Origin of the sequence: Novipirellula rosea (assembly GCF_039541335.1) — a bacterium.
In the GTDB taxonomy this organism is placed as follows: domain Bacteria; phylum Planctomycetota; class Planctomycetia; order Pirellulales; family Pirellulaceae; genus Novipirellula; species Novipirellula rosea.
Map to the genome: position 1 here is coordinate 57,672 of NZ_BAABGA010000039.1, position 57,671 is coordinate 115,342.

Annotated in this window: 39 protein-coding genes (2 of these 39 cut by a window edge); 19 read left to right on the top strand and 20 right to left on the bottom strand. The window is 55.0% G+C overall.

Features of this window, described 5'->3' with window-relative positions:
- The 8 genes from ABD971_RS16195 to ABD971_RS16230 form a co-directional block, all read left to right on the top strand.
- Positions 1–349 carry the final stretch of a type II secretion system F family protein gene (locus ABD971_RS16195; protein WP_339942746.1) on the top strand. Its footprint begins 1,082 nt before the window's first position, so only the last 349 of its 1,431 coding nucleotides appear in the window; its start codon lies beyond the left edge, outside the window; the stop codon is at positions 347–349.
- Positions 350–482: 133 nt separating this feature from the next.
- Positions 483–1,760, top strand: coding sequence for a type II secretion system protein (locus ABD971_RS16200; protein ID WP_345323713.1), 1,278 nt, complete (start codon positions 483–485; stop codon positions 1,758–1,760).
- A 160-nt stretch (positions 1,761–1,920) separates the two neighbouring features.
- Entirely contained in the window at positions 1,921–3,087 is a 1,167-nt protein-coding gene (locus ABD971_RS16205; protein WP_345323715.1) for a type II secretion system protein, read from the top strand.
- A complete protein-coding gene (locus tag ABD971_RS16210) occupies positions 3,087–4,265 on the top strand; it encodes a pilus assembly FimT family protein (protein ID WP_345323717.1) in 1,179 nt (392 codons plus the stop codon). The genes ABD971_RS16205 and ABD971_RS16210 overlap by 1 nt, the downstream gene beginning before the upstream one ends.
- A complete protein-coding gene (locus tag ABD971_RS16215) occupies positions 4,262–5,545 on the top strand; it encodes a hypothetical protein (protein WP_345323718.1) in 1,284 nt (427 codons plus the stop codon). Before ABD971_RS16210 ends, ABD971_RS16215 begins: the two co-directional genes overlap by 4 nt.
- A gap of 77 nt (positions 5,546–5,622) precedes the next feature.
- Positions 5,623–10,980: a hypothetical protein gene (locus ABD971_RS16220; protein ID WP_345323720.1), complete on the top strand. Its 5,358-nt coding sequence runs from the start codon at positions 5,623–5,625 to the stop codon at positions 10,978–10,980.
- Positions 10,977–12,800, top strand: a complete 1,824-nt coding sequence (locus tag ABD971_RS16225; RefSeq protein WP_345323723.1) for a PulJ/GspJ family protein — start codon at positions 10,977–10,979, stop codon at positions 12,798–12,800. The genes ABD971_RS16220 and ABD971_RS16225 overlap by 4 nt, the downstream gene beginning before the upstream one ends.
- Positions 12,801–12,897: 97 nt before the next feature.
- Positions 12,898–13,398, top strand: a complete 501-nt coding sequence (locus ABD971_RS16230) for a hypothetical protein (protein WP_345323725.1) — start codon at positions 12,898–12,900, stop codon at positions 13,396–13,398.
- Positions 13,399–13,432: 34 nt separating this feature from the next.
- Here ABD971_RS16230 and ABD971_RS16235 read toward each other — a convergent pair whose 3' ends face one another.
- From ABD971_RS16235 to ABD971_RS16255, 5 genes are all read right to left on the bottom strand, one after another.
- Positions 13,433–13,972 carry a DUF1697 domain-containing protein gene (locus ABD971_RS16235; RefSeq protein WP_345323727.1) on the bottom strand — a complete coding sequence of 180 codons (540 nt, stop codon included), beginning with the start codon at positions 13,970–13,972 and terminating at the stop codon, positions 13,433–13,435.
- Positions 13,973–14,086: 114 nt separating this feature from the next.
- Positions 14,087–14,794: a hypothetical protein gene (locus ABD971_RS16240; RefSeq protein ID WP_345323729.1), complete on the bottom strand. Its 708-nt coding sequence runs from the start codon at positions 14,792–14,794 to the stop codon at positions 14,087–14,089.
- Positions 14,795–15,134: 340 nt separating this feature from the next.
- Complete coding sequence (locus ABD971_RS16245) at positions 15,135–19,232, bottom strand: PAS domain S-box protein (RefSeq protein WP_345323731.1); 4,098 nt, start codon at positions 19,230–19,232, stop codon at positions 15,135–15,137.
- A 210-nt stretch (positions 19,233–19,442) separates the two neighbouring features.
- The gene (locus ABD971_RS16250; protein ID WP_345323733.1) at positions 19,443–20,387 is read right to left on the bottom strand and encodes a response regulator; all 945 of its coding nucleotides are present in this window, start codon (positions 20,385–20,387) and stop codon (positions 19,443–19,445) included.
- Positions 20,362–20,658, bottom strand: a complete 297-nt coding sequence (locus ABD971_RS16255; protein ID WP_345323735.1) for a hypothetical protein — start codon at positions 20,656–20,658, stop codon at positions 20,362–20,364. Before ABD971_RS16255 ends, ABD971_RS16250 begins: the two co-directional genes overlap by 26 nt.
- Before the next feature lie 458 nt (positions 20,659–21,116).
- On the opposite strand from ABD971_RS16255, the gene prpC reads away from it, so the two are divergent.
- Entirely contained in the window at positions 21,117–22,238 is a 1,122-nt protein-coding gene (gene prpC / locus ABD971_RS16260) for a bifunctional 2-methylcitrate synthase/citrate synthase (RefSeq protein ID WP_345323737.1), read from the top strand.
- Positions 22,239–22,566: 328 nt separating this feature from the next.
- Here prpC and ABD971_RS16265 read toward each other — a convergent pair whose 3' ends face one another.
- The 9 genes from ABD971_RS16265 to ABD971_RS16305 form a co-directional block, all read right to left on the bottom strand.
- On the bottom strand, positions 22,567–23,445 hold the full coding sequence (locus ABD971_RS16265) for an alpha/beta hydrolase (RefSeq protein ID WP_345323739.1): 879 nt from the start codon (positions 23,443–23,445) through the stop codon (positions 22,567–22,569).
- Between the two features lie 170 nt (positions 23,446–23,615).
- Complete coding sequence (locus ABD971_RS16270) at positions 23,616–25,490, bottom strand: CotH kinase family protein (RefSeq protein ID WP_345323741.1); 1,875 nt, start codon at positions 25,488–25,490, stop codon at positions 23,616–23,618.
- A gap of 30 nt (positions 25,491–25,520) precedes the next feature.
- Positions 25,521–26,195, bottom strand: coding sequence for a DUF4956 domain-containing protein (locus ABD971_RS16275; RefSeq protein ID WP_345323743.1), 675 nt, complete (start codon positions 26,193–26,195; stop codon positions 25,521–25,523).
- Complete coding sequence (locus tag ABD971_RS16280) at positions 26,180–26,920, bottom strand: VTC domain-containing protein (protein ID WP_345323746.1); 741 nt, start codon at positions 26,918–26,920, stop codon at positions 26,180–26,182. The genes ABD971_RS16275 and ABD971_RS16280 overlap by 16 nt, the downstream gene beginning before the upstream one ends.
- A gap of 390 nt (positions 26,921–27,310) precedes the next feature.
- Entirely contained in the window at positions 27,311–28,645 is a 1,335-nt protein-coding gene (locus tag ABD971_RS16285; RefSeq protein ID WP_345323748.1) for an adenylate/guanylate cyclase domain-containing protein, read from the bottom strand.
- Positions 28,646–28,771: 126 nt separating this feature from the next.
- Complete coding sequence (locus ABD971_RS16290; protein WP_345323750.1) at positions 28,772–29,491, bottom strand: NAD(P)-dependent oxidoreductase; 720 nt, start codon at positions 29,489–29,491, stop codon at positions 28,772–28,774.
- A 127-nt stretch (positions 29,492–29,618) separates the two neighbouring features.
- The gene (locus ABD971_RS16295; protein ID WP_345323752.1) at positions 29,619–30,920 is read right to left on the bottom strand and encodes a hypothetical protein; all 1,302 of its coding nucleotides are present in this window, start codon (positions 30,918–30,920) and stop codon (positions 29,619–29,621) included.
- A complete protein-coding gene (locus tag ABD971_RS16300) occupies positions 30,913–33,588 on the bottom strand; it encodes a protein kinase domain-containing protein (protein ID WP_345323754.1) in 2,676 nt (891 codons plus the stop codon). The genes ABD971_RS16295 and ABD971_RS16300 overlap by 8 nt, the downstream gene beginning before the upstream one ends.
- A gap of 32 nt (positions 33,589–33,620) precedes the next feature.
- A complete protein-coding gene (locus ABD971_RS16305; RefSeq protein ID WP_339942707.1) occupies positions 33,621–34,268 on the bottom strand; it encodes a sigma-70 family RNA polymerase sigma factor in 648 nt (215 codons plus the stop codon).
- 476 nt (positions 34,269–34,744) lie between these two features.
- Here ABD971_RS16305 and ABD971_RS16310 point away from each other — a divergent pair, with 476 nt between their 5' ends.
- The 4 genes from ABD971_RS16310 (at position 34,745) to ABD971_RS16325 (ending at position 41,246) form a co-directional block, all read left to right on the top strand.
- Positions 34,745–37,018 (top strand): peroxidase family protein, encoded by a 2,274-nt coding sequence (locus ABD971_RS16310; protein WP_345323757.1) that lies wholly within the window; start codon positions 34,745–34,747, stop codon positions 37,016–37,018.
- 489 nt (positions 37,019–37,507) lie between these two features.
- Positions 37,508–38,074: an ECF-type sigma factor gene (locus ABD971_RS16315; protein ID WP_339942703.1), complete on the top strand. Its 567-nt coding sequence runs from the start codon at positions 37,508–37,510 to the stop codon at positions 38,072–38,074.
- Between the two features lie 149 nt (positions 38,075–38,223).
- Positions 38,224–40,662: a protein kinase domain-containing protein gene (locus tag ABD971_RS16320; protein ID WP_345323760.1), complete on the top strand. Its 2,439-nt coding sequence runs from the start codon at positions 38,224–38,226 to the stop codon at positions 40,660–40,662.
- Between the two features lie 83 nt (positions 40,663–40,745).
- Positions 40,746–41,246 carry a hypothetical protein gene (locus ABD971_RS16325; RefSeq protein ID WP_345323762.1) on the top strand — a complete coding sequence of 167 codons (501 nt, stop codon included), beginning with the start codon at positions 40,746–40,748 and terminating at the stop codon, positions 41,244–41,246.
- 53 nt (positions 41,247–41,299) lie between these two features.
- Here ABD971_RS16325 and ABD971_RS16330 read toward each other — a convergent pair whose 3' ends face one another.
- Together ABD971_RS16330 and ABD971_RS16335 are read right to left on the bottom strand one after the other, a co-directional pair.
- On the bottom strand, positions 41,300–41,929 hold the full coding sequence (locus tag ABD971_RS16330) for a 3-keto-disaccharide hydrolase (protein WP_345323764.1): 630 nt from the start codon (positions 41,927–41,929) through the stop codon (positions 41,300–41,302).
- 238 nt (positions 41,930–42,167) lie between these two features.
- Complete coding sequence (locus ABD971_RS16335) at positions 42,168–42,494, bottom strand: hypothetical protein (RefSeq protein WP_345323766.1); 327 nt, start codon at positions 42,492–42,494, stop codon at positions 42,168–42,170.
- A gap of 411 nt (positions 42,495–42,905) precedes the next feature.
- On the opposite strand from ABD971_RS16335, the gene ABD971_RS16340 reads away from it, so the two are divergent.
- From ABD971_RS16340 to ABD971_RS16350, 3 genes are all read left to right on the top strand, one after another.
- The gene (locus ABD971_RS16340; protein WP_345323769.1) at positions 42,906–44,453 is read left to right on the top strand and encodes a sulfatase family protein; all 1,548 of its coding nucleotides are present in this window, start codon (positions 42,906–42,908) and stop codon (positions 44,451–44,453) included.
- A gap of 293 nt (positions 44,454–44,746) precedes the next feature.
- Positions 44,747–45,220, top strand: coding sequence for a hypothetical protein (locus ABD971_RS16345; protein WP_345323771.1), 474 nt, complete (start codon positions 44,747–44,749; stop codon positions 45,218–45,220).
- Positions 45,221–45,469: 249 nt separating this feature from the next.
- Complete coding sequence (locus tag ABD971_RS16350; RefSeq protein ID WP_345323773.1) at positions 45,470–46,309, top strand: hypothetical protein; 840 nt, start codon at positions 45,470–45,472, stop codon at positions 46,307–46,309.
- A 108-nt stretch (positions 46,310–46,417) separates the two neighbouring features.
- Here ABD971_RS16350 and ABD971_RS16355 read toward each other — a convergent pair whose 3' ends face one another.
- From ABD971_RS16355 to ABD971_RS16370, 4 genes are all read right to left on the bottom strand, one after another.
- Positions 46,418–48,487 carry a glycogen debranching protein gene (locus ABD971_RS16355; protein WP_345323775.1) on the bottom strand — a complete coding sequence of 690 codons (2,070 nt, stop codon included), beginning with the start codon at positions 48,485–48,487 and terminating at the stop codon, positions 46,418–46,420.
- A 74-nt stretch (positions 48,488–48,561) separates the two neighbouring features.
- Positions 48,562–50,943 carry a phosphoketolase family protein gene (locus tag ABD971_RS16360; RefSeq protein WP_345323777.1) on the bottom strand — a complete coding sequence of 794 codons (2,382 nt, stop codon included), beginning with the start codon at positions 50,941–50,943 and terminating at the stop codon, positions 48,562–48,564.
- A 267-nt stretch (positions 50,944–51,210) separates the two neighbouring features.
- Positions 51,211–53,763 carry an alpha-glucan family phosphorylase gene (gene glgP / locus ABD971_RS16365; RefSeq protein ID WP_345323779.1) on the bottom strand — a complete coding sequence of 851 codons (2,553 nt, stop codon included), beginning with the start codon at positions 53,761–53,763 and terminating at the stop codon, positions 51,211–51,213.
- Between the two features lie 1,427 nt (positions 53,764–55,190).
- Entirely contained in the window at positions 55,191–56,015 is an 825-nt protein-coding gene (locus ABD971_RS16370) for a metallophosphoesterase family protein (RefSeq protein ID WP_339942685.1), read from the bottom strand.
- Positions 56,016–56,330: 315 nt separating this feature from the next.
- Here ABD971_RS16370 and ABD971_RS16375 point away from each other — a divergent pair, with 315 nt between their 5' ends.
- The 3 genes in view from ABD971_RS16375 to ABD971_RS16385 are tightly spaced (at most 20 nt apart) and all read left to right on the top strand, a layout consistent with a single transcriptional unit that may run on beyond the window.
- Positions 56,331–56,756, top strand: a complete 426-nt coding sequence (locus ABD971_RS16375) for a TraR/DksA family transcriptional regulator (protein ID WP_345323781.1) — start codon at positions 56,331–56,333, stop codon at positions 56,754–56,756.
- 12 nt (positions 56,757–56,768) lie between these two features.
- A complete protein-coding gene (locus ABD971_RS16380; protein WP_345323783.1) occupies positions 56,769–57,482 on the top strand; it encodes a TVP38/TMEM64 family protein in 714 nt (237 codons plus the stop codon).
- A 20-nt stretch (positions 57,483–57,502) separates the two neighbouring features.
- Positions 57,503–57,671: the 5' portion of a phosphatidate cytidylyltransferase gene (locus ABD971_RS16385; protein WP_345323785.1), read on the top strand. It continues 800 nt past the right edge of the window; only the first 169 of its 969 coding nucleotides appear in the window; it begins with the start codon at positions 57,503–57,505; its stop codon lies off the right edge, out of view.

Sequence of the window (57,671 nt, forward strand, 5' to 3'; positions counted from 1 at the left end):
CGGCAGCAAGATTGACGAAGCCGGCATGGTCGGCGCTCTGATGATGATGTCGACTTACATGATCATCGGCGGCGGCGTGTTATCGGGACTGTGGTACGCCACCAAGATCAAATCAAAAGTCATCAGCGACTTGGTCGTCAACATGGTCGACGTCGGCGAAGAGACAGGCGAGCTTGATACGATGCTTTACAAGGTCGCCGACACGTACGACGAAGAAGTGCGAACGTTGACCGACAGTTTAACCGCGTTGATGGAGCCGATCATGATCGTGTTCCTCGGCTGTGCGGTCGGATTTATCGTGATCAGTTTGTTCATGCCGCTAGTCGAATTGATTACCGGATTGAGCTAGTTGCCGCTGGCACCTCGCATCGACTCGCGGGTCATCCGGCCCGCCAGTCGAAATACCGAGACCAACTTTCAACGAACCACCAACACCAGACTCCCTACCCAAACCACTACTCTCTATTCTCTTTTGAAACGTCATGAGCAGTCACAACAATCCGGTCAAAGCGGCGCGTCACGGCTTCACGCTGGTCGAGATCTTGGTGGTCATCACGATCATCGGCATCCTGACCGCGATCGCCATCCCGGCGATCAATAACGCGGTGGGTACGGCCCGCGACACCGCGATCAAAATGGAACTAGGAACGATTGCAGACTTGGTGCAGCGTTACAGTGAGGAGTATCATGACTATCCGCCTGATTTTTCGGACTGGGACGTTGTCGAACGTCACTTTCGAAAAGCATTTCCACGGATCAACGATAACGAGCTGCGGATCTTGGCACAGTTCACGCACGTGACATCCTCCGGCGCGCGATGTAACACTGGTGGCGGCCCGACAGATCCTCGGACCAACACTAGCTATTCACACTACCCCCACGCGATCGATCGTGCCGAAGCCTTGGTTTTCTGCTTGGGTGGATTCAGCAAGGATATCCAGCGTCCTTTCACCGGCGTCGGCGGACCACTGGTTCTTGCAACCGGCGGCACTGACCCTTACGTCACCGGCACGGCCACCAACAGCGACTTTTTGCAGTACCAATACAACACCGACCGTGATGGCGGAACGTTGGACATGGTGCGGCTTTCGGTCACGGTGTCCGGTGGCAATGCGACCTCGTCCGACGATGGAAGCAATGCGTTAGGCTTCTTTGCTCTAGCGGATCCGTTCCCGGTTTACACTCCCAAAAACTCGTCGGTTCCGTTTGCTTACTTTGACTCGCGAACGTATGACACCGCGTTTGGAACGGTGTACACATCCGGCGCACCGGTCTGGTACGCGTCTCAACCTGTCGCGTCGATTAATTGTTACTGTCCTGCCGCGGGCGGTGCAACGCTTGCGGATGTGGGCGCAGCGCGACCGATGGCCAGCACCACGATCGATACGACTCCACCGACCACGATCCAAGGCAGCACTGTTGCAGGGACTGTGTTGGAATTCGCCAACAAGAATACCTTTCAGCTTATCTCCGGTGGACGCGACGGCAACTACGGCGGCACGATGTCAGGCACCGGTGTGGGGTCTGCGGCACATGGGATTTCGGTATTCCCTCTTGGCATTTATTACAACCCTTTCTTTACACACAGTTCTGCTAACACCACGATCGGTGCCACCGCATCCTCGATCGGCAAATATCAAGACGACGATGTCATGACATCCGAGTACGGTGTCAGTTCGCGGATCTTTGGAGTGAACGCCCAACTGGACAACAACACCAACTTCTGCGACAGCAGTATCCTTGGCAACGAATTGCCATAGTGTTTTTGTGCCGCTGAGCGTGGCAGCCAAGTAAGGAAAACACAGTTGCAGTCGCATCGCCGATGCGAGCGACCTGCCTGACGGTTCTTTCGCTGAGCGAAAGATTACCCGACTTAACGCATGACGCGTCTTATCCTAGAAAACAATTGAGCGATCCAAAATGACGTTCTGCGTGAACGAACAAGCATCGCGGTTAGAACCGAAGCCGCGTCCATCGACTCGACGCGGCTTTACGCTCGTCGAGATCCTGGTGGTCATTGTGATTCTCGGTGTCATGGGAGGCATGGTGGTGACGGCCGTTAATGGTGTCACCCGCAGCGCCCGACATGCACGAACCAAGATGATCATCTCGGCCGTGGACGGAGTGATTCAAGAGCAGTACGACTCGTACAAATATCGTCCGTTTCCGATCGTACTGCCGAACTTTTCACGCACCACGACGGGGACTCCCCCCGTGACGCTCAATTACGAAGTTCTGGCCTATGAAGCGGCACGCGTTCGATTGATCATGACTCGTGATTCGCAGCGAATGGAACTTCCCGACAAAAAGCTCGACGTCGTGACAGCAGGGGGAACGATTCAAGGGCCGATCGGGATCACCGCGGTCGCTAATCAAATTGCCGAAAATTCAGATGGCAAGGTGCTGCGTTATTTCAACGACGCCAGCAATCCACGATGGCAGTTTCCAGTGACTTGGTCACCGGCGCGAAAGGTAAAGACCTATTATGATCGCTATCAAGCAAACGTTTCAGCCGGCAATACTTGGACGGCTCAAAATGAAGGGGCCGAATGTTTGTACTTGATCATGGCGACTTCGTTTGTCGCGGGTTCGCCTGCGATCGATTCGATTCCGAACTCGAACATCGGCGACACCGATGGGGACGGGATGCTCGAAATTCTTGACGGCTGGGGACAACCGCTTTTGTTCGTTCGTTGGCCCGCCAATTACACCGATCCGACCGCAGGGGTGCAAACCACGATCCCCGATGAATTTGATCCGTTTCGTTCGGACTTTGGTTACACCGTCGCCGGCGAAACAGCTCCCTATTCGCTTCGCCCGTTGATTGTATCGGCGGGAAGCGACGGACTGTTCGGCATCGCAACCAGCGCGCTTGTCGACTACACGACCCAGTCGTGGCCGCTGACGGATATGGATACCGGCAGCAACACCGCAGTGGGCAATGAAAACAAAGGCCGGACGGGCACTTACAGCTTTCCTGACCCGTATGTGCGTAAAGCGGCGATCACGCCCCTTCCTGGGACAATCACCAACGCTACTGACGCGAACGACAACGTGACCAACTTTGCACTGCAGGAGTCACAATAGTGTTTCAACAACGCACACGACGATCGATCGACCAGCCAACGGCCTTTACATTGGTCGAGTTACTGGTGGTGTTATTCATCCTGCTGATGCTTGCGACTATCGCGTTGCCGACCGTCAAACGTTTGTTGTCGGACCAAAAGGCATCGCGAGCGGCGCGAAACGCAGCGCTCTTTATTGATGCAGCACGCAATCGAGCCATCGCGGAGAACCGATATGTTGGTGTTCGACTTGAGCGTCTTGGCACGAATCCGTATGGACAAGCCGCCTCGATTCGATTGCGACAATTGGTGGGCATCCCTCCTTACACAGGGGATTCGACCGACGCGGTCGCGACATTGCAGGGAACGCCGATTACTACCGCGGTTTTTCAAGCCAATGATTGCCCGCTACTAGCACTGAGTTCACGACTTCTGAACAACGAGTCGGGATCAGGCGTGCCGGACACATCCGACGACCATCTTGCTCCCATTCGCGTGGGCGATTTATTGGAATTGCCTGGTGGCCGTTCCACGCCGATTACCGCGATTACCGATAATTTCGGGGTTACGGATCCCGCACCTCCGACCGAGGTGACCGTAACCTTTGATTTAAACGAGCCCAACGCCAGCGGCAACGACACGTTTCCCGGCACGGTGCGTGATCCGCGGATCACGACGGGCGATCCCGTCAAGTTTCGAATTCACCGTCGTCCGGTTCCCTCTTCGAGCACCACCTTGTCGCTACCACGTGGGGTAGCCATTGATCTGAATTATTCCGGGATCGGAGTCGCAGGCAACCAATTTTCGCCCGATACCGCGGGCGGATTCACCGCAGGTGACGTCGACGTTGTTTTCGATCCTAACGGCAGCGTGATCAGCACGACCACGAACGTTTCCACCGGAGCGATGGGGTTTCCTGTTGGCAAGATTTACTTGTGTTTAGGGGATAGCTCGGGAGTGATGGCGGCTGGTGACAATTTGTTTCAAAACAGCGGCCGTACGGTGGCGAACATTCGCAGTCTCGATTCGATTTGGATTGTGATCAATCCCGCCAGCGGACAGGTGGTTGTCGCACCGTTTGCCACGGCGAGCACGGCACCGACCGCACCCGCCGATCCTCGTGACGCATCATGGGGGCCCGCGTTAACGCAGGCTCGATCGCTTGCCAACGCATCCGCCACATTGGATTCCGAACCATGATTCAAATGATTAAATACTCTCATCGTTTAGGCGTTACGCTTGTCGAGGTCATCTTCTCGATTGGTGTGATCCTGATTGGACTTTTGGGCTTGTTGTCCATTTTGCCATTGGCTGGTCATCGATCTCAGGATGCGATCAGCCTGAATGTGGGTGCTGCCATGGGCGATTCGGTTGCCAATGAGGTACTAGCGCGTGATTGGATTAAAGAAACCAGCCTCGTTGATCTTGATACCGAAGTTGGGATTGAACGCAGTTTATCCACCGGGGGTGGATCAACGGCGACGCTGATTCCTCCGTTTTGCATCGACCCGATGCTGGCGGCTTCGCCACCGACGATGACGGTGTCCGATACCTCGTACGACAGCGACTTCTTTCCCTTCTATATTTCTGCTCACGATCCGCTGATGGACCCGTCCGATGCAACCGCCGACGATTCGGCAGGATTCGCTGGTCAACCACGCATGTTGAGAGTGCGGTTGAGTGACATTGCATTAACCGGATCAGGCATCCCCTTGAACGCGGCCCAACGGCTTGAAGCGGCCCGCACGATCGTGGAAAGCGTTGATGATTTGCAGGAGCTTCGCCCAGGCGATCGATCCATGCCTGCGACCGTTAGCGGCTATCGAGCCACGGGCGACGCAACGGGGTCTAGCTTCGGCAAAACACTCGCATCGGGTGAGTTCTCATGGATCATCACCGTCGATCCGTTTCCAGGGGATGAGCGGGCATCAATGTCGGTAGTCATTCTGCGGAATCGTGAGCGAATGTCCGCGTTCCAAGTTGCCTCGCCCGATTCTCCTCGCGAAAATGCGATTTCCGAGCGAGTCGCATTGGTCACCAACCCAGTGGGTTTTAATGGAGGGGCGGGTGGTTCAGTCACGCTGCTCTCTGCTGGCAACACGTTATCCGACTTGCGGTCGGGCGACTGGATCATGCTTTCTCGGAGTACGACCCCGACCACTGAGTTCTCGCGAGCCCAGTCAGCCGTCCATCGCTGGTACCGGGTTGCCGCGGTGACGAGTGAAGCATCGATGTTGACGCCGACTGACGATGACGAAATCACCCTTTCCGACGGCATCATCGTGAACGTTCCTGCGACCGGATCGGGGAATCGCACGTCGACCACGGTTTGGGAAAAAACAGTGGTTCTCGATGGTCCGGATTGGCAGTTTTCATCCGTGGTACCAGGCGGAGCATCCACTAATTCGTTGACCTATGCGACGTTGATGGAAGGTGTGGTTTCGGTCACAGAACGCACCGTTTCAATTTCTAGTTTCTAGTCCAATACGATTTCAACGACGTTCCATTCGTTGTTTGCATCAACCTCTTCTGAATATCCGCCAATCGGGGCAACATCATGAAACGCAAACCGAACTCAGGCATCATCCTGCTTGTCGTTCTCAGCATGCTGACTTTTTTCAGCCTGTTGGTCGCTGCGTACCTTGTCTTCAGCAACCAATCGCGAGCGACGGCGTTTGCAATCGCCAGCACCAAGACGCGTGCACCCGAGCCGAACAAGATGCTCGACGACGCGATGATGCGATTGCTCGTCGGCACTGGCGATAATTCGCTGTCGTTCTTTGGCGAAGATTTGCTGAGCGATTATTACGGACGTAGTGATGCACGCGAATTCGATGTTGTCAGCGGTGGCGGCCAGATCGGAACCAGCGGGTTTGTTCGGGTTCAAGTGACCGGAACGACAGGGGACCGCGACGTTGACGATCTGTTCGCTGGCCGGGTGATCACGTTCCAAGACGGTCCATTGGTTAACCGCTCGTATCGCGTCATTCGATCGCTCAATCCGTTGGCATCGAGGCACGATTTAGTGATCGAAATGGAGCCTGAATTTTTGAGTACAACGGTTCCGGTCGGCACCAAAATATGGATGAACGGGACACCGCGAAACTCACCCGGGCTTGGTTATCAAGGGGGGCAGATCAGTGTCACTCAGCCGACCAATTTCACCAATCAAGACGGTTCTGCGACGTGGCCCGTCGGCTTTACCCTTCCATTGGCGATGCAGCCGAATTTGCTCGGCACCGGAACAACCAAACTGGGGTTGCCTGCAACTCCGACCGGAAGCGATTTCGACGAAGGCTATGATGCCGCCGATTTCAACAATTGGTTTCTCAGCCACCGTCACTCCGATGGCACCATCATCCCGTCATTCCATCGGCCATCGGTCATCAACTACATCCTGAATGAATACGACGATTGGGAGTCCAACTCTTCTGGGTCTGGGCCTCGTTCAAACGCCGACTATGCCGATTTGATGGCCAGCATCGCGCGGGGGACCTTTCGTCCGCTGCCAATCGCGAAAGATCAATTCAACAAGAGCGGTCAAACGCATCTCGCTATCAACCAAGAATTCACTGGCGGTAACAGCAGCTTTGCCCTTCGCAAGGCAACACGAATCCGTAATGAGAAATTGGTTGACCAGATGGCTCGGGCGCTTATTCAGGGCGACTGGGATGTCGATAACGATGCCGATGGCATCAACGACAGCATTTGGGTCAACTTGGGGTTACCACTTTTCACTGCACCCGATGGTAAACTGCTGCGTCCCTTGGTGGCACCGATGATCGAGGATCTGTCGGGACGATTGAATGTCAATGCACATCATAATTCGTCGTACACATCGGCAACGATGCTGGGCGTTTCGTCATCGGCCCCGAGGTGGGCGGGCGACTACACAGGGGCCGCGCAAGCTGCGTTTCGAGGGCTTGGGTATGGTCCCGCCGAGACTGCGTTGCCGATCACCGGACTGGATGCATTAGTGAATTCTCGCTATCGCAATCCATCGATGGCTTCCGCAGTCAGCAACCCGACCCCCGGTGCTGATACCAATGATGCCTTGGACTTATTGCGAACGGGCAACCGACCTCCAATGCACACCGCAGCCGGCGGCTACGGTTACTCGGCCGATCCTTTTGGCCGTGGCGGTGTGGGAATCGGATTGTCAGGCCATTTGGTCGCGGGAGGATCGGGAACTCAGGTTCGCGCCGATGACACCACAACGACCAATCACAATGAACTGACCAACGAGTCGATCAACGATCCGTACGAAAGTGATCCTTCGGGACGTCTGTCGGGTGACTTGATGCTAACCGCGGATGAACTTGAGGCCATTCTGCGTTCGAATGAATTCGACATCGAAATGTTGCCGGCGCGATTGCGAAGTGTAATTGGACCGCTGTTGGCAGCCAATCCAGGCTTGGCCCGCGCCATCACCACTCATTCCAAATCGGACGATACACCGCCCCCGGTTTCTTTCACCGACGCCACCGCTGGCGATTCAATATACGAATCGTTGTTGAATCTGTTTCCAGCGACGCTCAGTGAATTGGAAGTCAATCGTTTGATCGCACCTGAGCTCCGGCTCGGTCGCAAGATCGACGTCAACCGACCGCTAGGAAACGGAGTTGATGACAACGGCAACAATGTGATTGACGAGCCCGCAGAGGTGGTAGCTGAGACAGAGGCATTTCGCGTCGCCAATGGGGGCTCGGGAACCGTGCCGACGGCGTTTCAAGGACAAACGCCGGATTACAACTTTAATGAGCCCTCAACCGTCAATGGACGGCAACTTCTAGCCCGCCATCTGTATGTAATGATGATGGTGCTGACCGACGGTGCTGCCGATTTTCCTGACAGCAATGATGCAGCACTGCCGGGCTACAAGGCCCGCCGGATTGCACAATGGGCAGTGAATGTCGTCGATTACCGTGACCCCGACTCGATTATGACGGCGTTTGAATATGACGAAGATCCACTGAATGGCTGGGATGTCGATGGAGACATCTCGACGGTCGATACAAAAGCATCCAATCTCAGTGACGGAATTGATAATGATGGAGATGGGGCGGTTGATGAAGCCGGTGAAGACCAGGTCCGACGCGGCGTCGTTTGGGGAGTCGAGTCCCCCGAACTCGTCTTTAGCGAATCATTTGCCTCGCACGACGTGCGATTGCGAGACACCGATCATGATAATGGCCCTGGGACGACTAAGGACGACACCACCAACCCAGACCCCAACTCGGATCAGGTCCGAATTCCACAAGGTAGCTTGGTGCTCGAACTTTATTGCCCTCGTCCGACGGTCAATACGGCTCCGACTTCGGCTACGGTGTTAGGAGATCAAACCACGCTTCCAGGGGCACCTCAAGAGCTCTATACAACCGCGGCCAATGCGTCCTCGTCACTCGATCTGGCTCGTACCGCACCGCCTCGTGGCACCGCGCCGGGAGCCCCGGTATGGCGAATTGCAATCACCGAGCGTCACGATGCTTCCGCAGCCGTACCGGCAGCCAAGCAAGACGAGAATCCGTCGACATTGCGAACGACGAAACCCGACACGACCTCGTTTCAGATTGAAAACCCCGATGAACTCGACACCACTGCGGGGGCATTAAGTTACGACCGCTTTATTTTGTTTCAAAACTATGGTGATGCTCCGGCTAACCCCGGCGGAGCATTGACAGAGGTCAAGTCGATGATCGATGACAACTTGATTTCGGATATGACCGCGCAGCAAGTGTTTTTCGCCCCCACCACTGGCGCATTGGCAGCCGCCAATGCGAACAAATTGCTGGAGGCGGGCCAGTACTTGTGTTTGGCTCCACGTTTAGTCACCCGATTTGGTTCTAAGGAATCGTCGGGCACATTCCCTGGGCTTCCAAGCGACCAACGATTGTCGGTCAATACCACGAAAGGGTTGCTACAGGTACGTCACGATGGGACCCAAATCACTCCGTCGATGGGCGGAGCGGCGGATGCCTTTAGCAACGCGAAGGCACTTGTGATCGGGGCGCCACGCCCAACTAACTGGGGGCCAACGCCATCGACTTGGACAGCGGCTACCGATGTGTTTGATGAGGACATCGTTGGGCTGAACGTATCGGAACCGCTGCCCAATGGCGGCAATTTCTATCCCGAACCTACGTTGCAATATAACGGTACCGTCGACTCGGACTCGGTCGGTGGTCCTGACTTCCCACGCACCGATGCCTACTTCGACTTTAGCGCCCCGAGCAATACGGCACGTGATACCCCGCTGGATATCGGGATCGGGCGGGTACCTATCGATTCAACCGGAGCGGAACCCGCATTGGGAACGCGACCTGAATACTGTTCCGCCTTCTTGCAACGTTTGGCCGACCCAACGCTGGCCTACGATCCTGTGACCAATCCGTATCGCACGGTCGATTGGATTCCGATCGACTTGACGGTTTTCAGTGGCGAAGAGCGCGAAAGTAAAATCTCGCCCGGTGGACTCTATGCGCAACGAACTCGCCAACGAAATGGATTTGCCAAACCGCCGACTGGTGCCGCGGTGGCTTCCAACGCGCTGTACTCGTATGAAACCGATTTTCCGACACCCGCGATCAGCGTGGATGCAGCCGCAGCCGACTACTTTGCCTTTTCGACCGTGCCAGCGGACGCTCACCTGCAATCATCGCTGAGCGTTTTGAATACTGCGATCCCCAACATGAATCCTGGCTTTACGGGGTTCGCGTCGACCGTGGGTAGCGATGCAGCCGCCACGGCGATTACGGGGCATGATCGTGGATTGCCGAGTGTACCGTTTGCCGTTCATCCTTGGTTGAATCGGCCGTTTGCCTCTCCGATGGAATTGATGATGGTACCGGCGTGCTCGCAAGGTCGGTTATTCGAAGAGTTCAACATCACCTCGGGCGATCCCACGGTCTATCCAAACTCGGCCACCGTCGTATCGGCGGAAATGCGTGCTCCGTTCCGACACTTGCTGAACTTCTTCCATAGTCAGGACGCAACCCACGACGGGACGAACGTCGATCGCATTTTCGATTTCGTTCACACGCTGCCGCCGTTCCGTGGCGAAGTCGATATGATCCACCCGGCGCGTGTCACGGCGACCGGATTGGTCGAGATGATGAAACCGCCGTTTAATATGACGTATGACAACCAACGGCAAGCTCGTGTCAACCTAAACACGCTCAGTGAGTCGCTGGTTTGGCAAGGTCTAATGCAGGGACATCTGACTTCGGCATCAGGAACCGGGCAGATGGCGTTTTCAGACTTCATCCAGAGTCGCCGTGGGTACCCTGTGTCGTCATCAGGCACAGCTCCTCGCAAAACAGTCGATACCAGCGGCACTGCGGATATGGGGCCATTCAACTATGATCCCGAACATCTCGACCCTGAGCTACCGACTCAGTTCGCAGGGGTATTCCGAGATTCGCCACGGGCTAATTTTGCACCCGCGTTGCGTACGCCGCCAGACCCCCCAGCCGATACCGCAGCTCAGACCCGACTGCGCCGAAATCCGATCGATGGAACACTGCTTCGTCGCCATTACAACATGACGACAACGGGTGTCGAGGAAACGATCACTGCGGCTCCCTATCCGCAATTAGTGCGTCGAGCTTCAGCAGCGCCGCTTTCAACCCATTTGGATCGTGGACGTAATCCGTTTTTGCGATACCAAACGGTGATGCGGATGCCAAACTTGGCGTCGGACAATTCCCAAGTCTTCTTAGTTCGCTTGACGATGGGATTCTTCGAAGTCGATCCGACCAACGTCAATAGTCTCGGACGCGAATACAAAGAGGCGATTGGTGAGAATCAACGCTATCAAGCGATGTTCATCATCGATCGCTCGATTCCCGTCGGCTTCATTCCTGGGCAAGAAATGAATGCTCGTAACACAGTCATTTTTGAACGGTTTTACCAATGATGCGAATCTCAAAACCAAAGAACCGAGACTTGATCAAGTTCCGAAACCGAAACGGCTTCACGCTCATCGAAATGCTCGTCGCAATGGCGGTGACACTATTGATGATGGCGGGGCTAGCGCGTGCGTTTGCGTACGTGGGTGAACGGGTGCGTGACAGTCGAGGGGACGTCAAAATCTCTAACGACATTCGCGACGTCACCAATCGGATGCGAGACGAGTTGAAACGGTGCACGGTCACCCTTGAGCCCAGTAACGGCGGCCCTGATCAACCGGGATACTTTTTGTATTACGAAGGGCCGATGACGAACGCAACTTCGTCTCTATTCGGTCCGTCGGCAACGTTCGATGGCCAAATCGTTCCACGTGACGCACGCTACGGCGATTTGGATGATTATTTCGCTTTCACAGCGGTCGCAAAACCAGGATCATGGTTTACAGGAAAGGTACCCGAATTCGTTCTTACCGGAACATCGACCGATACCAATCCCGTAGTAATCCGTTCGAAATATGCTGAAATTGTTTACTTCACCAATCCCGATCGAAATCCAACCACCGGCGCGGTGATCGATGTCGATGGTGATAACCTGCCCGACCGCTTGCAGTTGTACCGGCGAGTTTTGTTGATCCGTCCCGATCTAAATCTCGCTTCTGGCGGTGGATTGCATCACCTGACTGCTGGTGCTAATTGGCAAACCGGTATGGCAACAATTACACAACAGTGTGATCTGTCGGTTCGTCGTGGTCTGAATACAAACGGTACTCAGAACAATACCGTCATTGCCAACTCGCTCGACGATTTGGCCAAACCGCACAACCGATTTGCTCATGTGCGTGTCCCCGAAGCGACGTTGATCTCAGGTGGCGGCACGACGCGGACATCGATGCCGATTCTGGCACTTGAGCCACCGGTTGGCATCGTTGCAAACGCTTCGACAACCACGACGCCTCCATTGCGTCCCGAAGATTCGGCAACCAATACTGATCCAGTGGTGCTGGATAGTCGCTGGAGTGGGTATCTACGTCGTGAGTTCGTGTTAACGGGGACACGGCAAGGCGAAGATGTGATTGCAACCGATTGCCGCGGTTTGGATCTCAAAATCTTTGACCCCAGCGCCGACTTTCTACTAACTTCCGGCAGCGTCGTCGTGGGGCCTGGCGACGTGGGCTACCGCGAAGCGTTGCGAGACAGCGGCACCCCGGTTTTACTTCAAGGAGGCTTCGTTGATTTGGCATATCCCGTTCTGGCCGGTGGCCCGATCCGAGGATGGCAGGCTCGGCAAATGGCGGCATCATCCTCAACCAGCCACAAAGCGAACGATGCTTTCTCCGACGCGACCAATGGCGCCGTTGCCATCACCCGAATTCAGAGTACGTTCTCGGGAATATCGCCGTCGATAACCAGCTATACAACATCGATTAGCAACAGGACGTACGTGGATTCATTGCTGCTGTCAGGCCGGCTTGTGATCAACACCAGCGGACCTCAGATCGCATTGTTCCAGCCTGCGTTTGACACTTACACATCTGCCTATGAACGTGATGGCTATCTTCAGGATCGTCGCTATCAATCCGGATCCAACCAATTCGCGGGAACATTGTGGAAAACGTGGGCCTCGTCCGATGCGGCATCGATTGATCTGGGGGCGGACGGGCTGGATAACAACGGCAATCCAGATAAAGGCGCTGACGATCCACGCGAACGCGAAACCTCCGCACCGTTTACCACCAAGCCGGAAGCAATCAGCATTACCGTTCGTTTGGAAAACCCTTCGACACGCCAATTCCAACAAGGCACGGTAGTTCATCGAGGTGATCGCTAACGAAGTTTTGCAATGTCGTTGATCGCTCGGCGATCCGAACGTCCTCTCGAGTTTGTTCGGGATTTTGCCTGATTGCCATCGCACCTTTGATCTCACTATGAAAACGCTGCTGATCCCAATCCTGCTTTCACTTGCCGTCATGTTGCGTTTTGGCTCGCTTTGGATGGCTTCGACTCACGAGGTCTCGCCCGAGCTGATTCAGGCTCAAGATGCCGCACGGCATGCCGCCCTTTCTCAGCCCCATGACATGCCTGGCGGGATCGAGGTGCAGCCCTTGTCGTTTGATGCGGGCGCCTTGGTGGTCGTGACCAATGGTGAGGATGGTCGGCCGGGACGCGCCGAGGTTGATGATGACTTTAATGGCACCGTTGATGATGCGTCCGAGCGGGGGGCGTTCGGCAGCGATGATGTCTGCGAAGTGTTGGCGTCCGGCCAAGCTTCCGTCAAACCGTTGGATTCAAACGTCACCCTGCTCAGCCGCGGCGGTTATGTTGCCGCACCCACGACGGCACATTCCGGTGCGGATGATCTGCCTCGCCGCTACATCGTCTCGGGGGGCAACGACGCAGACCGCTGGACGTTTTCGATCGATCCCTGATCCGTCGATTGCCACGCTACTCGCTCGGTTTGAGTTATTCGGCGTCCAGCATTTCGGACAAGGCCTGGATGGTCCTAAAGTTTCGGGCGGTCGTCGGCACGCCAAGTTTGCGTTCCACACCCGCGGCAAGTTTCGAGCGTCCGATGCCATCGGGTGAGTGAAGATAGAACACCGTGTCGACCAGTTTGAAACGTTCGGTCGACGTCGCGATTTTAGTGAGTGCGTCGATGTCAGGCGAGCGAGGGGCTGAATCCAGAAAGAAAAAATGAAGCGTTTTTGCCGCGGCGATCGCGTCAAGAAATGGATTGCTCGCTACGGCGGTGCGAAAGTCATCTTTAGAGAGCAGCAGAATGGCGGGACGAAACCCAAAGTACTCTTCGATGGTGTCGCCAAGGTGTTTGACAAGCTTCCGTTTGGATTGATTCGGAGATGTGAAGACGACGTTACCACTTTGAATGTAAGTCCGCACCGAGCAACAGCCAGCCGATTCCAGTGTCGTCCTCAGTTCCGCCATCGGCATCTTGTTGTGACCACCGACGTTGATTCCGCGAATCAAAGCAATCCAATGAGGCATGTATTTCCAATTCCAAACGGATGCAGTTAGTTAACGAAACGGATTTCGGCGCCGGCGATGCATGCGAATGGCAGTTTAGAATTTCCTTCGCATCCGACAATGGTGTCAGCGACTTCAAACCGATTCGGGGTGAACGGCGGCGGTAGTGGTAGCGCGTCGTCGCTCCGCTTGCGGGCTTCTTGACCGTTCCAGCCGGTAACCCAATCCACGCAGCGTGCAGCAAACGGCCAACATAATCGCGCCCATCAATTGATGGCTGATTATCATTCCTCCGAAAATCGAAATGGATTCGCTTCCGGGATCTCCGAGAACGGAGAGCAACAGACCGATCTCGAAAAGCGTCAGCAGAAAACAGTAGACCACCCAGAGGCCAATTCTTGATGGAATCTTCTCGGCCTTCTCGCCCAGAGCGATCCAAATACAGGGCAGCTTCACGAGCAGGCTGACCATTCCATAGAGCGTAATTGCAAACAATGGCTCTGGGGCGTCGAGCCCACTGGCATGCAGGGCGAGTGCGAAGCTAATGTCTTCGCTCGTTAGCATGCCGCGCCCGATGCCCATGGTTATCGCCAACAGCAACGTGCCGATCATGATGTCACGAATCGCGTAGTTAAAATTTCTGCCTGCGTTCGGACTGTCTTCTGTATCGTGGACGATCTGCCAGCGAAAAAATAATGCGGCGATCTTCAATGGCACAAAGCTAGTGATGAATCCGAACGTCCAAAGTGCCGCAGCACCGAGCATCGCTTCGGTATTGGGATCTCCTTTCTCAAGAGTGATCCCCCAAGCAAAGCCGCACCAGGAAACGACCAGCAGCAGCAACGTCCAGGGAAGCCGTATCCAAAACGTTCCTCGAACGAGGGTTCCCCACACGCAGATCACAGTCAGCTGTGCCGTGACGACGCCAATCGCAAGCATCGCAGGAAACGCCTCTTGCATGCAAGTCGGGGTTGCCACGTCGGCGATGAAGAAAGCGACGCTACAGAACGCGATCAGCAGGACCAGCCCGCGTCTACGCCCGACCGTGAGCGTCCTTATTGGCATCCGGGGCTTGACTGTCACAGCGGGCTCGTCTGTCATAGCGGGCTTGTTCACCGTGGTGTTTCCTGTTCGAAGATTTCGCAGTCTGGTGACACGAGCTGCATGCCCGAACATTTGGGCATCACTTACCGGCATGTTCGCAAACGGAGCGACGTGCGACTTCCGCGAAACATTTTTCGATCGTCGATTTCAATTGAGTAGGTTCGAATGGTTTGGCAAGGTAGTCGTCCATCCCCGCATTGAGACAACGTTCCCGGTCGCCCTGAATGGCGTTCGCGGTCAGTGCCACGATGACAATCCCGCTGTCTGTCCCGTCTTTCGCTTCCTTTTCGCGAATTTGTTTTGTCGTAACGAAGCCATCCATCGTTGGCATTTGGCAATCCATCAACACGATGTCGTAAGGCCGCTGCTCCAACGCCTCGAGCACTTCCATGCCATTCTCAACCACATCACAATTCCAACCAAAACGCGACAGCATCTCACGCGTAAAGAGTTGGTTGATTTTGTTGTCTTCGGCTAACAGGATGCGAGTACCCGCCAATCGTTTTTCCATCGACGGTTTAGACACCTTTGAATCGACCTGCGATGCGTTTGACACCTCCGCATTACACAAGCGGAACTTGGCCGTAAACCAAAATCGCGAACCGGCGCCTTCACGACTTTCGACGCCGATCTCGCCGTCCATTTTTTCAACAATCGCTTTGCAGATCGAAAGCCCAAGTCCCGAGCCACCATATTTTCGATTGATCGAACTGTCGACTTGCGAAAAGGATTGAAACAATCGATCCAGCCGCGTCGCGGGGATACCGATGCCGGTGTCGGTAATCGAAAACAGCAGGGTGACGTCATGCTCGGACTGTTTTTGGCGTTCGGCTTGCAGGTTGATTTCCCCCTGATCGGTAAATTTGATCGCGTTGCTCAACAGATTCACGAGCACTTGGCGCAGTCGATGGCTATCGCCGACAAGTCGCAGCGAATGGGCATCATTGACGCATTCGCCATCCAAACAGTGGCCATCGACGGAATGACCATCGACGGAGTACTTCAGTGCGACATTCTTGTCTCCCAAACGTGGCGGCATACTCAACACCACATCGTCAAGCAGTTGATGTAAATCAAAGGAATGGTGTTCCAGTTCCATGCACCCCGCTTCGATTTTGGAAAAGTCGAGAACATCGCTGATCAATTCCAGCAGCGCCTTGCCACTACTTTGACAGGCACTGACGAAGCGACGTTGGCGATCATCCAGCGGCGAATCGGCAAGCAGCTCGGTCATGCCAATCACCCCGTTCAGCGGCGTTCGCAATTCATGGCTCATGCTTGCCAGAAATTCGCTCTTGGCGCTACTCGCCCGCTCGGCTTCGACCTTTGCCGCGACCAGCGCCTGTTGGTTTTCACGACGCTGGGTGATGTCGATTTGCGTGGCGATGAAATTACACAGATCGCCATGGTCGTCAAAGACGGGGTCAATCTTCAGATCGATCCAATGTCCTTCGCCGGATTTCTTGTAGTTATAGACTTCAACCGCGATACTTTCGCGACTTTCGATTTTGGATCGAATCGTACGAATGGTATCGGGATCAGTCTCGGGGCCAATCAGGAAATCGGCGGGGCGTCGCCCGACGACTTCGGACGCGTCGTATTGACTCATTTGGGTGAACGCTTCGTTTACCCATTCGATGCGACATTGGGCATCCATGATAAAGACGGCATGCTGCGTCTTGCTGGCGACCAACGAGAGTTTCGAGATCAGTTGATGAGATTGTTGCAACTCGTCTTCGGCCCGTTTGCGTTCGACAAATACGGCAACGGTATCGGCGATCGAGGCAAGTGATTCGAGCGTGTTGACTTTCAAAGGTTGTGGGCCAAACAACGCTAACACACCGATCACGTGATCGCTGACGATCAATGGGTACCCGGCAAAGGCAACTAAGTGGTGCGATTGTGCCCAATGCTGGTCCTCAAGTTCAGGATCGTTTTGTAGCTCATTGGTCAAAAAGGGGCGGGCTCGTTCAGCCAAGCGACCGACGCAGCCTTCGCCCACTGGAATTTGTGAATGATCGCCGTCGCGATGCATGTATAATCCGGCACTGGCCTGTAGTTCCAGCACGGATTGTCCAGGGTCGATCGTCCAGATCCGTGCCAAAGATACCTGCAATCGATCGATCATTGATTGGCAACACTCTTGCAACCCTATCTGCAGGTCATCGGCCCGCGACAATGCGACCCCGACGTCGGCAGTCAACAGTGCCAAGCGATTGCGTTCGGCAAGTACCGCTTCGTTTTGCTTTCGCTCCGAGATATCCCGAACGATGGTGACGAACCGTGGCGGTTCGTCGGAGGGGGCGATGTATTGCACAAAAAGATCGACCGGGACATCACGTCCGTCCTTTCGCCGCACCACCGTTTCGACGCGTTGCATCGTGGTTTCGCCCGACTTCAGACTGACGATCATTCGCTGCAGATCGTCTGCTGACATACCGACATCGATATCCCTTGGTCCCAATTGACATAATTCCTCGGCGGAATAGCCAAGCAACTTTGTCGCACCTTGGTTGACGTAATAAAACGTACGCGTGTCGGGATTCAACATGAACACCGAATCATGGGTCTGGTCGAGTGTCGTTTTGAATTGGTTCAGCTCGATTTCATGCTGTTTCCACTCCGTCAAATCGACGTGACTCCCCACTAATCGATGCGGTCGGCTGTCGCCATCGCGGCAAACGGTGAACGCTCGAGAGAGCACGTGCACATAGTGATTGTCTTTGTGCAAAATGCGACACTCGACTTCAAATTTATCGAGTTCACCACGGATGTATTGTTCAAGTTTTGAAGAAACTTGGTGCCGTTCATCCGGGTGTACTAACTGGATCGCCGCGTCAGCATCATCGCCGATCCCTTCGTCTTTGTAGCCCAACATATCGAGGAATCGTGGCGAAAAGAATACTTTGTTTGTTTCCAAGTCCCACTCGAAAATGCCGTCGTTACACCCGAGCATCAGCACGTTGAACTGCTCGCGACTGACATGCAGTTCTTTTTCCAACGCTTCTTGTTTAGCCAGTTGCTCTTCGACTTTCAATTTGGCTTGGTTCAAATCGGCGGTCCGTCCGACGACTAACCGCGAGACCAGTTCGGTGCGGAGGAATAGGTAAGCGACAAACACACTCAGAATCGCTGAGGTCAATAGTCCAATGAACAACATCGTACGCGGAGTCGAATCGCGACGAACCGCCACATAGTCCGCGTTTGCGGTGCAGTGCAATGTCCACGTGCGTCCCGCCTGTTGGATATAGCCGTCGTAATGTAGCGTCGCGGCTGGTTCCATACCGAGCAACCCGGTCGAGCCGATTTCCCCCAGTGTCTGTTCGGCGATCCGCGAATGATGATGGTAGGCCGGGCGTGTGTCGTAGGGCGCCGTGTTCTCGAACAATTGGATCTTGATTCCCGCAGGGGCTAATGGCTCGAGGGCATTTTCTAGCACTTGATCCAAACGCAATCGCCCGACGACAAATCCCTTTAACTGGTGCGGAGCGGTTGCCTCGGAATCATCCTGGAGCGCATGAAATACCGGTGACACCAACAGCACGTGAAACCTCGCCGCCTGATCGTTGCTCGCCAACGCAGGGGATGCCGTGATGTGTTTTGATGCTTTCGCGATCTCAAACGTATCTTGAAAACGGGGGTCGAAATAAAGATCTTCGCCGAGCTCGACGCGAGGATTGTTCGCCGGATACTTGTAGGTCACCGGGAAATACTGCGGACGACGTGATGCGGGGTGCAGGTGCCCTGCCTCATCGCGCTGAACGATCGGCCGGCCAGGCTTGGTCGGAGATTCTTCCCGCTCGTAATCACTCCGCTGCGAGTCATCGACGTAGCTGACCCAAGTGATCGCATCGAATCCGACATTGTGAGGTTTCATCTGATTGACGAAACTGACGAATTCGCGTTCATCTACACTTTGCGAGCTGCTGTACAGCGAGTGGACCGCGCGAATCAGATCGATCGGACGGGCGAATTCGGATTCGAATACCGCAACTCGCTCTTGCGCCGACCGCCGAAACCCCTGTTCGATCGCGTTTTGATCGAGCGAACGCATCAGATGATGCAGATAGATGCTGCCGATCACTCCCGCAATGAGCAGCAGTAATGGTAGGTACCATTTTATCGAGCGATTTTGCAGGATCGGCATAAAGAGGGAACGTCCTGGAGCGACAGTCATTGTCTTGATGCCAATGGTCAAGCGATCCTCGAGAAACCTTTCGGGATCATTAAATCGTCTGACGTAAACTTGAATTTGCAGCAACTCTGCAGTTGCAGCGGTGCTGGCGTCTTGTTGTTTCGATCATTCTATCAGGTTAAATCCTAGAGGATTTACATGGGTTTTCCTACCACATCGGCAAAGGAATCGTCGCAGGACGTCGGGAAATCGCTAGGATGCCGCTCCAGCTGCTTGACTTTGTTGCTTCAAAATCGGGACGTACTCGAGGCAGCGATTCACTTCCAACCGTAAATCGTCTACCAAGCTGAGGAGATGGTCCAATTTTCCCGCTTTTCCAGCCGACTCGAGTTCGAATGCAATCGCTTGCAATTCGTGTGCGGCCAGAATTCCGGCAATCCCCTTTAATGAGTGTGCGGTTTCGCCCACGGCGGCGGCGTCACCTTGCTGTACCTGGGTCGCAATTTGCTCGAGCCGGGCGACGCTATCTTTCTGAAACGATTGCAGTAGCAATTCGGCGAACGACAGATCGCCCATACATCGCTCGAGAAACTCTTTTTCGCAGATCGGTGGCGACTCGGATGTTTCGACGGTCTGCTCGGCTAGCGGTGCGGACTTCGTCGTGACTGACTTTTCCATCGCTAACCATTTCATCACAATTTCTCGCAATTGCTGAGGACTAAAGGGTTTGGCGAGGTAATCGTCCATGCCGGCATCAAGACAACGCTGGCGGTCTCCCTTCAGTGCATTTGCAGTGACCGCGATGATGGTCGACACCGCGTCGATCACTCCGTCGGATTCCATTTGGCGAATCTGTTGGGTTGCCGTAAACCCGTCCATGATCGGCATTTGACAATCCATCAAGATTAAATCGTATCGCGCGGTTTTGATCTTCGCGATCGCTTCAACGCCGTTCACCGCAGTGTCGCATTCCCAGCCCTGACGTCCGAGCACCTCAAGTGCGAGCATTTGGTTGATATCATTGTCCTCGACCAGCAAAATTCGTACTGTGTTCGATTCGTTCGCTGCCGGTGACATGGCTTGCCTCTTTTTGTCGCTGGTTAATTCATGCCGATCGGTATCGGCATCCGTGCAATGTCCAACTGTTTCGATTGCAATAATGCTTAGTTTTTCATCGCTGAATTCTACAAATCGCATCTAATTCCACCGTAACGGGATCTATTAGACGCCACCCAGCGGGACTAGTGAAGCTATACAAAAGTTCAAACCCCGAGTTATCGCGGGTGTAATCCTCTGCAATCCCATGCATCGTCGCCTGAAGTGGGCTGACTCGATGAATGATGATTCGTTTCACATTGGCCGGTTTAAGCCGCGTCTGCGAGCGTTTGTAAGTACTTTGTTGTTGTATTTCCTTGATCTTCTTTGTGCGGACCGCGGATTCATTGGCGGCCATTGCAAAACGTTGCATACGGGAAGTGGAGCTTGGCAACGTTCCCCCCGCATGCGGTTTGGCGCCAAGTTTCACACCTACCATCCCTCGTTTTCACATTTGAAGCTGCGCTAGGGTCGTTTTTCCCAGAAAAACATCACCCAATGCAACTTCGCGGGGTTTTTCTAGCCCCAACCATGCCAACGCTCCGTTTGGATAATCGTTTTAATCGTGGGTTGGAGAGGGAGTTTTCCCCCAGCAGTCCCACAAACGTAGGCCACAAAAATGGGGACCATCACTTTCGGGGGGGAATTTCCGGACAAAATCCAAATGGAACGGCCCGCCGCAGGGTCGAGCCGAGTCACAGGACCGTGTCACCGGTAGCAGCTCTGAATGAGCAATTGTTTCAAAATTTGCTGGATCCGGTCACTTGAATCCGCGTAGGATAAAGGATGTAGCGGTAAATCGAATCGTGTTTTCCTCATGAAGGATCCGTCATGATTACCACATCCGAAGCTGGCCTAGCAGGCGTTGTTGCCGGACAAACCGCGCTCAGCACCGTCGGTAAGAAGGGCTTTGGGCTGACTTATCGAGGCTATTCGATTGAGGATTTGTCGGAACACGCCTCTTTCGAGGAAGTCGCCTGGCTATTGCTGCACGGCGAGTTGCCGTTGTACGAACAATTGGTTTCGTTTTCCGAAGACTTGCAAGTCCGTCGTTCGCTGCCCGACCACTTGAAACAGATCTTAGAGATTTTGCCTCGCAAGTCCCATCCGATGGATGTTTTGCGGACGGGTTGTTCGGTGATGGGGTGTTTAGAGCCCGAGGAATCGGCGGAGCAACAATACGAGATCGCGATGCGACTTCTGAGTTCATTTCCATCGATGCTTTGTTATTGGCATCACTATCACCACAGTGGCCAGCGAATCGAGGTCGAGACGGACGACGACAGTATCGCGGCGCACTTTTTACATCTGCTGCACGGCACTCCGGCGGCCGAGCATCTTTGCCGCGCCCTTGATGTGTCATTGATTCTGTACGCCGAACACGAATACAACGCGTCGACTTTCGCGGCACGGATTACCGCGTCGACGATGTCGGATCTGTATTCGGGCATTACCACAGGCATTGGCACGCTGCGTGGGCCGCTGCACGGCGGTGCTAACGAGGCATCGATGGAGCTGATTGAAAGCTATGTGAACGCAGATGCAGCGGAACAGGGGGTGATGGACCGACTTGCTGCGAAGCAAAAGATTATGGGATTTGGACATCGCGTCTACAAAACGGTGGATCCGCGTTCGGACGTGATCAAACGTTGGTCACACACGTTATGCGACGAGACCGCGCTCGTGCCGTTGTACGAGATATCCGAGCGGATCGAAGCGGTGATGCGTCGTGAGAAGGGACTCTTTCCCAACCTCGATTTTTATGCCGCAACGGTGTTCCATTGTCTCGGCATTCCGACGACGATGTTCACGCCGCTGTTTGTATTTGCCCGCACCGCTGGCTGGTCCGCGCATGTGTTTGAGCAGCGCGGCAACAATCGTCTGATTCGCCCCGCCGCCGAATACAACGGGCCTGGCCCGAGAGTGTTTGTGCCGATTAACGAACGTGCATGACCGCAAAAAACGTGGGATAGGTTTCCCGGGGGAGTCATCAGCATGAGCTAAGTCCCCCGTCGCGAAACTCGCGAAGAGTTTCGTCCGTCGTCCCCGTCGCGAAAATCGTCAACGGCTTGTTAAATTAATCCAATTGCAAATCGAAATGGTGAGCCGTGGGCTGTAAGGCACCGGGTAACGCGTGGGACCCGGCCGCTGACGCGTCGCGGCTCACTAAATCAACAACTCGTCAAGAGTTTCGTCGGATCTTTTTGATTCCGTACTTCAACGCAGATGGAATACGAAAACGTGATCGCTGATTCACAGGCTGGCAGCCTGTGCTACAGCTCTACTTCAAAGTCGGTTCGCCTTGCAGGTATCCTAGCGACGCCAAGAACTGATCCATCGCTTTGACGGTAGCTTGATAGTATTCGGATTTCCCGAAATTGAAGAAACCGTGCCCTTGGTCTTCGTACAGATGCAACTCACAGCGTCGACCGTTGGCTTCCATGTTCTTTTTGAATCGCTCGGCGGTTGCAACAGGAATCAAATTGTCTTTGGTGCCGAGAAATACGATCGTTGGCGGTGTCGTGCCGCTGATGTTGTGCGCCGGTGAGATGTCTTGCCAATAATCTTTGACTTTACTATGCGACCAACCACCGACGGGTCCGTTGTCAAACACGGGATTGAACAGCACCAACGCGTTGGGGACACAGCTGACGCTGGTGTCTTCGCCATTTTCGTTGAACGCATCGGTGGTTGCGGTCGCGGCGGCGACATGTCCACCGGCTGAACCTCCTCCGGCGATCACTTTGTTGGGATCGATCCCCAATTCACTGGCGTGTTGGCGTACCCAGCGGATTGCGGACTTGCCATCTTTAACACATTCTTTGGGTGTCGTGTTGTGCTTGCTCTTGATCCGATATTCTGCGGCAATCGCCACGATTCCTCGCGAGGCAAGGTACTCGCAATGCGGATAAAATTGACTAGGACTGCCACCGACCCAACCGCCGCCAAAAAAGAACACTGCCACGGCGCGTGAATCGGTCGCTTTGTGGTCGGCGGGTTCAAAGACATGTAGTTTTAGCTCCGTGTCCCCGACCGTCTTGTAGACCGGTTGTTTGTCGGGCGAGAAGCCTTTGGTTTCAAGTGCGAATGCGGCAGGGATGGAAACCGAAACAGAGAGCACCGAAAGCAAGAGCAACGAAAACATGGGCAACGAAAACATGGGCAAAGTGAAGCGGTACGACAGCGTTTTCATGGTGAGATTGGGTTGCGTTGAGGAGGAAGGGAATTCAAGCCGATAGTGTAGTCGAATTTCACGGGTCTCGCGTCGTCATCAAAAACGACGCGAGACTTCATCGATCTTTTCCCAAAAAACAACGCAATCTGCTGAGGCTAAAGTGTTGACTTCAAGAACTTGCTTCGCTCGACCGCAAATTTTTGCAAGGACATCGGTTCGGTTGATCCCTCGGCTATTTCGGTGGCGGAGCGTGTCGCTGTGACAAACGCTTCGGTCGAATCGAGTTTGCGAGTGTCCGCTTTGACAACCGGAGCGATCAAGTCGCGGTACCCGTTGACAACCGGCCCGAGCGTCGACCAGTCAAGCGATTCGTTGGCAATCTGCGCGACGTACTGCATGTAACGCTGACGCAACTCAGGCACGGCGAGCAATCGACTTCGCAGCGGCATGCGTTCGCTGTCGAGCCCTACCAGCGGATCCAAGTCGACTCCGCCGTGTCCAGGACCACCAGGACCACCAGGACCGCGACGTCCATCACGGCCGCGTCCTTCGCGTTCTCGAGGGCCACCGGGACCATCCGGCCCCGCAAAAAAGTCTTCCAAACCAGCAGGCGGACGAAATCCGCCAGGACCACGAGCTTGTGGACCTCGGTCGTCGCGATTTCCTTGATCATCGGGGCCGCCCGGTCCACCCGGGCCACCAGGCCCGCCCGGTCCCCCAGGTCCGCCAGGCCCCCGACCGCCGGGCCCGCCGGGACCACGTCCATGACCCGACAACGCGAACGCTTCGTTCATATCGTGTGGCACGAGATGAAACTTTCCATCCGCGTCGAGAAAAATGCTGTAGTCACTCGCACGAGTCCAGTAGCCATCGCCATTGACCAATGCGACGTCAAGCGCCAAGAACTTGAGCACGCCGTCGATATCAAGGATCGGATCGAGTGCCGATTCCAATTGATCCAGCGGAGTTTCATTTAGCGTTTGGCAAAGTTCGACGAGTGCTTTCCAAGCCTTTTTGCCATCGTTGGACTTCATCTCGAACCGTGATTTGTATTCGTCCAGATCCGTGCCGAGATAACGCAGGCCTCCATCGGCGCCCGGGTTCCCGCTGACTTTCCAACGCGTGCCCTTGGAGTCACCAAAGTTTTCCTGCAAAAAGAGTTTGTCGAACTGTTGGACGCTGACGTACAACCCCCAGCTTTCCCCATTGATCACCACGTGCACAAAATTCGCTTTGGGCGTCGGGATGTAATCGCGAGCGATATGGGAATAGACCACCGAGCTCATCATCGACGGATCGCCGTGACAATTCAACAAGTTCAGTGTCTTGTAGCCATACAGTCGTTGATCTTCATCCGCCATATCGAGCGAGACGTTCAAGGGACGTTTGCTGCCGCGAGACACATGACCGTAGGATGACATCCCGCGAAAATGGACGCCCACGTTGGGATAGACTTTGCCATCGACTTGCATCTCAGCTGCGACGTCGATATCGGTTCCATGGAAATCCTCGAGTTCCATTTCCCAGTCTTCGTTTTCAAATTCCAGGAACACGGTGCGCAAGACCGTGGTGTCATAGAGCGGTTTGTCGGGGTAATTCGCAACGTCCGCAGGCGACACCTTGGGGCCTGGGGTGCCAGGCTCGGTTGCAGGGCCACGTCCACGCATCCCTCCGGGACCGCGCATCCCGCCAGGACCGCGGATCCCGCCAGGCCCCCCCGCCCCAGGTCCCTGTCCGCTGGGGCCCTGTCGATTTGCGGCTGATGCGTTCTCTTGTTGAATGCTTTTGCGAGCAACGGTTCGCTCGGAATGATCGAGCCATCCATTTTCGTCTTGATCAAATTGGTCCAACAATTTGCGTTCTTCACGATTGGGACCACCAGGACCGCCGGGACCTCGCATGGCAGGACCACGCATGCCGGGGCCCCCGGGGCCGAAGTCCAACGAGCCTGGGGGCTGCGCGTACGCGATAACGCCAAGCACCAATCCGGTGCACGCAACTAAACAAGCAGGGACAAGTAATCGCTTCATGAGCATAGACTCCTGGGCAGTGAGAAATGTTTATCGGCTTTGACGAAGTTCGACGCTCTGGACGCCTTCGATCAGATTCAATTGGTTGATTAGGTCGGTGGGTTTGGCATCGGCTTTCAAGCGAACGCGATAATTCAGATCGAGTGATGCACCTTGTTTACTGGTTCCTCCGGACGTCAATTCAACCTTGCTAAGCATCCGTTCAAAAACGCTTCCGAGCATCGTTTCGGGATCGCGTCCGATTCCCAATCGAATGGACAATCGGGCGTCACCGGCAAATCCGCTTTCGCTGCCTCGTCGTGGTCGCACCAAAAACGCCGCAAGTCCGGTCACCGCCATGCCAACGATCGCGACGATCAAACGATCCGCACCCACGGCCATCCCCACCAACACGGCAAAGATGACAAACGTGATGTCGTGCGTGTCTTCGACCACCGTGCGAAACCGAACGATCGACAAGGCACCCACCAATCCGAAGGCCCAGGCGACGTTTTGGCCAATCACCAACGGCAACATTGCACACAGGATCGCCAACAGTACCAGCGTTGCGGGAAAGGTCGGCATGATCTTGTCGCTCGGCCGCACCCAGCGATAGATCCCGGCGATCACGCAGCCACACAGAAACGCTACGATCAAGCGGACGGCCATCTGCAACGCCGTGCTCTCATCGGGCGTCCCCACCGCTTCGGTTAACCAAATTGGCATGTCGCCACCTCGTTCTCAGCAGCACTTGCGGTAACGATCGGTTCGGGGTTGCTCAGCGAATGGTGCATCGCCGCACATTGATCCACTGGGCAACGCAAAACACACTCCCGATACATCGACGTCGGGTGGGGCAACAACGCAAATTCATAGATCAGTGATTTAAAAATGGCAGGAAGTGAAACAAAGTACTTCATCCGCACCAAGTGCATCGGTAACGGGGTGGACGGAGTTTGCGTCGGGTTCGCCAAGTCCGAAAATGCTCGGCAGTGGATGTTTCGGTCGATCGTCATGCGGAGCGACCCTTCGATCGAATCTGCTTCGAACGCGAGCCGGTCAAATTGGATTTGCAGACTTCGTTGCAGCGCTTGTTTGACGATGTCTTTGTGGAACCATTTTCCTTCCCAGCTGCTGTCAATCTCGTCAAACTCGAGTCGCTTTAGATCGCTGGATGCTGCAACGGTCCGGCGCAGTTTTGTCGTCTGCTTGTCTCGCCGCTGTTGCTCGAGGAACACATCCCAAGCGTGATCGATACGTCGCACGCGGCGAATTTCTTTGTCAATGGACTTGGGTTTGGTTGGTCGTTGCCATTGTTGGACGTCGTAATACAGGTCGCAGACGTCGCTGGTGGTCGGGGCGTCGAACCGGCTGGCCGCCGATTCGATCAATGCCGATGCGGCAGCCTGATTCAGGACAAAAGTGCACTCGTAGCGGGGGGGGAATTTCAATTTCGCTCTCTACTTTGAATCCATGCCAAAATGTTTCGGGTAACGGGGATGTTCGAACGCCCGATCCCGTGGCATTAAGAGATGCGTTGAAATGCCCCCCGGAGGGCCAATTTTGTTGAAAGAATGCCGGCGGTTAAGTTGGCTTCGATCGATTCATGGAAAATCGCGAGCCAGCCATGGAAGAGAGAGCCATGGAAGAGAGAGCCGGTCATGAAAGATGGCGAGAGCCAGTCATGGACGATGGCGGGCCGCGATTTCGCCTGTTTTCGCGGGTCGAAGGCGAGATTTCGACTTGGGGATGGTCGAAAGCCGTTGACGGCTTCCGCTACGCCAGAGTGGAGGACGAAAGTTTCGGCGGCATCCGCGACGCGCGAACGGATGGATCGACGGTTATCCGCCGGGCAGGGTCCAGACGGGGTCGAATGCGCCTCCGAGCTGCGACTGGATCACCCGCAACATCAGCAGTTTGGCGGGGCCGTCGTGGGGTTGATCAAGCAGCAGCTGAGCGAGCACGTCTTGCGCTTCGGCATGTTTTTCGGATTCGAACGCTGACAATGCCTGCTCATACGCCGAGCACCCTGCACTCAAATCGTGTTTTCCACAAGTTCCCAGTTCATAAAGCTGCACCGGTTCGCGAATGTTGTGCACACGAACGCTGCACACTCTGCGGCCACGCAATTTTGCATCCACGCGACTGGCGGTGCTCTGCGTCATTAGAATCGAACTCCGCAGATACTTCGTCGCTCCTTGCACCCGGCTGGCCAAATTGACGGTATCGCCGAGCGGTCCATATTTAATCCGATGCGTGGAACCCGTATTACCGACCACCGCCAATCCGCTGTTGATTCCGATTCCCAACCGGGTTTCGGCGCCCACGGTGGACCGCCATTTCTCGCTCAGGTCGATCACCGCTTGCTGGATCGCGATCGCGCATAGACAGGCGTCGCCGGCATGTTGCGGTGATGCGATCGGGGCACCCCACATCGCCATGATTTCGTCGCCGACATAATCGACAATCGTTCCGCCATGGTCCAGCACGATGCGGCTGAGTTCATTCATCACATCGCTAATCCAGGTGATCGTTTGTACGGGACCCACACGCTCGCTGGTGCGGCTGAATCCACGCACATCGCAAACCATCACCGAGACGTCTGCGGGACACGGCTTTTCGAGCAAATTTTTGTTGCAGAGTACCTGATTCAAAATATTCCGAGGCAAGAACTTGCTTAGTTCTGCCAAGCGGGCATCGATCTGACGCAGACTTGAACGAATCCGTGCGTGCAACAATCGCTCATCCGCCGGTTTCTCTAAATAGTCATCCGCTCCGTTTTCAATTGCGTCGGCGGCAGCAAATTTTGCATCGGCGTCGGCGACCACAATGATCGATGGTTTTCCCGTGGTCGGCGAACTGCGAATCCGATGTATCATTTCCACTGCATCCATTTCGGCAAAGTTCATATCCAACAGACAGACGTCAAAGCGTTGTTGTTCCATCAACTCGATTGCGGTCGATGCACTTTCAACGCCCACCACACGGTAGCTATACCGTTTGAGTTTGCATTCCAAATCGGCACGTGAATCACGGTGCGCGTCGACCACCAAGACCAACGGCCGCGGTCGATCGCGACAGGTGTACGAACCGCTGACGCGGTAATCGTCGACTTCAGTGGTCTTGGTGACCTTGTGGGGGTGGTTCGCAGTGGGGATGACTTTGGTTCGTGACATAATTGCGTTACGTTGATGCCATAACATGAGAAGAGCCTATTCGTATGGAACGAATTCGCGTGGGGTAACCGCGTTGATTCGAAGAGAGACGGTTCGCACAGAAGAGGAGGGGGGGAGGAGCTGCGACTAGCCGTGAATGCGGAGATATTCGCTTACGTGCGAATTAGAATTGCGACTGTTTACAAAAACGCCGGATCGTAGATAGCTCGTGCAATCGATTTGATGCACAAGAAATCGAGCGAGGGTCTCGGTGCTAACAAATCCGCCTCGTAACGCGTGTCGATCCGCGATACAGGCGCCGACGGTTCGCAGCGGTTTAAGTTTTGCACAGCGAACGATCGTCCAGTCTAAATCGCATTGCATCAAGACCGCCGCCTCGTTTTGCTTGTCGGCCAATCGAGAGCAAAGTCCTAGGGACCCGGCCACGCGTGTTGCCAACGAACCCAAGGGCCGTGGCCGGTCGCCGGGTAAAACGACGCCCGAGTGCGAGACGACGATGTACCGCCGGGCGCCTTTGCGATGCAGTTTGGGCAGAAGCGACCGAGTCAACTTCGCTGCCTCCGTCGCTGGTCCCGCCGCGCACGTTCGCATCGTGGGACCGTAACAATTGATCACGGCCATGCAATCGCTGACGACGTGAGTCAAACAACGTTGATCGTTTAGATCGCAGAGCACGACTTCGATCGCGTTTGCCGAGTGCTCGAAATTCGGATCTTGGACCTGCGTCTTGACGTGGAAGCCGCAGCGGCGAGCGACCGCGATGACTTGGCGACCGAGCATCGTATCGCCACCGAGAACGCAAATGGAACGAGCAAGGTTCATGTCCACATTCAGGTACATGTCCATCATATACTCCCGGACCGCGGTGCCTTTGGGAAACACAGCGGACTATGAAAAGGTAGAGAAGGACAATGCGTCGGATTCTTTGACGCTTGTCTATTTCATAGGTCGAGAGTGGCCGTATGCTGTCACATCAAAATGCGTCTCCTTGTTGGGGCCATCTTTGTTTGAGCCCGCCTTGTTTGGGGGTCGGTTGAGGGTGTTTTTGTTTTCGCCGAGCCGCGATCGCGATGCTGCCCGCCACGATCGCTGCGCCCGCAGGATAAGCCAGCTTTGAAATCCGCAGCGGCGTGGGATCCGAGACCGGTTGAGTTTCTTCACTCGCCATCGATTCGATCGACGCCAGGATCGAATCGAGTAGCGGACCCGAGATCGGTTCCACCACTCCGGCGGCGATCAAATCCAAGCAGCGGTGATATCCCATCGTCGATTCCAATTGCACGTTGATCGCGTCCCCCGTGATGGCGCCGATCCGCGATGGCAAATTGCCGCGTTGCAGATCGATCAGCCCACCGGGCCCCGAAAACCAATCGATAATCGACAAATCGACTTGTTGAGGAACCACTCGAAGCGTTGCTTGAAAATTCCGTTGCAGTCGGGGCAGGATGCCGTCATCGAGCTGCCACGCATTTTGCTCGCTATCACTCAGGCTCTGAAGCGGACGTAGTTGCAATGACGGTTCGGGAGCGATCAAGCCGGATTGAATGTCGTTGACGTCGTCGGATCCGATATCACCGGTATCGGTGGGCAAAGTCATCGGCCCTGCCGCAGAATCGTTATCGATGGTGGCATTGACTCTCGATGCTAATTCGCGGCCGCTAACAGCAATGGTCGACACGGTTTGGGTCGCTGTCACGGCGTCTTGATCGGCCAACGCAACGTCGCTTTCACTCGCCGTTTGCAACGAGGCGAGAACTTCGTCCACGGCCGATGGAACTATCGCAGCGATACTGTTCTGCGGCAACGGGGGGCTGACGTCCCGTCGAGCATTGGCAACGTCGTTGACATTCGGATTCGATTGTGGCGTGGTTGGGGTGCTGACGCCCAGCGTCGTCGGGGTGGGACTCTGTTGGGCTTGAGCTAGCGTTGCATCTTGGCGAAACGAGGTCGGGGCGTCGTGAATCCGGTCGATACCGTTTCCAAGGCTGCGGAAATCTTGTCCGGCATTGCCCTGTGATCTGAATTGCAGTGACCTGGATTCGAGTGCTCTGTTTCCTTGGACGCCGTTATTTTGAATACTTGCGTGTCGTGATGGCGGTTGACGTTGCGACAGCGATAATCGACCGCTGGCAACCTGGCCCGCAGCATCGTTCGGGAGAGCGTCGGTCGTGCTTGAACCGAATTGCAAATCGAGATCAAAGATTCCAGCCGCCAGCAGCGAGCGTGTCTCGAGACGCTCGATACGCAGGGCACGAGTGGGGGTGGTCTCAGTCATTGTAAACTCTCCGCGGATTGGCAAGGCTGAGTGAATTGTGTTGATGTTTCGCTAGGTACGCTTGGTACCGAGGAACCTCCGGTGCGAGCTGGACGGCACGAGATTGGTACTCTGCGGCTTCAGCAAAATATTGACGCGCGACGCGTGCGTCCCCGAGTTGTTGTTGCAGGAACCCTAAATTGTTTAGGACGCCGCCGAGCATGCTCTGTACCTCTGCATCGTCGGGGTACAATTCGGCGAGCGATCGCTGAACGGGTAATGCCTTTTTGAAAGCGTTTTTCGCATCCTGTTGCTTGCCCGTCGCGGCCAACGACAACCCGAGATGGTTCAAGCTGATCACCAAATCACGCGAATAGGCGGGCGAATCGGGCCAGCGAGTTTGTAATTGCTGGGCAATCTCGATCGCCTGTTCAAACGATTCGATTGCTTCGGCGTGTTGGGATCGCTGCGCATACGATGTGCCAAGTGAGTTCAGTGTCAAAATAACCTGAGTCGCCAATTTGACGTCGCCACGATGCTGCGCGAGCGACTGAGTCTGTTGAGCCAAGGCTTGACGAGCGTACTTGATTGCTTGATCGGGCGATCGTTTGGAAAGCAATCCCGCCAAATTCGATTGAATCGATGCCAACAATCCTGCGTCTGAATCAGACGTTTCCAACAATTTGATGGCTCGGCGATAGACGGTGGTCGCTTCCGCCGTTTTCTCGGCTTCGTGCAGTAACAAACCCAGATTGTTTAGCGTCGTGGCAAGCTCTCGCGTCACCGCAGTTGAGTTGTTTTTTTCTAGCAAAGATGGTTCGTGCGAATTTGAGTCGCGATCAAGCAAGCGTTGCTGAGTCACGATCGCGTTGCCAAACCAATGAGCGGCTTGTTCGATGCGACCGGTTTGCGACAACTTTTCAGCAAGATTGTTTTGACTGATCGACCACTGCAGACTTAACGCGGCGTCATCGGGTGATTGTCGAGCCAGCTCGCGGTAGAGTTGTTCGGATCGCTCCAGCGCCGCGATCGCCTCCTCGCTGGCCCCTAATTCGCTCTGAAACGCGCCGATTTTTCCATACGTGATTGCCAGCTCTTTGCTGAGTGTGGGATCGTCGCTGGCTTCGCTCGCAAAGCGGTTGTAGTAAGCAAGCGTCTCGCCGAGCAAACGCCTGCGAACCGGCGCCGCTGCGGGAATATCGGCCAACAGTTCGGCCATTTGGGTACCCAGCCGATCGATCGATTCACGCGCAATCTGTTCATTTCGAGTCGCACGCATTTGATTGGCGATCGCACGCGCCCCGTTGGCGTCCGAAATTTGTTTTTCGGCCGCCAACATTGCGGTAAAGATGGCAAAACCGACGACTGCGAACGTGGTGACCACCATTGCGGCGGCAACGCTGCGTCGATGCTTGTTGGCAAACCGGCCGATTCGATCAAAAAACGTCGGCGGGCGTGCGATCGTCGGTTCGCCCGCGAGCACACGCCGCAGGTCATCGGCAAATTCTTTTGCGGTTTCGTAGCGTCCATCGCGGCTCTTCGCCATCGCTTTGGCCACCACTGTGGCGAGATCACGAGGGAGATGGGGACACCGTTTCCGCAACGGCACGATCGCATCGTTTTCGATGGTGCGCAGGATCGCCGGAGCGTCTTCCCCGTCGTGCGCGGGCCGAAGCGTCAACATTTCGTACAACGTTACTCCCAGCGAATAGACGTCGGTGCGGCCATCGACGATCGCGGATTCGCCACGCGCCTGTTCGGGGCTCATGTACTTCATCGTCCCAACGATATCGCCGGACTGGGTCAACGACACGTCGCTTTGCACTCGTGCCAAACCGAAGTCGGTGAGCCACAATTTACCGTTTTGATCGATGATCAAGTTTGACGGTTTAACATCGCGATGAACCACCCCAAATTGATGAGCGGCATGCAGCCCTTCGGCCGCTTGGATGGCTTGGCCGATCGTTTCTCGCCAATCATCGACAACGGGATGGGTCAGAGGTTCGCCTTGATCGACACTTTGGAATTCAAGGCTGCGTTTCAGGATGATCTCGTCCACCGACATTCCGTCGATGAATTGCATGGCGTAATAATGCACGCCACGTTCGCAACCGACCGCGTATACCGGAACGATATGAGGATGTTGTAAACCTCCGGCCGCCTTGGCTTCGTGTTGAAACCGAGTGATTTGACGCGAATCGAGAATCGACGGCAACGGCAAGAGTTTGATTGCCACGGTGCGTTTGAGCGAACGTTGGGTGGCCCGGTACACCACCCCCATGCCGCCGCGTCCAATCTGTTCGTGCAAGTAAAAATCACCAAGCCGGCGTCCGGACGAGGACGATGGAGATTGGTCATTGCGCGAGGCTCGATCATTTCCAGATTGCGAGGCATGCGGTGACGTATCGCGTGAAAGAGATTGTGAAAAGCCCGAGGCCGCGGTGGATGTCGAACTCGACGATGGATCCAGCCCGGCGGCCATACGATGCAGATTCTGTAACCCGTCGACACAGTAGCGAAGCGAATGAAGCAGTTCGGGCGCATCTGCCGTTAACTCTTCGACGGTTGGCGGCAAGCCTACCTCGAGCCCCGACATGTAACTTTCTAGCAACACGCTGAGGTGCTCTTTTTGTGCATCCGTCAGATGCCGGGTGGCGGATGGTTCCGCGCTCAGGTCGGTCATACTCATGGTGTTTTCTCTGAGCTACTCGTATCTCGGGATTATTCGATCGGGTCGCATGTTTCTTTGAACTTGTTGATCGCACGCAACCACATCATCCGCACGGCCCCCGATTTGCGGTTCATGCGTGCTGCGATTTCGTCGAACGATAACCCTTGTAAATTGCGATACACGATCACATCTCGGTATTCGGGTTTCAGTTTTGCGAGCTGGTCGGATAACCGCAGCGACAGCTCGCGGCGTCCCATGTCCTCGCTTGGCGACAGTCCACGATCGGCCAAGATGTTCGCCAATCTCGCCATGCTGTCGTCAACGTTCTTTGCGATTTGATCCAATGCGACCTCGCGGCGAATGTCTCGCTTCTTCGCAAACACGTTCGCTTCGATGGCATGCCCAAGACAATTGCTCAGGATTTGACGCAGCCACGCCAACAGTTCGCCTTCGCTGCCTCCTCGGAACGCGGCAAAATCGCGGTGTGCCGCCAGCATCGTTTCTTGGACCAAGTCCGAGGGACTCATCCGGCGTCGCAATCGACCGTCCAACTGAGTGGTCGCCAGGACGCTGAGATAGTTGCGATAGAGCTGTAGCAGTTCGCCGAGAGAATCGATGTCACCATGGCGAACCTGCAGCAGCATCTCCGATACGGTGGCTTGAGCATCGGAAGATTCGTTTGCGGTTGCGGTCGACATGACTTCTCCGTTCGGTAATTCGATTAGTAGGTGGTTCTTGCTGAGATAAGTTGATTGCGTTGTGATAAGAGACCACCCGGTCTGGTTAGAACGCTTCACCCGCGGCAGTCGGACGTGACCTCAAAATCGGTACTCAACACGATGGGCCCCTTGCAGCGGATCTCGATGCATGGCTCCACCGCGATGGGGGCCCGTTGCGACACCTTGTTGGTGGTTCCCATCGTTTTTTCTCTCTCTCGCTCACCACGACCGCTGCCAAGACTTCTATGCGTAGTCGCCGCCAGCAGGGGGCCAAAGTTTGTTCAAGATTTTGCGGGAATTTTCCGCAGGCATCGCTTTGCCGTTATTTGAGCAAGGTCGATTCTCTGTTTCGTTTGTGACACTTTCCGAGCAATTCCGTCCCTAAACCTCAGACTGCTAGATCGCCTTCTCTCTTCACCTTCTCAACCATGCCACCTTGTCTGGAGGGTCTCGCTATGGCTCATTTTCTGAATCGTTGGTTCAAATTCCTGCAATCCTCGTCAAGCGATGATCGGCGGCGTTGCCAACCGCGTCGACGTTTACGTGCGGAATCGCTCGAGACGCGTCAACTTCTGGCCGCAAATCTGTTTCACAACGATTTGATCCCCGAGGATGTTAACAACGATGGAGTCGTCTCGGCCTTTGATGCCTTGACGGTCATTAACGAAATGAATCGCCATCGCAATGAAGGCGGCGTCAACGGCACGGTCAACGACCGTGGTTCGATGCCGGACGTGAATAACGATGGTCGTCACACCGCGATCGACGCGTTGATGGTAATAAACCGACTGAACCGAGGACGTTCACCGCAGCAAGCTCCCCACGATCCTTCGCAGAATCCTGACAGCCCGCCGGCAGATGATGATCCCGTAACCGATCTCGCTGACGAAGTTCGCTCGATCGATGGCAGCAACAATTATCTGGAAAGCCCCGACTTTGGTGTCGCAGGCACGCCCCTGTTGAGGGTCGCCGACGCTGACTATGCCGACGGCATCTCAGAACCGTCAGGAGCCGACCGGCCAAGTGCTCGCGAGATCAGCAACACCCTTTCCGCCGCCGATCCCGAGGGCACCACCAACGATCGAAACCTGAGCGACTTTGTTTATCTGTGGGGGCAATTCATCGATCACGATATCGATTTATCACTTACTCAAGAGGGAGAAGACGCAGAGTCGTTTGATATTGCGGTTCCCACCGGTGACCCGTTGTTTGATCCGTTCAGCAGCGGAACGGAAGTGATCTCGTTAACGCGATCGTTGATTGCAGAAGGCACCGGAACATCGACGGACAATCCGGCCCAACAAATCAATGCGATCACCGCTTGGATTGACGGTTCGCAAGTCTATGGAAGCAGCCAAGCGACGACCGATTTGTTGCGAGAATTCAGCGGAGGCCGAATGCGAACCAGCGACGGCGACTTGCTGCCGACCGATGAAGCGGGAAATATCCAAGCGGGGGACATTCGGGCTGCGGAAAACCTCGGGCTGACATCGATGCAGACATTGTTCCTGCGAGAACATAATCGACTCGCCGATGATATCGCCGACGACAATCCTGATTGGAACGACGAACAGATTTTCCAAGCCGCGCGGACGATCGTGATCGCCGAGATCCAGTCGATCACGTACAACGAATTTTTGCCAGCGCTACTTGGGGAAAATGCGATCTCGGATTACGAGGGATACGACGCGAGCGTCAATCCATCGATTGCAAACGAATTCTCCACTGCGGCATTTCGGTTTGGACACACCACGCTTAGTAACGAAATTGACTTTGTCGGTAACGATGGGATCGAGGTTCGCGAGGCTCTCTCACTGGCCAACGCTTTCTTTAATCCATCGCTACTCGAAGAAACTGGCATCGATTCGATTTTGAAAGCGGGCGCATCGAGTTTGTCGCAAGAAGTCGATCTCGAAGTCGTTGATAGTTTACGCAATTTCTTGTTCGGACCTCCCGGCGCCGGCGGATTCGATCTGGTGTCGCTGAACATCCAACGTGGCCGCGACCACGGGTTGGCCGACTTTAATTCGGTTCGCGCCGCCTACGGCTTGGAAGCTTACGAATCGTTCTCCGAGATCACGAGCGATAGCGAACTGAGTGCGAAACTCGAGACGCTCTACGGCGACGTCAACAATATTGATTTGTGGGTTGGATTGTTGGCCGAAGACCACGCCGACGACAGCTCGCTTGGCGAGACCGCATCGACGATCATCGCCGACCAATTTGAGCGAATTCGCGATGGCGATCGCTTTTATTACGAGAACACGCTCTCGGACCGCGAGATTCGTGTGATCGAAAACACCACGCTGGCGGATGTGATCCAGCGGAACACGGATATCAATTCGTTGCAAGAGAATGTGTTCATCTTTAACCCATCGATCACCGGCACGGTCTTGTCCCAGCCCGCGGTCGTTCAATCGAGCTCGGCGAATCGAAATGACAAGCGTTCGCCACGAAACGGTGGGCATCCGAGCGACCCATTCCGTCCCAGCGTGCCTGTCGAAGGCATCACGGTCGAGTTGCTCGATGGCGAAGGCAACGTGGTTGATACGACCGTGACCGATCGTTCGGGAAATTACAAGTTTGACTCGTTTGATCATTCCGGAGGGTATCAAGTTCGTATTGCAGTCACGGGCGATGTCCAGGCCGTTGGACTCGATACCGTCGATACGCTGATCAGCAGCGGCGACGTGAACTTGAAGGGAATCAACTTTATGGTGATATCGTAGCAGTGGCACGCTGATATCAATGGACTCGTTGGGAGTTTTAGTTGCGCCGGTTTGATGCCGCCTCTCCCCCCAGCTTCGGAGACTGTTGAAGTCGTTGGCCGTTTTGGCCAACGCGGTGAAAACATTTTTTCGTAGCTACCTTCGCCAGAACTCATAGCTACCTTCGCCAGAAGGTGGTGATTCGTACTGGCCGGCAACCATCGACGCTCTGGCAAGCGTAGCTACGGAACACAAATGCCGTGATTTGCCGTCTCTAAATTCTTCACGGCGTTTCCCCAAACGGCAAAACGAATCAACAGGGCGGCAAAAGTTTCGGGGGGCATAGGTCAATCGAACGAAAGTCTTGACGACTTCCGCTACGTTAAATTCGCACAAACTCGATAAGAAAAACTCGTTTCCAATGACCTCCGAATTCTTCGCTGCCCAACGAATATCCCTCTCTTCCTGCATCGTTGGATCGAATACGGCGGAACGGCTATACTCTGAAATATGAACAGTGAAGTAACCAAGATTTTGACCGCGATTGATGGCGGCGACCGGCAGGCGGCGAGCCAGTTGTTGCCGCTTGTCTATGACGAACTCCGCCGGCTGGCGTCGTACAAGATGACGCAAGAAAAGTCGGGACAAACGTTGCAGCCAACCGCCTTGGTCCACGAAGCGTTCATGCGTTTGGTCGGGGGTGAGGATCGTCCACAATGGGACAGCCGCGGGCACTTCTTTGCGGCAGCCGCCGAAGCAATGCGACGAATTTTGATCGAAAGCGCCCGCCGACGAAATGCCGAAAAACGTGGCGGCGGGTTGGTGCGGTCCGAGCTGAACGACGACGATGCCGTGCTGGATCCCGAGGATTTCGAGACGCTGCTTTCGCTCGACGAAGCCCTCACGAAGTTAGCTTCCGAAGATCCTGATTTGGCAAAACTGGTCGAACTACGCTACTTCACCGGTTTGACGATCGACGAAACGGCCGAGGTTCTCGGAGTTTCTCCCCGAACTACCAAGCGAAATTGGACCTACGCCCGAGCTTGGTTAAAACGAGAGCTCGATGCGCAAGAGTAATCTTGTTTAAACGTAACCTTGGATGTCGTTGGGGACCGCGTGAGCGGCGAAAATGAAGAATCCAGCAAATCGATGGCCTGCATCTGACTTGCATCACGCATGACAATGAAGAGCGACATTTTTTTGTGCCGATCGAGTTTTAGGTCCCCATGAGCAGTCCCAACGAACGTTCGATTTTTTTGCAGGCGCTTGATTCGCCGACACCGGATCAGCGTAACGACTATCTCGACTCGGCTTGCGGTGATAATGCGGCGTTGCGAGCGTCGGTCGAGGCGTTGTTGGCGGCGCACGATCACCCCTCAAACCCGCTGGACAATCCGCTCGGCAAGGGGCTCAGTGACATGCCCACGATCACGTCGATTGCCCCGCCCCCGAAATCGACGGAACATGTCGGCATGAAAATCGGCGGGTACCGGTTGATGGAACAGATTGGCGAGGGCGGATTCGGGTTGGTGTTCGTTGCCCAACAAGAACGTCCGGTCAAACGCCGTGTCGCGCTGAAAATTGTCAAACCTGGAACGGGGTCCAAAGAAGTCATCGCACGCTTTGAAGCCGAGCGACAAGCGGTTGCCTTGATGGATCACCCCAACATCGCTCAGGTCTTTGACGCCGGCGTGACCGATGATGCGCGTCCCTATTTCGTGATGGAACTTGTTCGCGGCGTTCCGATCACCGAGTTTTGTGACAACCATCATTTGGATGTTGCGGCCCGTTTAAGCTTGTTCATTGACGTGTGTTCGGCGGTTCAGCACGCGCACCAAAAAGGAGTGATTCACCGCGACATCAAACCCAGCAACGTGATGGTGACGCTGCACGATGATAGACCGGTTGTGAAAGTGATCGATTTCGGCGTCGCCAAAGCGATCGGACAAAGCTTGACCGACAAAACGATCTACACCCGCTTTTTCTCGATGATTGGCACCCCGCTGTACATGAGTCCCGAGCAAGCGGAGATGAGCGGTTTAGATGTCGACACGCGCAGCGACATCTATTCGTTGGGGGTGATGCTTTACGAATTGTTGACGGGCACGACGCCGTTTGATCGCGAACGTTTAGATTCCGCCGGTTATGACGAGATGCGCCGCATCATTCGCGAAGAGGAACCGCCAAAACCCAGCACGCGGCTAACCACGATGGGCGAACGATTGAGCACGGTGTCGGTTTCTCGGCATACCGAACCGACGCGTTTGACGAGCACGGTTCGCGGCGATTTGGATTGGATCGTGATGAAGTCGTTGGACAAGGACCGGACGCGTCGTTACGAATCGGCTGCCGCGATGGCGGGCGATATACGTCATTATCTAAGCGAAGAACCGATCAATGCACGTCCGCCCAGTCGTGGCTATCAGATTCGCAAATTCGCTCGGCGGAACCGTGTCCCTTTGATCACTGCGTCGCTGGTGGCCGTTACGATGATCATCGGATTGGTGACCAGTCTTTGGCAAATGTCCGCGGCAATCGACGAGCGTGATAAGAAAGATCGCGCACTGCAGCAGGCGTTGCAAGCGAAGAACGAAGCCACCGCGGCACGCCGCGAAGTCGAGCAGTTTGCCGAACGGTTGACGTCCGCAAATCTGCTGGTGGCCAGCGGACAAGCTCACGCCGATGCAGGGAAATGGCCCGAGGCTCGCGAAGATTATGGCAACGCCGTGCAAATGCAACCCAGTTATTACTTGCCCTGGGTCCAGCGGGCTCAGTTCTTTACGCGATTGAAACTGTGGGACGAGGCCGCCGCGGATTACGAGCATGCGTTAAGCCTCGGGGCGCCGACCGACTCGCCACAATGGTGGGGCGTTCCCGCGCTGTTTCAATTGACGGGTGACCAGCAGGCCTATAACAAATGGGTGACGCAAAATTACGAACGCACTCAGCAAGACACTCAAACGCCTCAGTGGTGGACGTTGCGGGGCATGGTGATTTCAGCAGATTCGACGTCAGCAATCCAGTTCGAGCAATTTGCCAATGACGCGGAACGTTGGTTGGACGCACAACCCGCTCGGCCCTCCCATCGTAGCGGCGGAGGACCGCCGCGTGATCGGCGACCCCCGCGAAACACGCCACTGGATGATTTTGATCGAATGAGTGAGCCCTTGGATGCACCCGAGGACCATGGCTTCGGACCTCCCGGAAGACGCTCGTTTGATGATCCGGGGCTACCTCCAGATCGTTTCGCTGGTCCCCAAGGCAGCCAATTTCTGCCTCGCCAGGTCTGTTTGTACGTGACCGGGGTGACGCATTTGCGGGCAAACCATTTTGAGTTGGCGATTGAGCGGTTTCGTGAAGCAGGCGACGACCCCAATTGGCCCGGAGCCGACATTGTCCATGCACCGTTGGCGATTGCGTTGCACCGCAGTGGGCAAGCCGATGAAGCACGCGATGCGTTGCAAAAAGCGGACGATACACTTGATCGATGGTTCCGAGATCTGAAAGATCAACCGACGCGGTCCTCTCCCATTCCGTGGTTCGATTTTGTGGAGGCGATTGTTCTGCATCGTCAAGCGACGATCCTGTTGACGGGGTATGCGCCAGCTGACAATCCAGACCTACGCGAATTGCGACAAACTTCGCTTGACATGATTGCTCCGTGACATTCAATCCTGCGAAACGACCCTGATGACTAGGGAGCAAGGGTTCCCAGCAGATGTCTGAATGTTACTCGGGGAGAAGCGTCATGTCAGTGCGATTCAAATCAAAAATGTCACGGGCTGTGATTCCATTGGTTATTGTGACAGCAGCGTGCGGGTGCAGCGATGTGCAAGCACAATGCTCGGGCGGCCGAGGAGGCGGTGGCGGACCCGCGAGCGGTAATGTCGCGACGGTTTCGCCGCTCAGTGGGATACCACTTGATTCGATTGCCGCGATCCAATCGGTCGCCGCACAGCGGCAAATGTACCAAATGCGGATGCAATGGGACCAATTGCAACAGCAACAGCGGATGTTGGCAATGCAACAACAAGCCTATCAGCAACAGCTCTACCAGCAACAACAGCAAACGCGAATCGAAAGCGAACATGCGTTGTTGGCCAAACGGCAAGAACGTGCCGAACAGAAACGGGCAAAACGAGCCGAGCGGCTCGCTGCCCGTGTTGCAGAGCGTCAAAGTACGACGTTGGCAGCGAAACAGGAACAATCCGCTCCGTTCGATACCACTCAGTTCGCCTCGACCTATTGAGTCCGTGGGAACGGTAGGTCGTATCGACGGCAACTTGGTTCGCGGGCGTCAGCTTAGTTCGCAGGCGTCAGCTTGAAATTGCGAAACAGCATTTTCTGGTGCACGTTCGCGTGCAGCTGGAGCCCGATTTTACCTTTTTCCGGAAACCGGATTGCGGTGTAATCGACAAACGGGGCGTCGTTCAGGAACGTTTGGATACGTTTGCCGTCGACCACCATTCGCAACGTATTCCACTCGCCCGGTTTGTGAACGGTTTTGACTTTGTCCGATTTTGCAGGATACGAACCTTGCTTATCCACAGGCGCGTAGATGCACGCGGTGAGGTCGACTTTCAACGACCGTGAAATTCCGATTTGAACTTGGTGCGAATCACCATGCAGAAAGACGCCCGAATCGTAATCGGGAGAATCGGTCTTGAATTCGACGGACAATTCAAAGTCGGTGTAGTCGTTGTCGGTCCACAAAACCGATCCTTTTTCGTCAGGATTGTCACCGATGATCATCCCGTCGGTGACGGTCCAGTGGGACGCAAATTCCTTTGGCTTGGTATGCCAACCCGTCAAAGTTTTGCCGTCAAACAGGACTGCGTTTTTGGACGAATCGGCGGCCACGCGGTCTTCCGCGGGCAACAGGTTCGCGGTCGCAAACAGGCACAGTGAAATCGTTAAAGCAAGTCGTTTCATGTTTACTTCTAAAAAAGGAAGGAAGGGAGGGGGGGAGAGGGTAATGAGGTGCAACATTTCGTAGCGAAAACTCGTCAAGAGTTTCGGAGGGCATACGTCAAGGAACGAAAGTCACTCGCGACTTCCGCGACGCTAAATTTGAACAAACCCTACAAAAAAAATGCTGGTCAGCGATGGGCAGAGGGGCGAGGCAGGGATGTGGACTCAGCGTAGGCAGGATCAAAACAACATCATCGATTCACGAACCGACGATCGAATACAGACCGCCGCCTTCGCGTTTCAGTTTTCCTTGATTGGCCAATTCTTGCCAAACCGATTTGGGGTACGAGTCGGGTGGCGTGATCGCGGCAACACCCGAGGATTGGCCTGACGACATCGGGCCGTAACCGAGTCGCGACTCATCGTCCAAGCGAGTCAGCTTCAAGCGTTTTCGAAACGCCTTCATCGCCAATCGCAATTCTTCTTTCGATGGGCCTACGGGCTCGGGGGGCACGGCGGACTCGGGGGGAACAGCGGACTCGGGGGGAACAGCGTCTGGGCTAGCAGGTTCTTCGGAATCAGTCATAAAATGGCTTCGCAGTGGGTTCGTTTAACGGTTTGGCGTCGAAATCGATTATCATAATCGGTAGTACGGATGATCGTGATCCCCATTGTCTACCACCGACTTTCACGCATCAACCTTTTGACGCTCCGCCATCACGAAACTAAACGAGAAATCTTGCTACCCTGGGCATGCTTGTTCTCGCTAAAACATGACTGAGAAACGGCCGCTGGATCCTTGACCCCGCCCGGGTTTCAACGCTTGCCAGCGTCGGAAGGCCAGCGTCAGAAGGCCAGCGTCAGAATGATTGTTCGATACGCCCCTGTGACTCCTTCTCGCTTCATGGTCTTTCGTGTCGTTCTATCCGCAATGTTTGACTCGTGCTGGCCAACCCGATTCGATCCATTTCCTCCTTGTCTAAAGAAACACGCTGCTATGAAGTCACTGGTACCTTTGCTATTTGCCTGGCTGATCGTTCCGCAAACGCTGTCGGCCGCTGCCGAAAAGCCCAATGTGATCGTGATCTATACGGATGACCAAGGGTTCGGGGATGCAAGTTGTTTGAACCCGGATGCGAAGTTCCAGACGCCCAATTTAGATCGGCTTGCTGCCGAAGGGATCGCGTTCACCAACGGGCATAGCTCGGATTCGGTTTGCACCCCATCGCGATACGGATTGTTGACGGGCCGCTACTCATGGCGAACGACTCTGAAAAAAAGCGTGATGGTCGCCGAAGGCAAATGTTTGATTGACGATTCCCGCATGACGCTGGCCTCGTTGCTCCGTGACAACGGCTACCACACCGCGATGGTGGGCAAATGGCATCTGGGGATGGATTTTCCCGGATCGAGTTATCGCGACCGCGACTGGACAAAACCAGTGAAAGATATGCCGCTGGACAAGGGGTTCGACTATTTCTATGGCGTTCCCGCGTCGCTGAACTACGGCGTCTTGGCGTGGTTCGAAGGGCGTTATGCCAAAGTGCCACCGACCAAGTTTACAGCAAAGAAGCCCAACGATCGGCACGTCGATTATCGCATCATGCCGCCTTACCAAGATACGCCCGAGGAAACCGCCAAGGTGGTCGGAACCAGGGGGATGGAGGTGGCTCCCGATTTCGTCGACAACCAATGTTTGACCCGGTTCACGGACAAAGCGATTCAGTGGATGGAGGGCAAGGCGAGCGATGCGAAATCAGGCAAACCGTTTTTCGTTTACCTGCCCTACACCTCGCCGCACTACCCTGTGTGCCCGTTGCCTGAATTCCACGGGCAAGGCAACGCAGGCGGCTATGGCGAATTTGTGATCGAAACGGACTACCACGTCGGTCGTATCTTGAAGTTTCTCGAGCAATCCGGTCTCGATCAAAACACCATGATTGTCTACAGCAGTGACAATGGTCCGGAAACGTCGTGGAAACGACGGATCAAAGAGTTCGATCACGACAGCAGTTCGATCTATCGAGGCGGCAAACGCGATATCTACGAAGGCGGCCATCGCGTCCCCTTTTTCGTGCGTTGGCCAAACGGGATTACCGAGCCTGGTCGCCGCTGTGACGCACTGGTGGGACAATTGGACGTGTTGGCAACGTTGGCCGAGATTCTGGACGTCGAGCTTCCCGAAAACGCGGGCGAAGACAGCCAAAGTTTTGCAGCGGTGCTGGTCGATCCGGATGCAAAGCACGAACGATTACCGCTGATCAACCACAGCATTGGGGGGCGTTTCTCGGTCACCGAGGGAACATGGAAATTGGTGCTGCCGCACGACAAAGCCAAATACGAATTATACGACTTGGCCAAAGACCCGGCGGAAGCATCGAATGTCATCGCGCTGCATCCCGAGATCGCCGACTCGCTACAAAAAAAACTTACCGACATTGTCTTGAATGGTCGCACCACCCCAGGCGAGGCCCAATCAAATGACACCGGTTATTGGCGCGATTTGACGTGGATCAAAGCCTCCGAATACGATGCCCGGCAATAATCCGGTCCAAGCCGCGTAAATTGACTCGTGTTCATCCATGAAAAAACTCGTTCCGTAGCGGAACTTCTCAACGGCTTGTCGATTTACTGAGCCGCTCGCGCGTCAGCGGCCGGGTCCCACGCAAGACCCGGTGCCTTACGACCCACGGCTCACCGTTGCGATTTGCATTTGGATCAAATCAACAAGCCGTCAAAAGTTTCGTCAAACGCAATCCGATTTCGACGACTCCAGACCACCGAAAGTCTTGGCGACTTTCGCCACGGATTACTCCCACTCAAACAAAAAAACACTCCATGAAGGCGGCATCGATCCATGAGCTGAAAAAGGCGCTCGCGAACCTCGACCGCGACGAACTACTCGATGCATGCGTCCGTCTGGCAAAATACAAGGTCGATAACAAAGAATTGTTGACTTACCTGCTGATGCATGCGGATGACGAACAAGGGTACGCGGATGCCGTCTGCGACGAGATCGATCAACAGCTCCCCACGGCTCATACCATTCATAAAAAGACGATGCGAAAGATCGTGCGTTGGATGGACAAGTACATTCGCTACTCCGGCAACAGAGAAACCGAACTGCGAATTCGAATCCACTTTTGTCGGCAATTTGTCGAGCGGAAAATCCGCTTCCGCAGTTGCAAAGTCAGTGCAAATATGTACGCGACCCAGTTAAAGAAGATCGAAAAAGCGATGGAGAAACTGCATCCCGATTTGCAGTTCGATTTTCGCTATCAGATGCAAGGACTCGACACCTATCCGAGTTGAGGAGCCTGCGGATTTCGGTAGCCATTTCGGCCCGTGCTGTGACGGATTTCGTAGCGGAACTCGTCAAGCGTTTCGGGGGGGCTCGATCGTGGATCGAAAGTCTTGACGACTTCCGCGGACGCCGAGAAGTCACGATCCAACACGATGGCGACGATTCAGGTGCATTTCGTCGGTTTGACTCAAGAGTCGTAGGTCCTTATTCCGATCATAGACGCTATTTGTCGTCGTCTTTTTTTCGGATTCGCAGCGATGGAAATTTCGGATTCAACCACGGGCTATCGCACGCTGCAGCAAAGACGCTCGGATGCGGAACACAGTCTGCAAAACGTGTTCAGTGAAGTCTTGGCCGGGGCCGGACATGCGGGCTATGCTTCGGCCGAACCGCTCGAATCCGACGAACCGCTTCAAACACAGATCCAGGAATCGTGGGACGGATGGTTCCAGCTCGAGTTGCAAGGCCGCTACCGCACGACCGAAGCACCGCGTGAACTTGGAAAACAGTACGGCGATCTCATTCAAAATGCCTATAAAAATGGCGGGTACGTCGCTCCTAAAGCGTATTTGTCGTCGCTGTCTAAAGACCAGATGGCCGTGGTTCAAGGCATCCATCATCTGGCCAATCCGATCCAAGTCGATACGTTGAGCGAAGAAGGGGCGATGAATTTGCTGATTCCGCCCGCAGCTCAGGTCGATATGAATCGCGATGGTCTCACGCAGTCCGGTGCCGCTTGGGGGCTGCGGTTTCCCGACAGCACCACCCCCAAACCAGTCGCGGAAGCTTTCGAAGCTGCGACCGAAGGGATGGACTGGGGCGAACGAAGTCTCTACGAATTGCAGATGAAATTGCCAACGCTGCTGGCAAATTTTCACGTCGACGAATCCGGGGCCTTTGCCTACCAAGTCGAACCCGGCGACCCGCGTTTCGTCAATCCAATGGCGGACCCAGAGTACTCGTACGTCGACTACGCTGACAGCTATCTAAGCTATCTCGAAGCGTTCAAATCCCGTATCGATCCGATCCAGTATGCCAAAGGCAAAGCGTTCTGGACCGACTTTCAAAACGAATTGATCGCCAACGGGGCTTCGTAGCAAAGACAGCCTCGTAGCAAAAACAGCCTCGTCGCAAAAAGCAACGTCGCAAAAAGCAACGTCGCAAAAAGCAACGTCGCAAAAAGCAACGTTGTGGACGATTGGGGGCTACGGCGATTCTGACGTCGCGTTTGCCAGGACCACGACCGACCGTCCCGCGACCTTGTAGGCTGCTTGCTGGATTGTCTTGTCCGGAGACGCGGTAAAATCGTCCGGACTTGGACGCGACGTATCGACGATGCGGAACCATGATCCCGGCGTCCCTGCTTGGATTCCGAATTCGATCGGTTCATCGCCGGCGTTGATCATAACGTAGAGATCGCAGTCGTTTTGCGATGCTCCGTGTAAAGCGTAGGCGAGTTGTTTGCATGACGTCGAGAAGTCAACGTGGTGGCCGCTGCCGTACCATTTCACATCGTCACGCCAAAACCGTGAGCGGCTGATCGATGGATGCGACTTGCGAAAGTCGATCATCTGTTTAACGAATCGAAAGATATCGCGGTGCTCTCGCAAACGGTCCCAAGCGAGCCAGCTTGTTTCGTTATCTTGATTGTACGGATTGTTATTGCCACCCTGAGTTTGTAGAAACTCGTCGCCCATGCGGAACATCGGCGTTCCGTTAGACAACATCAACAAACTGATAAAGTTCTTGATTTGCTGTTTGCGAAGACGGACGATTTCAGCCGGCACCCCGTCGTCTCCTTCCCAACCGCTGTCCCAGCTCGCTTCCTGGCTGCCGTCGGTGTTGTTGTGTCCGTTGGCCCAATTGCGTTTTTGGTTATACGAGACAAGATCGTACAGCGTGGATCCGTCATGGGATGTGATGTAGTTGACGCTTAGCGGCGGTTGATACGCGTGCATCCGATCATCCGGGAACAGATCCGCACTGCCGTACAGCCGCGTCATCAGATCACCCACCATCCCATCATCACCGCGAACGAACCGTTGCAGTGTGTCTCGGTAGTGTGCGTTCCACTGCATCCATCGCTGGCCCGGGAATTTTCGACCGAGCTGGAATTCCCCTCCCGCGTCCCATGGTTCGGCGATCAAACGATTGTTGGTGAGATCAGCGTTCGTACCAATTTCGCTAATGATCGGCGGGTCATCCAAATTGATCGATCCGTCAGAGTTGCGAGTGAAGATCGAGGCCAGGTCGAAACGAAATCCATCAACCCGCATTTCCGAATCCCAAAACCGCAGACTGTCGATGATATGTCGGCGGACGGCTCGGTTTGCGGTATGCAGTGTGTTGCCGGTGCCGCTGTAATTGGCAAACGGTGCGTCGGGGTCACCCGTCATGACATAAGCCGAACTGCTGTCGATCCCTTTGAAACTATACGTCGGTCCCCGCAGGTCGCCTTCGCAGGTGTGGTTATAGACGACGTCCAAGATGACCTCGATGTCCGCCGCGTGCAGTGCCTTGACCATCGTTCGGAATTCGTGCTGTTGTGGACACGCTCCCGGTGCGGTCGCGTAAGCATGATGCGGCGAATAAAAGTTCATCGGCATGTAACCCCAATAATTGCCATCATCGGGATCAAACTGAAAGATCGGCATCAGTTCGACGGCGGTGATGCCCAATTCGACGAGGTACGGGATTTTATCGACGACGCCCAGAAAGGTTCCGCGATGCAGGTCCGGAACACCCGAATCGGGATGCTGTGTAAACCCTTTGACGTGCAGTTCATAGATCACCAGATCGTTGCCATGGCGAGGTTGTCGATCGTCCTGCCAATCAAAACCACACAACCGGTCGGGCAGTACCCCCAGCGGTGCTTGGCCCGCATTGGACCCAGGACGCCGTGCCGCATCACGGCTGAAGTCATCCGGGAAATAAACGCTTTGAGCACACGGATCGAGTAGGACTTTTTCGAAGTCAAAGCTATGCCAATCGTAACCGGGTTGCGGCGGCGGACCGTCCACGCGATAGGCGTAGTAGATTGCGTCGGCGGCATCCGACTTGCTGACTCGGCAATGCCAGACCGGGCCCGATTTGTTCTTCAAATAGTCCAGCGTGTATTCGAACACAGGGTGAACGACGTCGCTCGCCGAGAATAAAAGTAACCGCACTGTCTCGGCATGTTTCGAATACAGCGAGAAGTTGAACGCCGCGTTATCGTCGAGCCACGTTGCGCCCAACGGGTAAGGCGTGCCCTCGATCTTTTCCCAAGTATTCATCGTCGTTGGTCATTTCAGCGTCACGAAACTCGCTGTGAGTATTTGAAGGGTTGTGATTGCGATACGTCTCGTCGCTACGGCTGAGGGCTCCATTTCCAGTCACGGATTTCGGGCATGTCTTGGCCGTGTCGACAGATATATTGCTTGTGTTGCACCAGTTTCTCGGCCAGTTTTTGTTTCAGCATAGCCCCCTTTTTACCGGTTTGGGGCAACCGGTCGATGGTGTCCATGACAAGATCGAATCGGTCCAAGTTGTTCATCACCGTCATATCAAACGGAGTCGTAATCGTGCCTTCTTCCTTGTAACCACGAACATGAAATTGGTCGTGGTTGGTGCGGCGATAGGTTAATCGGTGAATCAACCACGGATACGCATGAAACGCAAAGATCACCGGTTTTGTCGTGGTAAACAACGCATCGAAATCGGCATCGCTTAGTCCATGCGGATGCTCGGATTCGGGTTGCAGCTTCATCAAGTCGACGACGTTGACGACGCGAATTTTCAGCTCGGGCAAATGTTCACGCATGATCGATACCGCCGCCAACGTTTCCAGCGTCGGCACATCTCCGGCACAAGCCATCACGACATCGGGATCGCCACCATCATCGTTGCTCGCCCATTGCCAGATGCTGATGCCTGCGGCACAGTGTTTCTCTGCCGCTTCAATCGTCAACCACTGCGGCGCGGGATGTTTGCCCGCGATCACGACATTGACGTAGTGACGACTTCGCAAACAGTGATCCATGACCGACAGCAAACAATTCGCATCTGGCGGCAAATACACTCGCACGACCTCCGCTTTCTTATTCACCACGTGATCGATGAAGCCGGGGTCTTGGTGTGTGAATCCGTTGTGGTCCTGCCGCCACACATGCGAAGCAAGCAAGTAGTTCAGCGATGCAATCTTGTGTCGCCACGGCAGATGGTTTGTGACCTTCAACCATTTGGCATGTTGATTGAACATCGAATCGACGATGTGGATAAACGCTTCGTAGCAATTGAACAATCCATGACGTCCCGTCAATAGGTAGCCTTCGAGCCAGCCTTCGCATTGATGTTCGCTCAGCATTTCCATCACGCGACCGGTGGGCGCGAGCGACTCGTCGCCGGGCACCGTTCTGGCATCCCATTGACGATTCGTGACATTTAGGACCGCTTCCAAACCGTTGGATACGGTTTCGTCGGGGCCAAACACGCGAAAGTTTTTTTGCGTATCATTCAATTCGACGACGTCACGAATGAAACGGCCCAATTCATGAGTGTCGCCAATGCCCATGATGCCCGGTTGCGGCACATGGACTGCGTAATCGCGATAATTCGGCAGTTTCAAATCACGCAGTAGTTTGCCACCGTTGGCATGCGGGTTCGCTCCCATACGGCGATCTCCGATCGGAGCAAGTTCGGCGATTTCAGGCTTCAGTCGGCCATTCTCGTCGAACAATTCCTCGGGCCGATAGCTTCGCAACCATGCTTCGAGTTGCTGCAAGTGTTCGGGGTGCTTCGCGAGCTCGCGAAGCGGAACTTGGTGAGCATGAAACGTCCCCTCATTCGGCACGCCGTCGATCACCTTCGGTCCCGTCCATCCCTTGGGTGATTTCAAGACGATCATCGGCCAACGAGGACGCGTTAAATCTCCGTTGACTCGGGCGTTGTGCTGGATGCCTTTGATCTGCTCGACCACGATGTCCATCGTCGCGGCCATCGCTTCGTGCATCGATTTCGGGTCGTCGCCTTCGACAAAGTACGGCGTCCAACCATAACCACGAAACAGCTGCTCGAGTTCCTCGTGCTCAATCCGAGCCAGGATGGTAGGGTTAGCGATCTTGTAACCGTTCAGATGCAAGATCGGCAGCACCACGCCGTCCGTCGCTGGATCGAGGAATTTGTTCGAGTGCCATGCCGTCGCCAGTGGTCCCGTTTCGGCTTCGCCATCACCGACAACGCAGGCGACGATCAGATCGGGATTGTCAAACACCGCGCCAAACGAGTGGCTTAGCGAATAGCCCAACTCGCCTCCTTCGTGAATCGAACCGGGACACTCAGGCGAAGCATGGCTGGGGATACCGCCGGGGAACGAGAATTGGATAAATAGCTTTCGCAGACCCTCTTCGTCCAGGCTGATCTCGGGATAGATTTCGCTGTACGTGCCTTCGAGGTACGTGTTGGCGACGACCGAGGGACCGCCATGACCCGGACCCGAAACGTAGATCATGTCGAGATCGTATTGTTTAATCACTCGGTTTAGATGAGCGTAAATGAAGTTCTGACCCGGCGTGGTTCCCCAGTGACCAAGTAACATGTTTTTGACGTCCGATAGCTGCAGCGGCCGCTTGAGCAGTGGATTGTCGTACAGATAGATTTGCCCCACCGACAAATAGTTGGCCGCCCGCCAATAGGCGTCGATGGTTTGCAGCAGTTCAGGGGAGAGGGGTGGCGAGGAGGTGAGCGTTGTCATTGTTGGACTCCTGAGGGTTTGATCGACTGGGTTTGATCGACTGGGCCGGCAGTGATGAGTGAAATCGTGGTGAGTAAGTTGCGTGGTAGCGAAAGTCGCAGAGACTTTCGGGAACCGCCGTGAATGTGTGATGCGAATGGACGTCGTCAGCTGTGACGCTGCCAAAGTTGGTGGCGTTGAGCTAACGGCGTGTGGCTGGTCGGAACTCTTGGCGAGTTTTGCTACGGTGCTATTTGCTACGGTGCTATTTGCTACGGTGGTTTTGTTTCATCGTTGCCACCGGATCAGATCCAGTTCCAGTGGCACCGCGACGCTGGCGTGCTTCGGCACGATCCGTGGCGTGAAATCGGATGCGGAGCGAGTGGTAGCGACAGTAGTGCTGTACGTCGCCCAGTTTTCGGCGGCGTCCACGGGCGGCTCGGTTCGCAACATTTCCTGACGAACCGCGTCTTCGCCGTCCAGCGGGTCGGCATACCACTCCACTCGCACGAAACTCGGATCGAGTCCGTCGAGGTAGACGTCGACTTCAACCGTGTGCTCGTTTTCACTCGACTGCAATCTCACCTCACCAAATTTCAGCGATGCCCACTTCTCACGAAGCGAATGTTCCCAGTTGACAATGCTGGTGCCGCCCGCGCCATTGTACGCGGCGCGGTGGCGGTACGCGGTGGCGGCGGGAATATAGTGTTGCTGTGTGTACTCACGCACCGTGCGAACGGCTGAGAATTGCGGAGTCAATTGCGACATGCTCGCTCGCATGCGGGCCAGCCATTGATTGGGGATGCCTTGTTCATTTCGAGTGTAGAATTCGGGAACAACCTCGTTTTCAAGCACGCTGTAAAGCTGTTCGGCTTCGACCGCATCCCAAGCGGGATCGTCGCCATGTTCGTTGCCATCACCGATCGCCCAGCCCACTTCGGGCGTGTAGGCTTCGGCCCACCAACCGTCTAGCTCGGATAGATTGATGCCACCATTGACCAGCACCTTCATGCCGCTGGTTCCACTCGCTTCCCAAGGCCGCCGCGGAGTGTTGATCCAAACGTCGGCGCCTTGCACCAATTGTTCGGCCAGTAGCATGTCATAGTCGCTGATAAAGATCACGTGTTGACGTGCGATGGGGTGCCGGATGAAATCGATCCATTGACGAATCAGATCCTGGCCGGCATGGTCCGCTGGATGCGCCTTGCCAGCGATCACGAGTTGGACCGGTCGCTCAGGATTCGATAACAATCGCAGCAACCGATCGGGATCATGCAGCAACAAATTCGGCCGTTTGTAGGTCGCAAAGCGGCGTGCAAAACCGAGCGTCAACAGGTTCGGATCAAACAGATGTTTGGCCGCTTCGACTTCCTCGGGGGATGAACCTGCACTCGCCAATTGACGCGACAATCGTTTGCGGGCGTAGTCAACCAATCGGTGAGTGGCATCGACGCGAAACTGCCAGAGTTTCTCGTCCGAGACGCGGCAAATGTCGCACTCTAGCGTTTCGCTTGTTCCTAACCAGCGGTCTTTGCCACACATCTGGGTCCAAACCTTATCCGCCGCAGCCGAATCCCAACTCGGCATGTGGACGCCATTGGTCACGTGTCCCACCGGCACTTCGTCGGTGGGCCACTGCGGAAACAACGGTTCAAAGATGCGGCGACTGACTTGGCCGTGCAAACGACTGACGCCATTGACGCTGCCGCTTCCCCGGATCGCCAAAAGCGCCATGTTAAAGGGTTCCGATTCATCACTTGGGTTCAACCGACCGAGTGCCATCAAGTCGTGCACCGTTATCCCCAGTTTCTGTTCGGCATAGCGGCGCAGATGTTGTTCGATCATCGCAGGTGCAAAACGGTCGAAACCTGCAGCCACCGCCGTATGCGTTGTGAACAAATTTCCTGCACGCGTGACCGCCAACGCGACTTCGAACGGTTGCCCTGATGCATCCATAAATTGCAGAGCTCGTTCCAGAACCGCAAACGCGGCGTGCCCTTCGTTCAAGTGACAAACTTCGGGAGTGATCCCGAGCGTGGAAAGCAACCGCCAACCCCCAATCCCCAGAATCAGTTCTTGTCGCAAACGCAGCTCGTGTCCGCCGCCATACAACTCGCTGGTGATGCCGCGATGCGCCGGGAAATTTGCTGCGTCATTACTGTCCAGCAGATACAGCTTCACACGTCCAACTTGAACCTGCCACGCACGCAGCCAAACCGAGTAACCGGGCAGTTCGATCTTTAGACGAAGCCATTCACCGTCGGCGTCCCGCAGTGGCCGGATCGGCAGTTGGCCAGGATCGTTGTAGGGGTACAACGCCTGCTGGCGTCCAGCATTGTCGATGGATTGGCGAAAATAGCCTTGTTGATACAGCAGTCCCACGCCAACGACCGGCACACCCAGATCGCTGGCCGCTTTAAGTTGATCGCCGGCGACGTTACCGAGGCCGCCCGAATAGATAGGCAACGCCTCGCTGAGCATGAATTCCATGCTGAAGTAGGCGGCGCACGTCAGCGGTGGTGATTCCGAATGCGTTTGCTGAAACCAAGCAGGCTGCTCCGCCGTTTGCCGGCGCATCTCGGCCAACTGATCGACCTTCTGCCGAAACGCCGCATCCCCCAGGACGTGTTCGATTCGTTGACGCGAAACCGTTTGCAGCACTACCCACGGGTTTTGAGTGATCTCCCAAAGTTCCGCGTCCAATCGACGCCAAACTTCGTCGGTCGCGTGGTTCCACGAGGACCGAAGGTCTAACGCTAGTTCGGCTAGCGATTCGAAGCCGTCGATCTCGATTGGAAACAGATCATAGATCGGGTGCACATGTCGCGGATTGTCGCTCATTGTTCTTCCGCCAGTTGCAGGCGATCTTGCTCAGCGAGTTTTCGCATGACATGCTTTTCCATGATATCGATTTGCAAGCCGTTGGCATGAGCAATGGCGGGCACCGTAGCGGGCATTTCATCCTCCTGTATTCATCGTGTCGAAAGGACGCCCGGAGAATCGATAAAAACGACTGTCGAGATCCGCTGCCGCCAAGCGAAGCATTATTGGTGCCAAACCACTGTGACAAATCGTCATCTCAAAAACGACGTAATCCGTTGATCGCACAGGTGCCCATCGACTGAATTCCGAAATCGAGGCGTTAATCGCACACCGCCATCGCCCGTATTTGCACAGTCGAGCACCACTGCACGCCCGTAGCGAAAGTCGCCAAGACCTTTGGCAAGAACGCATCAGCCAACGGCCCGCAAGCGAGTGTCCCACCTCATGTAATCGTGGCATCGTAGGCCTTGATGAGGAGAGTCAACGACAGAGGACCGTTCGGAGTGAAGCTACGCGCTTCCAGCGATCATCGACCTGCGATGACGCTGCTGATTGAGTCGACAGAAAGATTGGTGCGACAGAAAAATTGGGTGAGTTAGACTGGGCGGTTTTATTCTTTGTGTCGCACCAATGTTTCTGTTGTTAATTGCGGCCTGAGCTGATGGAATAGTCGTGGCGCTGTATGCCTTGGTGACAAGAGACAACGGCAGAGGACCGTTCGGAGTCAGTTTACGGCTTCCCGCGATCATCGGACTGCGATGCCTCTGCGGTTGGATAGACAGAAAGAATGGTGCGACAGAAAAATTGGGTGAGTTAGACTGGGTGTTTTTAATCTTTCTGTCGCACCAATGTTTCTGTCCTCAATTGCGGTCTGAGCTCACGGAATAATCGTGGCAGCGTATGCCTTGATGACGAGAGTCGACGGCAGAGGACCGTTCGGAGTGAATCTGTCCGCTTTCCGCGATCATCGGCTTGCGATGCCTCTGCTGATTGAGTCGACAGAAAGATTGGTGCGACAGAAAAATTCTGCGAGGCAGACTGGTGTTTTTAATCTTTTCTGTCGCATCAATATTTCTGTCGTTAACTGCGGCCTGAGCTCACGGAATAATCGTGGCATCGTATGCCTTGATGACGAGAGTCGACGGCAGAGGACCATTCGGAGTGAATCTGCTGACTTCCCGCGACACTCGGCCTTCGATGCCTCTGCGGTTGAGTAGACAGAAAGATTGGTGCGACAGAAAAATTGGGCGAGGGAGACTGGGCTTTTTTAATCTTTCTGTCGCACCAATGTTTCTGTCTTCATCTGCGGACTGAACCGAAGCAGTAGGCTGAGGTCTCGAACCTGCCGGTTTTCAGCCTTCGAAACTTTTGAAGCCCAGCCTTCCCCATTTTCTAACCTCGCATCTTTTACCTTCGTTTGATTGCTCCGGCGATTTCAGCGGCCGCTACTTGAACACGCGGCCGTGGCGGGGGAATTGGTGACGGCTCAGTGCCGCGAAATCGCCCTGCTCGTCGAAGAACATATGATGGGTGATGGTAAGCGTCTCCGGTGCGATCTCAATTAAGTTGAATGAGTTCTTCTCGCGTTCACGCCCTCGGCCACGTCGCGATGTCGTCGTGCCGCACTGGACGATCACAATGCCTCGGTCACGATGGTTCCCCGAATAGAAGTCGAGCGAGTTGCCGATGTAGGCACGATGCAGGTGGCCGCCTAGGATCAGTTCGACGCCTTGATCGACGAACTGATTGATCGCCCGTTTTGCCTTGGGCATCGCGTTGTCTCGAAGGTTGTCCGGTGCGGGAGCAAAATGATGATGCGCGACCAAAATCTTGCAAAGCTCTGGCGAGGCGGCCCCGAAGACACGTCCGGAATGTTCGAGCTGCGACGGTACAATGCGGCCATTGGAAATCGCCCGTCGAGGCGACGTTGAATCGAGCCCAACGATGATCGCCTCGTCCATCGTCAATACCGGGGCGAGATCATCCGTGATAATTTCTCGGTACAAACCCAGCGGATCAGTCAGTCGCTCTTTCACTCGGTACAACGGCACGTCGTGATTGCCAGGAATTACCAGCATGGGACACTTCGGCAACTGGTCCAGAAATTCACGAGCGGCAACAAACTGTTCGCGTTTGGCTCGCTGAGTCAAGTCGCCACTGACGACGATTGCGTCGGGATTCAACTTGGGAGCTAACTCAATCATCGCCTGCCCCACGCGAGGCAGGTAGGGCGGCCCAAAATGGAGGTCGGAAATGTGCAGGATCTTCATGTCACTTGCTCAAGTTGTAACGGTCCTCGGAGGCGGATTGCGAAACGGTGTCGCAATTCAGTGCGGATTGCGATCGCGACCATGATTCGTCTGGAGTCGATTTCCGTGCACAACTCATACCAACATTGGACCTGAAAATCAGGGGAAAACGAATCAACGTAGCGCTGTCGTAGGGGCGAACCCGGTGGGGCACCGAATTTTGATGGCAAATGGCATGAATGTTGCCCTGGTTGGCCTGTTCCAATCGGTTGGTGACGACGGCGATAATCGATTGTCTCTGTTTAGGATCGACCGTTCCACGAGGGAGGATGGATGATGAAACGCGAAGACCAAATGAAATCGTTGGCCAAAAAGCTGGTGCAGCGGCGCTCGGAGCTACTCGAATTGCTCGATGGCGAGTTATCGCAGCTTCACAATTCGGATGATGCCGTGGCAGGTGATCTTGCCGATGCTGCGGTGGAATTGGATTACGCCACGGTGAATTCAACGTTAGCGGAAGCCGAAAGCGAAGAGTTGGCCGCGATCCAAGCGGCCTTGTTGCGTGTGAAAGAGGGGACGTACGGGCGGTGCGTCGAATGTTCGAAAAACATCCCGGTTGATCGGTTACGTAATGTCCCCTTTGCCGACAAGTGCGTGCCGTGCCAAGAAGCCAAGGAATCGCTAGAGAACTCGATTCGTTTGTCCAACAACTCCACCGGACAGAACCAGCGAGCGTCGCGTTCCACGTCGTCTCGTCGGTAGAGGTCACACTCGATGCATTGGCGTCTGTCCTTCGTCGTTGTTCTGCTGGTGATCGCCGTGATCGGATGGTTTGCATTCGGCGATAAGGTGTCGTTGGATCCGATTCTAGAACAAGAGGACGAACTGCGTGGCTACGTTCAACACCACCCGTTTTGGTCTCCGCTGTCCGGCTTCGTTATCTATCTAGCCCTATCGTTGGTCCCTGGCACGCCCGGTAAATCGATCATTTACGGTTGGTTGTTTGGATTTTGGATGGCTTTGGTGATCTCGAGCTCTGCATTAACGATCGCTGCTGTCATCAGTTTTCTCGTCGTGCGGTATTTGCTTAGAGAGATGGTGAAGGGAAAGTTGTCGAAGATCGTTGCAGCGATCGACCGAGCGGTGTCTCGAAACGGAGGTAGCTACCTGCTTTCGCTTCGGCTGGTTCACGCACCGTATACGTTGGTCAATTACGCATCGGGAGCGACCGCGATTCCGGTCACCACGTTCGCTTGGACCACCTGGGTGGGAATGTTGCCAGGCACGATTGTGTTTGTGCTCGCCGGATCCCAATTACCGACGTTACGAACGATGGCCCAAGAAGGCGTGTGGAGCATCGTTGATGTGAAGTTGTTGGCACTGCTTTCGCTCTTTGCGTTATTGCCGATCGCGACGCGATGGGCACTCCGGCGATTTCCACATGGGCAGCAAGACTTGGAAGACGACTCGCTCGCTGAACGCTCGTGATTCCCTAGGTTGTTTTCAATATGCCTCCCTTTCCGATCCCACCGAACGTGCAATTCGCCGCGTTGGTTGCCGTTTCCGCACTCATGGTGGGAACCGGTGTCCGTCTGATCGCCATCCGTGGACAGTCCCCCGAGATCGCTCAATCGCGGCTTCGTAGCCTGAAGAGCTGGTGGATCGTGACTCTGGTCG

Coding starts and splice junctions, on each gene's coding strand:
- ABD971_RS16200 (WP_345323713.1), top strand. CDS start 483: ATGAGCAGTCACAACAATCCGGTCAAAGCGGCGCGTCACGGCTTCACG.
- ABD971_RS16205 (WP_345323715.1), top strand. CDS start 1,921: ATGACGTTCTGCGTGAACGAACAAGCATCGCGGTTAGAACCGAAGCCG.
- ABD971_RS16215 (WP_345323718.1), top strand. CDS start 4,262: ATGATTCAAATGATTAAATACTCTCATCGTTTAGGCGTTACGCTTGTC.
- ABD971_RS16220 (WP_345323720.1), top strand. CDS start 5,623: ATGAAACGCAAACCGAACTCAGGCATCATCCTGCTTGTCGTTCTCAGC.
- ABD971_RS16225 (WP_345323723.1), top strand. CDS start 10,977: ATGATGCGAATCTCAAAACCAAAGAACCGAGACTTGATCAAGTTCCGA.
- ABD971_RS16230 (WP_345323725.1), top strand. CDS start 12,898: ATGAAAACGCTGCTGATCCCAATCCTGCTTTCACTTGCCGTCATGTTG.
- ABD971_RS16235 (WP_345323727.1), bottom strand. CDS start 13,972: ATGCCTCATTGGATTGCTTTGATTCGCGGAATCAACGTCGGTGGTCAC.
- ABD971_RS16245 (WP_345323731.1), bottom strand. CDS start 19,232: ATGACTGTCGCTCCAGGACGTTCCCTCTTTATGCCGATCCTGCAAAAT.
- ABD971_RS16250 (WP_345323733.1), bottom strand. CDS start 20,387: ATGCGATTTGTAGAATTCAGCGATGAAAAACTAAGCATTATTGCAATC.
- ABD971_RS16255 (WP_345323735.1), bottom strand. CDS start 20,658: ATGCAACGTTTTGCAATGGCCGCCAATGAATCCGCGGTCCGCACAAAG.
- prpC (WP_345323737.1), top strand. CDS start 21,117: ATGATTACCACATCCGAAGCTGGCCTAGCAGGCGTTGTTGCCGGACAA.
- ABD971_RS16265 (WP_345323739.1), bottom strand. CDS start 23,445: ATGTTTTCGTTGCCCATGTTTTCGTTGCTCTTGCTTTCGGTGCTCTCT.
- ABD971_RS16270 (WP_345323741.1), bottom strand. CDS start 25,490: ATGAAGCGATTACTTGTCCCTGCTTGTTTAGTTGCGTGCACCGGATTG.
- ABD971_RS16275 (WP_345323743.1), bottom strand. CDS start 26,195: ATGCCAATTTGGTTAACCGAAGCGGTGGGGACGCCCGATGAGAGCACG.
- ABD971_RS16285 (WP_345323748.1), bottom strand. CDS start 28,645: ATGTCACGAACCAAAGTCATCCCCACTGCGAACCACCCCCACAAGGTC.
- ABD971_RS16290 (WP_345323750.1), bottom strand. CDS start 29,491: ATGGACATGTACCTGAATGTGGACATGAACCTTGCTCGTTCCATTTGC.
- ABD971_RS16295 (WP_345323752.1), bottom strand. CDS start 30,920: ATGACTGAGACCACCCCCACTCGTGCCCTGCGTATCGAGCGTCTCGAG.
- ABD971_RS16300 (WP_345323754.1), bottom strand. CDS start 33,588: ATGAGTATGACCGACCTGAGCGCGGAACCATCCGCCACCCGGCATCTG.
- ABD971_RS16305 (WP_339942707.1), bottom strand. CDS start 34,268: ATGTCGACCGCAACCGCAAACGAATCTTCCGATGCTCAAGCCACCGTA.
- ABD971_RS16310 (WP_345323757.1), top strand. CDS start 34,745: ATGGCTCATTTTCTGAATCGTTGGTTCAAATTCCTGCAATCCTCGTCA.
- ABD971_RS16315 (WP_339942703.1), top strand. CDS start 37,508: ATGAACAGTGAAGTAACCAAGATTTTGACCGCGATTGATGGCGGCGAC.
- ABD971_RS16320 (WP_345323760.1), top strand. CDS start 38,224: ATGAGCAGTCCCAACGAACGTTCGATTTTTTTGCAGGCGCTTGATTCG.
- ABD971_RS16325 (WP_345323762.1), top strand. CDS start 40,746: ATGTCAGTGCGATTCAAATCAAAAATGTCACGGGCTGTGATTCCATTG.
- ABD971_RS16330 (WP_345323764.1), bottom strand. CDS start 41,929: ATGAAACGACTTGCTTTAACGATTTCACTGTGCCTGTTTGCGACCGCG.
- ABD971_RS16335 (WP_345323766.1), bottom strand. CDS start 42,494: ATGACTGATTCCGAAGAACCTGCTAGCCCAGACGCTGTTCCCCCCGAG.
- ABD971_RS16340 (WP_345323769.1), top strand. CDS start 42,906: ATGAAGTCACTGGTACCTTTGCTATTTGCCTGGCTGATCGTTCCGCAA.
- ABD971_RS16345 (WP_345323771.1), top strand. CDS start 44,747: ATGAAGGCGGCATCGATCCATGAGCTGAAAAAGGCGCTCGCGAACCTC.
- ABD971_RS16350 (WP_345323773.1), top strand. CDS start 45,470: ATGGAAATTTCGGATTCAACCACGGGCTATCGCACGCTGCAGCAAAGA.
- ABD971_RS16355 (WP_345323775.1), bottom strand. CDS start 48,487: ATGAATACTTGGGAAAAGATCGAGGGCACGCCTTACCCGTTGGGCGCA.
- ABD971_RS16360 (WP_345323777.1), bottom strand. CDS start 50,943: ATGACAACGCTCACCTCCTCGCCACCCCTCTCCCCTGAACTGCTGCAA.
- glgP (WP_345323779.1), bottom strand. CDS start 53,763: ATGAGCGACAATCCGCGACATGTGCACCCGATCTATGATCTGTTTCCA.
- ABD971_RS16370 (WP_339942685.1), bottom strand. CDS start 56,015: ATGAAGATCCTGCACATTTCCGACCTCCATTTTGGGCCGCCCTACCTG.
- ABD971_RS16375 (WP_345323781.1), top strand. CDS start 56,331: ATGAAACGCGAAGACCAAATGAAATCGTTGGCCAAAAAGCTGGTGCAG.
- ABD971_RS16380 (WP_345323783.1), top strand. CDS start 56,769: ATGCATTGGCGTCTGTCCTTCGTCGTTGTTCTGCTGGTGATCGCCGTG.